The 54,304-nt window shown below is 68.0% G+C and carries 54 protein-coding genes, 7 tRNA genes and 1 pseudogene (2 of these 62 only partly in view); 27 read left to right on the top strand and 35 right to left on the bottom strand.

From position 1 onward, the window contains the following. Nucleotides 1-28: the 5' end (the start) of an LLM class F420-dependent oxidoreductase gene (locus EV652_RS36285; protein WP_132214044.1), read on the bottom strand. 788 nt of this gene lie to the left of the window's left edge; 28 of the gene's 816 nt are visible here — the first part of the coding sequence; it begins with the start codon at nt 26-28; its stop codon lies beyond the left edge, outside the window. 49 nt (nt 29-77) lie between these two features. Here EV652_RS36285 and EV652_RS36280 point away from each other — a divergent pair, with 49 nt between their 5' ends. After that, the gene (locus tag EV652_RS36280; protein ID WP_242002211.1) at nt 78-1,529 is read left to right on the top strand and encodes an AAA family ATPase; all 1,452 of its coding nucleotides are present in this window, start codon (nt 78-80) and stop codon (nt 1,527-1,529) included. Between the two features lie 403 nt (nt 1,530-1,932). On the opposite strand, the gene EV652_RS36275 is transcribed toward EV652_RS36280, so the two are convergent. Continuing rightward, a complete protein-coding gene (locus EV652_RS36275; protein WP_132214042.1) occupies nt 1,933-2,331 on the bottom strand; it encodes an SRPBCC family protein in 399 nt (132 codons plus the stop codon). A 151-nt stretch (nt 2,332-2,482) separates the two neighbouring features. On the opposite strand from EV652_RS36275, the gene EV652_RS36270 reads away from it, so the two are divergent. Beyond that, entirely contained in the window at nt 2,483-3,313 is an 831-nt protein-coding gene (locus tag EV652_RS36270) for an aminoglycoside adenylyltransferase domain-containing protein (RefSeq protein ID WP_132214040.1), read from the top strand. Nucleotides 3,314-3,342: 29 nt separating this feature from the next. Here EV652_RS36270 and EV652_RS36265 read toward each other — a convergent pair whose 3' ends face one another. Next, a complete protein-coding gene (locus EV652_RS36265; protein WP_206752109.1) occupies nt 3,343-3,699 on the bottom strand; it encodes a winged helix-turn-helix transcriptional regulator in 357 nt (118 codons plus the stop codon). A gap of 83 nt (nt 3,700-3,782) precedes the next feature. Between EV652_RS36265 and EV652_RS36260 the strand changes: the two genes are divergently transcribed. Together EV652_RS36260 and EV652_RS36255 are read left to right on the top strand one after the other, a co-directional pair. Next, nucleotides 3,783-4,424 carry an NADPH-dependent F420 reductase gene (locus EV652_RS36260; RefSeq protein WP_132214036.1) on the top strand — a complete coding sequence of 214 codons (642 nt, stop codon included), beginning with the start codon at nt 3,783-3,785 and terminating at the stop codon, nt 4,422-4,424. A gap of 95 nt (nt 4,425-4,519) precedes the next feature. Further along, nucleotides 4,520-5,500 carry an SMP-30/gluconolactonase/LRE family protein gene (locus EV652_RS36255; RefSeq protein ID WP_132214034.1) on the top strand — a complete coding sequence of 327 codons (981 nt, stop codon included), beginning with the start codon at nt 4,520-4,522 and terminating at the stop codon, nt 5,498-5,500. 18 nt (nt 5,501-5,518) lie between these two features. On the opposite strand, the gene EV652_RS36250 is transcribed toward EV652_RS36255, so the two are convergent. Further along, nucleotides 5,519-6,301 (bottom strand): dioxygenase family protein, encoded by a 783-nt coding sequence (locus EV652_RS36250; RefSeq protein WP_242002210.1) that lies wholly within the window; start codon nt 6,299-6,301, stop codon nt 5,519-5,521. A 114-nt stretch (nt 6,302-6,415) separates the two neighbouring features. Then, nucleotides 6,416-8,194, bottom strand: a complete 1,779-nt coding sequence (locus tag EV652_RS36245; protein WP_132214030.1) for a BCCT family transporter — start codon at nt 8,192-8,194, stop codon at nt 6,416-6,418. Nucleotides 8,195-8,322: 128 nt separating this feature from the next. Here EV652_RS36245 and EV652_RS36240 point away from each other — a divergent pair, with 128 nt between their 5' ends. Continuing rightward, complete coding sequence (locus EV652_RS36240; protein WP_132214028.1) at nt 8,323-9,177, top strand: LLM class flavin-dependent oxidoreductase; 855 nt, start codon at nt 8,323-8,325, stop codon at nt 9,175-9,177. Here EV652_RS36240 and EV652_RS36235 read toward each other — a convergent pair. Next, a complete protein-coding gene (locus EV652_RS36235) occupies nt 9,158-9,646 on the bottom strand; it encodes a DUF6328 family protein (RefSeq protein WP_132214026.1) in 489 nt (162 codons plus the stop codon). The two genes, EV652_RS36240 and EV652_RS36235, sit on opposite strands and share 20 nt — an antisense overlap. 97 nt (nt 9,647-9,743) lie before the next feature. Further along, entirely contained in the window at nt 9,744-9,947 is a 204-nt protein-coding gene (locus tag EV652_RS36230) for a cold-shock protein (protein WP_012921273.1), read from the bottom strand. 438 nt (nt 9,948-10,385) lie between these two features. Here EV652_RS36230 and EV652_RS36225 point away from each other — a divergent pair, with 438 nt between their 5' ends. After that, entirely contained in the window at nt 10,386-10,661 is a 276-nt protein-coding gene (locus tag EV652_RS36225; RefSeq protein ID WP_132214024.1) for a protealysin inhibitor emfourin, read from the top strand. On the opposite strand, the gene EV652_RS36220 is transcribed toward EV652_RS36225, so the two are convergent. Genes EV652_RS36220 through EV652_RS36210 form a run of 3 tightly spaced genes read right to left on the bottom strand, consistent with a single transcriptional unit; the run spans nt 10,658 to nt 14,246 of the window. Next, nucleotides 10,658-12,244: a beta-N-acetylhexosaminidase gene (locus tag EV652_RS36220; protein ID WP_132214022.1), complete on the bottom strand. Its 1,587-nt coding sequence runs from the start codon at nt 12,242-12,244 to the stop codon at nt 10,658-10,660. The genes EV652_RS36225 and EV652_RS36220 overlap by 4 nt on opposite strands. A gap of 51 nt (nt 12,245-12,295) precedes the next feature. After that, complete coding sequence (locus tag EV652_RS36215; protein ID WP_132214020.1) at nt 12,296-13,069, bottom strand: fructosamine kinase family protein; 774 nt, start codon at nt 13,067-13,069, stop codon at nt 12,296-12,298. Further along, complete coding sequence (locus tag EV652_RS36210; protein ID WP_132214018.1) at nt 13,029-14,246, bottom strand: MFS transporter; 1,218 nt, start codon at nt 14,244-14,246, stop codon at nt 13,029-13,031. The genes EV652_RS36215 and EV652_RS36210 overlap by 41 nt, the downstream gene beginning before the upstream one ends. 51 nt (nt 14,247-14,297) lie before the next feature. Between EV652_RS36210 and EV652_RS45545 the strand changes: the two genes are divergently transcribed. Continuing rightward, nucleotides 14,298-14,963 carry a CGNR zinc finger domain-containing protein gene (locus tag EV652_RS45545; RefSeq protein WP_132214016.1) on the top strand — a complete coding sequence of 222 codons (666 nt, stop codon included), beginning with the start codon at nt 14,298-14,300 and terminating at the stop codon, nt 14,961-14,963. A gap of 189 nt (nt 14,964-15,152) precedes the next feature. Beyond that, on the top strand, nt 15,153-15,569 hold the full coding sequence (locus tag EV652_RS36200) for a VOC family protein (RefSeq protein WP_132214014.1): 417 nt from the start codon (nt 15,153-15,155) through the stop codon (nt 15,567-15,569). Between the two features lie 48 nt (nt 15,570-15,617). Here the strand turns inward: EV652_RS36200 and EV652_RS36195 are convergent, their stop codons facing one another. Further along, on the bottom strand, nt 15,618-16,364 hold the full coding sequence (locus EV652_RS36195) for a phytanoyl-CoA dioxygenase family protein (protein ID WP_132214012.1): 747 nt from the start codon (nt 16,362-16,364) through the stop codon (nt 15,618-15,620). A 70-nt stretch (nt 16,365-16,434) separates the two neighbouring features. Between EV652_RS36195 and EV652_RS36190 the strand changes: the two genes are divergently transcribed. Beyond that, entirely contained in the window at nt 16,435-17,259 is an 825-nt protein-coding gene (locus EV652_RS36190) for a helix-turn-helix transcriptional regulator (RefSeq protein ID WP_132214010.1), read from the top strand. 56 nt (nt 17,260-17,315) lie between these two features. On the opposite strand, the gene hrpA is transcribed toward EV652_RS36190, so the two are convergent. The 3 genes from hrpA to EV652_RS36175 form a co-directional block, all read right to left on the bottom strand. Continuing rightward, nucleotides 17,316-21,446, bottom strand: a complete 4,131-nt coding sequence (gene hrpA, locus EV652_RS36185) for an ATP-dependent RNA helicase HrpA (protein WP_242002209.1) — start codon at nt 21,444-21,446, stop codon at nt 17,316-17,318. A 139-nt stretch (nt 21,447-21,585) separates the two neighbouring features. Then, on the bottom strand, nt 21,586-21,987 hold the full coding sequence (locus EV652_RS36180; RefSeq protein ID WP_132214009.1) for a universal stress protein: 402 nt from the start codon (nt 21,985-21,987) through the stop codon (nt 21,586-21,588). A gap of 180 nt (nt 21,988-22,167) precedes the next feature. After that, nucleotides 22,168-23,310, bottom strand: a complete 1,143-nt coding sequence (locus tag EV652_RS36175) for a tripartite tricarboxylate transporter permease (RefSeq protein ID WP_242002221.1) — start codon at nt 23,308-23,310, stop codon at nt 22,168-22,170. Between the two features lie 220 nt (nt 23,311-23,530). Here EV652_RS36175 and EV652_RS36170 point away from each other — a divergent pair, with 220 nt between their 5' ends. The 3 genes from EV652_RS36170 (at nt 23,531) to EV652_RS36160 (ending at nt 25,826) form a co-directional block, all read left to right on the top strand. Further along, nucleotides 23,531-24,304: an LLM class flavin-dependent oxidoreductase gene (locus EV652_RS36170; RefSeq protein ID WP_132214007.1), complete on the top strand. Its 774-nt coding sequence runs from the start codon at nt 23,531-23,533 to the stop codon at nt 24,302-24,304. 11 nt (nt 24,305-24,315) lie between these two features. Further along, nucleotides 24,316-25,032 (top strand): alpha/beta fold hydrolase, encoded by a 717-nt coding sequence (locus tag EV652_RS36165; RefSeq protein ID WP_132214005.1) that lies wholly within the window; start codon nt 24,316-24,318, stop codon nt 25,030-25,032. A 104-nt stretch (nt 25,033-25,136) separates the two neighbouring features. Further along, entirely contained in the window at nt 25,137-25,826 is a 690-nt protein-coding gene (locus tag EV652_RS36160) for an SGNH/GDSL hydrolase family protein (RefSeq protein WP_132214003.1), read from the top strand. A gap of 4 nt (nt 25,827-25,830) precedes the next feature. Here the strand turns inward: EV652_RS36160 and EV652_RS36155 are convergent, their stop codons facing one another. The 6 genes from EV652_RS36155 to EV652_RS36130 form a co-directional block, all read right to left on the bottom strand. Beyond that, nucleotides 25,831-27,441: an AMP-binding protein gene (locus tag EV652_RS36155; protein ID WP_242002208.1), complete on the bottom strand. Its 1,611-nt coding sequence runs from the start codon at nt 27,439-27,441 to the stop codon at nt 25,831-25,833. Further along, nucleotides 27,438-28,334 (bottom strand): SDR family NAD(P)-dependent oxidoreductase, encoded by an 897-nt coding sequence (locus EV652_RS36150; RefSeq protein ID WP_132214001.1) that lies wholly within the window; start codon nt 28,332-28,334, stop codon nt 27,438-27,440. The genes EV652_RS36155 and EV652_RS36150 overlap by 4 nt, the downstream gene beginning before the upstream one ends. Nucleotides 28,335-28,447: 113 nt before the next feature. Beyond that, nucleotides 28,448-28,519: transfer RNA gene (locus EV652_RS36145), tRNA-Val, on the bottom strand. Nucleotides 28,520-28,554: 35 nt separating this feature from the next. Beyond that, nucleotides 28,555-28,625, bottom strand: a tRNA-Cys gene (locus tag EV652_RS36140). 35 nt (nt 28,626-28,660) lie between these two features. After that, nucleotides 28,661-28,733: transfer RNA gene (locus EV652_RS36135), tRNA-Gly, on the bottom strand. 237 nt (nt 28,734-28,970) lie between these two features. Further along, nucleotides 28,971-29,840: a sigma-70 family RNA polymerase sigma factor gene (locus EV652_RS36130; protein ID WP_132213999.1), complete on the bottom strand. Its 870-nt coding sequence runs from the start codon at nt 29,838-29,840 to the stop codon at nt 28,971-28,973. A gap of 114 nt (nt 29,841-29,954) precedes the next feature. Here EV652_RS36130 and EV652_RS36125 point away from each other — a divergent pair, with 114 nt between their 5' ends. Next, nucleotides 29,955-30,404 carry a pyridoxamine 5'-phosphate oxidase family protein gene (locus EV652_RS36125; RefSeq protein WP_132213997.1) on the top strand — a complete coding sequence of 150 codons (450 nt, stop codon included), beginning with the start codon at nt 29,955-29,957 and terminating at the stop codon, nt 30,402-30,404. Between the two features lie 14 nt (nt 30,405-30,418). On the opposite strand, the gene EV652_RS36120 is transcribed toward EV652_RS36125, so the two are convergent. Beyond that, a complete protein-coding gene (locus tag EV652_RS36120) occupies nt 30,419-31,246 on the bottom strand; it encodes a tetratricopeptide repeat protein (RefSeq protein WP_132213995.1) in 828 nt (275 codons plus the stop codon). A 280-nt stretch (nt 31,247-31,526) separates the two neighbouring features. On the opposite strand from EV652_RS36120, the gene EV652_RS36115 reads away from it, so the two are divergent. Then, nucleotides 31,527-31,955 (top strand): SRPBCC family protein, encoded by a 429-nt coding sequence (locus tag EV652_RS36115; protein ID WP_132213993.1) that lies wholly within the window; start codon nt 31,527-31,529, stop codon nt 31,953-31,955. 474 nt (nt 31,956-32,429) lie between these two features. On the opposite strand, the gene EV652_RS36110 is transcribed toward EV652_RS36115, so the two are convergent. Then, nucleotides 32,430-32,501, bottom strand: a tRNA-Val gene (locus tag EV652_RS36110). A 124-nt stretch (nt 32,502-32,625) separates the two neighbouring features. On the opposite strand from EV652_RS36110, the gene EV652_RS36105 reads away from it, so the two are divergent. Further along, nucleotides 32,626-33,192 (top strand): CGNR zinc finger domain-containing protein, encoded by a 567-nt coding sequence (locus EV652_RS36105; RefSeq protein ID WP_242002207.1) that lies wholly within the window; start codon nt 32,626-32,628, stop codon nt 33,190-33,192. Between the two features lie 106 nt (nt 33,193-33,298). On the opposite strand, the gene EV652_RS36100 is transcribed toward EV652_RS36105, so the two are convergent. Continuing rightward, complete coding sequence (locus EV652_RS36100) at nt 33,299-34,117, bottom strand: aminotransferase class IV (protein WP_132213991.1); 819 nt, start codon at nt 34,115-34,117, stop codon at nt 33,299-33,301. Between the two features lie 174 nt (nt 34,118-34,291). On the opposite strand from EV652_RS36100, the gene EV652_RS36095 reads away from it, so the two are divergent. The 3 genes from EV652_RS36095 to EV652_RS36085 all read left to right on the top strand — a co-directional run bounded on the left by EV652_RS36095 (nt 34,292) and on the right by EV652_RS36085 (nt 34,563). Further along, a tRNA-Gly gene (locus EV652_RS36095) sits at nt 34,292-34,364 on the top strand. 35 nt (nt 34,365-34,399) lie between these two features. Then, nucleotides 34,400-34,470 (top strand) — tRNA-Cys (locus EV652_RS36090). A 21-nt stretch (nt 34,471-34,491) separates the two neighbouring features. Next, nucleotides 34,492-34,563 (top strand) — tRNA-Val (locus tag EV652_RS36085). Between the two features lie 537 nt (nt 34,564-35,100). On the opposite strand, the gene EV652_RS36080 is transcribed toward EV652_RS36085, so the two are convergent. Continuing rightward, nucleotides 35,101-35,709: a DinB family protein gene (locus tag EV652_RS36080; protein WP_132213989.1), complete on the bottom strand. Its 609-nt coding sequence runs from the start codon at nt 35,707-35,709 to the stop codon at nt 35,101-35,103. A 135-nt stretch (nt 35,710-35,844) separates the two neighbouring features. Between EV652_RS36080 and EV652_RS36075 the strand changes: the two genes are divergently transcribed. Together EV652_RS36075 and EV652_RS36070 are read left to right on the top strand one after the other, a co-directional pair. Then, complete coding sequence (locus EV652_RS36075; protein ID WP_132213987.1) at nt 35,845-36,255, top strand: DUF7144 family membrane protein; 411 nt, start codon at nt 35,845-35,847, stop codon at nt 36,253-36,255. Between the two features lie 155 nt (nt 36,256-36,410). Continuing rightward, the gene (locus EV652_RS36070) at nt 36,411-37,397 is read left to right on the top strand and encodes an NADPH:quinone oxidoreductase family protein (protein ID WP_132213985.1); all 987 of its coding nucleotides are present in this window, start codon (nt 36,411-36,413) and stop codon (nt 37,395-37,397) included. On the opposite strand, the gene EV652_RS36065 is transcribed toward EV652_RS36070, so the two are convergent. The 6 genes and pseudogenes from EV652_RS36065 to EV652_RS36045 form a co-directional block, all read right to left on the bottom strand. Continuing rightward, nucleotides 37,394-38,014: a formylglycine-generating enzyme family protein gene (locus tag EV652_RS36065; protein WP_132213983.1), complete on the bottom strand. Its 621-nt coding sequence runs from the start codon at nt 38,012-38,014 to the stop codon at nt 37,394-37,396. The two genes, EV652_RS36070 and EV652_RS36065, sit on opposite strands and share 4 nt — an antisense overlap. 19 nt (nt 38,015-38,033) lie before the next feature. Further along, nucleotides 38,034-39,491 carry an ArnT family glycosyltransferase gene (locus EV652_RS36060; RefSeq protein WP_132213981.1) on the bottom strand — a complete coding sequence of 486 codons (1,458 nt, stop codon included), beginning with the start codon at nt 39,489-39,491 and terminating at the stop codon, nt 38,034-38,036. 39 nt (nt 39,492-39,530) lie between these two features. Then, a complete protein-coding gene (locus EV652_RS36055) occupies nt 39,531-40,073 on the bottom strand; it encodes a DUF1932 domain-containing protein (protein WP_199238600.1) in 543 nt (180 codons plus the stop codon). Beyond that, nucleotides 40,070-40,300, bottom strand: coding sequence for an NAD(P)-binding domain-containing protein (locus EV652_RS44865; RefSeq protein ID WP_199238599.1), 231 nt, complete (start codon nt 40,298-40,300; stop codon nt 40,070-40,072). The genes EV652_RS36055 and EV652_RS44865 overlap by 4 nt, the downstream gene beginning before the upstream one ends. 39 nt (nt 40,301-40,339) lie before the next feature. Further along, nucleotides 40,340-40,561 (bottom strand): annotated as a pseudogene (locus tag EV652_RS36050) (IclR family transcriptional regulator domain-containing protein); the annotation flags it as partial. 25 nt (nt 40,562-40,586) lie between these two features. Further along, nucleotides 40,587-41,303 carry an SDR family NAD(P)-dependent oxidoreductase gene (locus EV652_RS36045; RefSeq protein WP_132213977.1) on the bottom strand — a complete coding sequence of 239 codons (717 nt, stop codon included), beginning with the start codon at nt 41,301-41,303 and terminating at the stop codon, nt 40,587-40,589. 61 nt (nt 41,304-41,364) lie between these two features. Between EV652_RS36045 and EV652_RS36040 the strand changes: the two genes are divergently transcribed. From EV652_RS36040 to EV652_RS36025, 4 genes are all read left to right on the top strand, one after another. Then, entirely contained in the window at nt 41,365-42,474 is a 1,110-nt protein-coding gene (locus EV652_RS36040) for a GntR family transcriptional regulator (RefSeq protein ID WP_132213975.1), read from the top strand. Nucleotides 42,475-42,529: 55 nt separating this feature from the next. Further along, nucleotides 42,530-44,104, top strand: a complete 1,575-nt coding sequence (locus EV652_RS36035) for a sensor histidine kinase (protein ID WP_132213973.1) — start codon at nt 42,530-42,532, stop codon at nt 44,102-44,104. A gap of 4 nt (nt 44,105-44,108) precedes the next feature. Further along, complete coding sequence (locus EV652_RS36030; RefSeq protein ID WP_132213971.1) at nt 44,109-44,774, top strand: response regulator transcription factor; 666 nt, start codon at nt 44,109-44,111, stop codon at nt 44,772-44,774. Between the two features lie 191 nt (nt 44,775-44,965). Further along, nucleotides 44,966-46,525, top strand: coding sequence for a MinD/ParA family ATP-binding protein (locus EV652_RS36025; protein WP_132213969.1), 1,560 nt, complete (start codon nt 44,966-44,968; stop codon nt 46,523-46,525). A 52-nt stretch (nt 46,526-46,577) separates the two neighbouring features. Here EV652_RS36025 and EV652_RS36020 read toward each other — a convergent pair whose 3' ends face one another. From EV652_RS36020 to EV652_RS36010, 3 genes are all read right to left on the bottom strand, one after another. Next, complete coding sequence (locus EV652_RS36020) at nt 46,578-47,321, bottom strand: ABC transporter permease (RefSeq protein WP_242002206.1); 744 nt, start codon at nt 47,319-47,321, stop codon at nt 46,578-46,580. A 47-nt stretch (nt 47,322-47,368) separates the two neighbouring features. After that, nucleotides 47,369-48,013 carry a DedA family protein gene (locus tag EV652_RS36015; RefSeq protein WP_132213965.1) on the bottom strand — a complete coding sequence of 215 codons (645 nt, stop codon included), beginning with the start codon at nt 48,011-48,013 and terminating at the stop codon, nt 47,369-47,371. Between the two features lie 76 nt (nt 48,014-48,089). Then, nucleotides 48,090-49,001 carry an ABC transporter ATP-binding protein gene (locus EV652_RS36010; protein ID WP_132213963.1) on the bottom strand — a complete coding sequence of 304 codons (912 nt, stop codon included), beginning with the start codon at nt 48,999-49,001 and terminating at the stop codon, nt 48,090-48,092. 220 nt (nt 49,002-49,221) lie between these two features. On the opposite strand from EV652_RS36010, the gene thrS reads away from it, so the two are divergent. Beyond that, on the top strand, nt 49,222-51,243 hold the full coding sequence (gene thrS / locus EV652_RS36005; RefSeq protein ID WP_132213961.1) for a threonine--tRNA ligase: 2,022 nt from the start codon (nt 49,222-49,224) through the stop codon (nt 51,241-51,243). A 137-nt stretch (nt 51,244-51,380) separates the two neighbouring features. Further along, on the top strand, nt 51,381-51,872 hold the full coding sequence (locus tag EV652_RS36000; protein WP_242002220.1) for an HIT family protein: 492 nt from the start codon (nt 51,381-51,383) through the stop codon (nt 51,870-51,872). Between the two features lie 54 nt (nt 51,873-51,926). Here the strand turns inward: EV652_RS36000 and EV652_RS35995 are convergent, their stop codons facing one another. After that, nucleotides 51,927-52,862, bottom strand: coding sequence for a hypothetical protein (locus EV652_RS35995; RefSeq protein ID WP_132213957.1), 936 nt, complete (start codon nt 52,860-52,862; stop codon nt 51,927-51,929). 105 nt (nt 52,863-52,967) lie between these two features. Then, complete coding sequence (locus tag EV652_RS35990; RefSeq protein WP_242002205.1) at nt 52,968-53,939, bottom strand: hypothetical protein; 972 nt, start codon at nt 53,937-53,939, stop codon at nt 52,968-52,970. A gap of 139 nt (nt 53,940-54,078) precedes the next feature. Here EV652_RS35990 and pgsA point away from each other — a divergent pair, with 139 nt between their 5' ends. Next, on the top strand, nt 54,079-54,304 hold the 5' end (the start) of the coding sequence (gene pgsA, locus EV652_RS35985; RefSeq protein WP_242002204.1) for a phosphatidylinositol phosphate synthase. 464 nt of this gene lie beyond the right edge of the window; the window shows 226 of its 690 coding nt (coding positions 1-226); the start codon lies at nt 54,079-54,081; the stop codon falls past the right edge of the window.

Here is a 54,304-nt window from a genome sequence, read left to right as displayed (position 1 = left end):
GACGGTCGGTGGACTCGGAATCTGTCATGGTGGTGATCCTATCCGGCGTTGCGGAGGACCCTCCGGATCAGGCCGGTATGCGAACAACCAGGGGGTACGGCGCGATGCCGAACGAGGCCGAGATCGACGAGTTCGCGCGACTGTTCACCGGGTTCCTGGAGCGGATGCAGCAGCGCCGGGCGGGCGGCGACCGGGAGAGCCTGCAGGACCGGCTGCGCAACCATCTCGGCGTCGAGCCCGACCAGGTACCGGTGGTCGCGTCGAACTTCCCGTCGTACGACCTGCCGAACGTCCAGCTCGCGGTCGAGGCGTGGTTCGACTCGTACGAGGTGGTCGGGCTGGCCGGATCCAACCGGGGTCACCACTCACTCGGTGAGCTGCTCGAGCTCGCGCAGTACGACCGGTTCGGCATCGGCGCGGTCGACTACCAGCGGCTGCAGATCGACGTCGACGAGGAGATGGACTGCGTCGCGTTCGGGTTCTACCTCGGTGTGCGGGGTGAGGATCGGTACGTCGCTCTGTTGCGGGCGGCCAATCCGCAGTACGGCCGGATGCGGGTCGATCTGGAGGTGCTGGCGACCACCCAGGCCGACAGCTTCCTTGATGCGCTGCCGGAGCTGATTCGGGAGCACAACATCTTCCGCGGGAAGGTAGTGTCGTTCGAGGGGCATGAGTTCGGACAGGGTGTGGGGCCGTTCCGGTTGCATCCGCGACCGGGGATCACGCGTGCGGACGTCGTACTGCCGGACGGAGTGCTGGAGCGGGTCGAGCGTGAGGTGATCGGTATTGCCGACCACCGTCAGACCCTGCTCGACGCCGGTCAGCACCTGCGTCGGGGCGTGCTGCTCTACGGTCCGCCTGGGACGGGCAAGACCCACACGGTGCGGTACCTGCTCTCGCGGCTGCCGTCGTTCACCGTCGTACTGCTGGCTGGGACGAGTATCGGGTTCATCTCGCAGGCGTGTGCGCTGGCGCGGTTGCTGCAGCCGGCGCTGGTGGTGCTGGAGGACTGCGACCTGGTGGCGGAGGCCCGCGACTACTCGCACGGGATGGAGAACCCGCTGCTGTTCCAGGTCCTTAACGAGATGGACGGCCTGGCGGAGGACGCCGACGTGGCGTTCCTGCTCACCACGAACCGCGCCGACCTCCTGGAGCCTGCATTGATGCAGCGCCCCGGCCGCGTCGACCTGGCGGTGGAGGTGCCACTGCCGGACACTCTCGGACGCGCTCGCCTGCTAGGCCTCTACGGCCCAGGTCTGACACTGCAGCCTGCCGTCGTCGACGAGGTCGTCGCTCAAACGGAAGGTACGACTGCCTCCTTCATGAAGGAGCTGGTACGGCGAACTGTCCTGCTGGCCGCGGAGTCGGGAGCCGAACCTGATGCCGACCACCTGCGGTCGGCCGTAGCCGAGCTGCTGTCCTCGCGCGACGCACTCACTCGTCGCCTGCTCGGTGCGACGAGCGGGAATGTCCCGGACTACACACCGCCTCCAGCCGCCGTACCCGGCAGCTACCCAGGCTCACCCTGACGAGTGCATTGGCGTCGGCCCAGCCTCGACGTCCCACGCCACGACCGTTGCGCTGTCCACACCGTCACCGTCGTGGACGGCCTGCAATGTGTGTTGCACTTTTGCCGCCACCGACCCTTCGGAGAAGTCAGCGGTGAGGTCTCCGCAGACATCCAGTACTCCGTCGGTGACCAGCGCGATCCGAGTTCGTCCCGGTCGGAGTGCGTGCACGCCTGACGCATAGCAAGGGACCTCGAGTTGCAGACTGTCGGCGCGGCCGCCCAATGGCCTCAGCCGAGGGGTGGTCGAGGAAGGTCTCGTCAGCCCCGGCCCACCGCATCCGCGAACCCTAACCCGCCCCCGCCCAACTCCGCCCCGCCAACCTGTCGCAATCCGCTCGGACCGCGTCTGTATGGCAGCCCGCTCAGCTGAAGTAGTCGGCCATGTAGCCGAGCATGCGGGCGACGCCGGGCTTGATGGTGGTCTCTTGGTCTGCGGGAAGACCCTCGCTGCGGTAGTCGAGGCGGGTGCGCCCGTCGCCGAGATCCTCGAGGTGCACGGTGACGACCTCGGGGTCGTCCAGGTGGAGGACGAGATGGTGCGGCAGGTCGAGTTCGCCGAACCGAAACGCGAACGGCACCTCGACGTCGTCGGCGACGAAGACGGCCGAGATCAACCCACCGGGCCGCACATCGATGCTGACCCGGTCCGATGGCGTACTGAACCCTTCCGCGACGAACCACGCCGCGAACGCCTCCGCCTCGGTGAACGCCCGAACAACCTCTGCCGGCGGTGCCTCAATCACCTGACTAAGACTGAACATGACCAAACCTCCTGCTGGGAACCAACCTGACCCCAGCACTGTCCCGCGCTCCCTTTACGGTTTCTTTCCGCACCACCGGAGACGGGGTCGGGTACCCGAGTGGCCGGAATAGTTGGTGGCGGCGGGAGCACGACCTGCCTATGGTGCCGGGATGACGTCCCAGGCCGAGCATCCAGCCGACCGCCCGCAGTCGTGGAACGATTGCGATCCGGATCTACGTGCTTACATCCTTCAAGCCCTGGATGCGACGAGGCTCGATCCCGTCGGCGTCTACCTGCATGGATCGCTGGCGATGAACTGCTTCTACAGGGCGAAGAGCGATGTCGATCTGCTGGTCGTGGTCCCGGAAACGCTCAGCGAAGCCGAGCGCGGGCATGCTGCACGCGCATTTGCCCAGCGGTCGGGCCATCGGCCGATGCTCGGCGACCTCGAGGTGTCGGTCCTCACCGTCGCGCAGGCGGCGAACCATCACCACCCGCGGCCATTCGAGGTGCACTACTCGGCCGCTTGGACAGGTGAGATCCTCGCTGATCGCGTCGACTACGGCGCTCAGCATGCTGACCCGGATCTCGCCGCGCACATCACCGTAGTCCGCCAGCGTGGTGCGGTTGTGAGTGGACCATCCCCGGCCGAGGTGTTCGCTGAAGTACCTCATGACGACTACCTCGCGGCGATCACAGCCGACCTTCACGAGATGCTTTCCGGACACAGCCTGTTGTCCGCGCCCTATTACGGCGTCCTGAATGCGTGCAGAGTCCTGGCGACCCTGAAGCAGGGCCCCGGCACGGTGCTGAGCAAGGAGGAGGGAGCCGTCTTGGCGCGTGATTCGCTGCCGGCGGCCCACTTGCCGCTCGTCGAGCAGGCCCTCAGGTGTTATCGCAGTGCCCGACCGGTGGCGGCGCAGGAACGGGACACCGATGGCCACGATTGGGACAACGACGCGTTGCTGGCGTTCCGAGATGCTGTTCGCGCACAGCTGTAACCCCCGCCGCACGCGCGACGGGCGGGTCCCTATGCGGAGGCTTGGTCGGCTGATTCTTGGGCGGCTAGGACTGTGTCGGCGTGTTCGGCGGCCCAGTCGCCGAGCGCGTGGATGGGGGTGAGGAGGTCCTCGCCGGCGGGGGTGAGCGAGTACTCGACGCGGGGCGGGGCCTCGGCGTAGCGGCGGCGCTCGACGAGGCCGTTGTACTCCAGGCGGCGGAGGGTTTCGGTGAGCACCTTCTGACTGATGCCTCCGATCTGTTTGCGCAGCTCGCCTGGGCGCGCCGGCCCGTCGCCCAACGCGTACAGCACGACCATCGGCCAGCGCCCGCTGATCAGCTCGACGGCGATCCGGGCCTGGCAATCTGCGAAGAACCTCGGCTCCATGCCCTCCATTGTGCCGGGCCGTTACATACCGGGAGGTGCCTAACGGAACGCCTACTGTCGCTGGCAACCGAAAGGAGCAAGGGATGCGCATCGGAATCCTGGGAAACGGCCTGATGGCGGCAGCGCTCGGCGAGCAGTGGGTCCGGGCCGGCCACGACGTGATGATCGGCGGGCGAAAACCGGAGCGCGCCGCCGACTTGGCCGATCGGATCGGCGCGACGTCCGGGTCGTTGCAGGAGGCAACGGCGCACGGCGAGATCCTGCTGCTCGCGGTGCCGGCCGAGGCGGCGGTGGACACGCTGAAGTCACTCGACATCGAGGCCGGCCGGACACTGATCGACTGCACGAACTCGATCAATCACCGGGGCTTCACGCTGGACGAGCCGGCCATGGCCGAAGCAATCAGTCAGGCTGTGCCTCACGTGCATGTGGTGAAGGCATTCAACCTGGCCGCCGACGCGGTCTGGCGTGAGGCTCCACACGACTTCGAAGGTGCGCGGCTCGGCGTACCGCTGTGTGGTGACGATCCGGCGGCTGTCGAGCAGGTCGGCGTACTGGTGCGGGGTCTCGGGTGCGAGCCGGTGTTCGCCGGTGGTCTGCCGCGAGCGAGGTTGCTGGAGGCAACGGCCGCGGTCGCGATCGGTGTGTGGGCGGCAGGTGGTGACGTGCGGGCGCTGTTCCCACCAGTCGGGGCCGCGTTCGGCGCGGTCCGACCAGGTGATTGACGGGGGCAGTACACGGGTCACGGCGCGGTCAGGTGGCAGATGGCGGCACAGTTGGGTGGTTACGGAGAGGGAGGGGGAGCGCTAGGGTCGGCGGCATGAAGTCGAGCATTGCGCCGGTCCGCTGGACGCCGCCGCCTGCGCCGCCGCGCCGGGAACCCACGAGCATCGAAGTCGAGACTGTCGCGATGCCGGGGAAGGGGCCGGAGGACACGCTGATCGACGATGACGGCAGTGTGCTCACCGGGCTGTACGACGGGCGCATCCTGCGCGTCAGTGCGGACGGGAAGACGATCACGACGCTGGCCGACACCGGTGGGCGGCCGCTCGGGCTGGAGTGGTTGCCGGACGGGAAGGTGCTGATCTGTGATGCCAACCGCGGACTGCTGACGCTCGACAACGACGGCCGGATCGCGACGCTGCTGTCCGACGTCGACGGCCGGCCGATGCGGTTCTGCAACAACGCGGACGTGATGCCGGACGGGACGATCTACTTCACCGATTCGTCGACGCGGTTCGGTATCGACGAGTGGATGGCGGACCTCCTCGAGCACTCGACGACGGGGAGTGTGTACCGCCTGACCCCGGACGGCGAGCTGACCATGCTCGCCACCGGTCGGGGGTTCCCCAACGGCGTCGCGCTCAGCGGCGACCGTCGTACCCTCTTCTGGGCCGAGACTGCGACGTACAGTCTCTACAAGCTCGACCTCACCGCTGAGGCTGCCGAGCCCGTGTTGGTGGCTCAGGTCCCGGGTCTGCCGGACAACATCGCGCGCGGTTCCGACGGGCTGATCTGGGTGACGCTCGGTTCGCCGCGCAACCCGTTGCTGGACTTCCTGCTGCCGAAGCAGCCGCTCCTGCGGACGCTCGTCTGGAACCTGCCCGACGCACTCAAGCCGAAGGCTGCCGACATCATCGAGATCCAGGCGTACGACGACAACGGCACGCTGGTCCACGACCTTCGCGGCAAACACCCCCAGTTCCACATGCCCACCGGTGTCCGCGAACGCGACGGCAAGGTCTGGCTGGGCAGCATCGGAACGAGTGCCCTCGCTACCTTCCCGACCCCTGCTCGCTGACAAGCGTACGCGCTGAGGTCAGCCGATCTTCCAGGAGCGCTTTGACAGGCCGTACCAGAAGCCGTCGACCACGGTGTCGGCTTGGCGAAGCTTGTCTTCGGAGGCGCCGAGGGTGACGAACAGCGGGGCGAAGTGTTCGGTGCGGGGGTGGGCGATGGTGGCGGCGGGGGCCTTGTGGAGGAAGTCGATGAGGGAGTCGACGTCCTGCGCCTCGAGCATGCGCTTGGTCCACTCGTCGAACTCGATCGACCAGGCCGGCGCCGGTGAGTCGGCCGGCGCGCCCAGGTTCATCTCGCGCAGGTTGTGGGTGGTGAAGCCGCTGCCGACGATGAGTACGCCCTGGTCGCGGAGCGGTGCGAGCTTCTGACCGATCCGGAACAGTTCGGCCGGGTCGAGCGTCGGCATCGACACCTGGAGCACCGGGATGTCGGCGTCCGGGTACATCTCCTTCAGCGGCACGTACGCACCGTGGTCCAGTCCGCGGTGCGGGTCGTCGTACACGGGTGTCGCGGGGGAGTGCAGCAGCTTGCGTACCTGCTCGGCGAGGTGCGGTGCGCCCGGGGCCGCGTACTGGACCTGGTAGTAGTGCTCGGGGAAGCCCCAGAAGTCGTAGAGCAGCGGCACGGTCTCGGTCGCGCCGAGGGTGAGCGGTGCGGCCTCCCAGTGCGCCGACACGATCAGGATCGCGGTCGGGCGCGTGATCCCGGCGGACACCGCCGCCAGCTCGGCCGTCCACAGACGGTCGTCGGCCAGCGGCGGTGCGCCATGGCTGAGGTACAGCACCGGCAGCTGCTCGGTCACCGAAGCAACCGAAGCAACCGAAGCCACAGAGGTCGCTGAGGTCATCGAGGATTCACCTTCTCGGAAGTCGTGATACTTCCAATGTAGTTGAACCCTCAATTTATTTCTAGGTCCTCACGGCCCAGGCTTCGGCGGCGGCACCTCATCCCGAGGCTGCGGCGAGGCGGGGATGTCGGTCCCGGCATCGTCGTGCCCGTTGCCGGCGACGACCAGCGTGAAGTCGTCACCGTGGTTGCTGACCCCTTCGATCACCGCAGCCTCGACCGCCTCCGAGCCGATCGCATGCCGCAGCATCAGGGGATCGGTCCGCAGATCCTTGGCCAGCGCGACCGCCAGCCCGACCATCACCAGCGCGAACGGCAGCGCGGCCACGATCGTTAAATTCCGCAGACCTGTCAGCGCTTCCTCGCCACCACCGCCGACCAGCAGCATCACCGCGGCCACGGCTCCGGTGAGCACACCCCAGAAGATGACCAGCGGCTTCTTGGGTTCGATCGCGCCACGCTCGGACAGCGTGCCCATCACGATCGAGGCGGCATCCGCGCCGGACACGAAGAAGATCGCGACCAGTACGACGACCAGGATCGTCGTCACCGACGTGAGCGGGATGTGGTCGAGCAGTCCGAACAGCTGTCCCTCGGTGGTCGACTGCCCGGCCAGATCGACGCCGTCACGCTGCAGGTTGATCGCCGCGCCGCCGAAGACGCAGAACCAGACCAGGCTGACCAGCGACGGCACCAGCAGTACGCCGGTGACGAACTGCCGGATGGTCCGGCCGCGGCTGATCCGCGCGATGAACATCCCGACGAACGGCGTCCAGGAGATCCACCAGGCCCAGTAGAAGACGGTCCAGCCCGACAGCCACTTGGCCATCGCGTCGCCGCCGCTCGCCTCGGTCCGGGCCGCCATCTCGGCCACGTCGCGGAAGTAGTCGCCGATCGCGGTCGGGACCAGGTTGAGGATCAGCACGGTCGGCCCGGCGACGAAGACGAAAAGCGCCAGTGCGACGGCCAGCACCATGTTGATGTTGGACAGCCACTGGATGCCCTTCGCGACACCGGACACCGCGGAGGCGACGAACGCCGCGGTCAGGACGGCGATCACGCCGACCAGCACCGCGTTACCGGTCTTGTCCAGCCAGCCGAGGATCTCTACGCCGGAGCCGATCTGGAGTGCGCCCAGACCGAGCGACGCGGCCGAGCCGAACAGCGTCGCGAAGATCGCGAGGCTGTCGATCACCTTGCCGATCGGTCCCTCGGTACGGCGGCCGAGCAGCGGAGCGAACGCGGAGCTGATCAGCTGCGACCGTCCGCGCCGGAAGGTGCCATAGGCAATGGCTATGCCGACGACGGCGTAGATCGCCCACGGGTGCAGGGTCCAGTGGAACAACGTCGTCGCCATCGCGGTCTCGAGGGCGGCGGACGAGCCGGCCTCGACGGTACCGGGCGGTGGGCTGGTGAAGTGGGTCAGCGGTTCGCTGACGCCGTAGAACATCAGGCCGATGCCCATACCGGCGCTGAACATCATCGCCACCCAGGACACGGTCTTGAACTCGGGCTGCTCGTCGTCGGCGCCGAGCGGGATGCGCCCGTACCGACTGGCCGCGAGCCAGAGTACGTAGACGACGAAGGCTGACGCCAGCAGGACGAACAGCCAGCCGGTGTTGGTCTCGACCCAGGTCAGGGCCGAGGTGGACGCCGTACCGAGGCCGGTGGCGTCGGCGAAGCCCCAGGCGACGAAGGCCAGGGCGATGACCGCGGTGACGCCGAAGACGACGCGGTCGAGGCCGGAGCCGCGACTTCGGCTTCCGGGCGGTGGGGGTGCTGCGATCGCAGGGTGTTCTGCATGGTCGGGGTTCGTGTTCGCTGTCGGGCTGTCGATCTCGATCGCCACAGGTGAATCACGCCTCGCTTCGGCGCGCCTCCATCTCTTGCTGGTAGGGGAACTGCCTGACGACCGTGTCGAAGTTCGTGGCAAAACGCAACAATCGTGGTTTCGGACACACTCGATAGGGTGCGCTCATGCGATTCGGTATCACGATCCTTCCGGAGTACCGCTGGAGCGAGGCAGCGCCGCGGTGGCGGCGGGCTGAGGAACTCGGGTTCGACCACGCCTGGACGTACGACCACCTGACCTGGAGCGGTCTGCAGGACTCGCCCTGGTTCGGGACGACGCCGACGCTGACCGCGGCCGCGCTGGTGACGTCGACGATCAAGCTCGGCAGCTTCGTCATCTCGCCGAACTTCCGGCATCCGCTCGCGCTGACCCGCGACATCCTGGCGGTGGACGACGTCTCGGACGGCCGGTTCCTCTGCGGTCTCGGGTCGGGTGGCGGGATCGACACCACGATCCAGGGTGGCGACGACCTGAGCCCGCGGCAGAAGGTCGACCGGTTCGCCGAGTTCGTCTTCCTGCTGGACAAGCTGCTGACGACGGATCGGGTCGACTTCAAGGGCGAGTACTTCGAGACACGCAACGGGCGGACGTTGCCGGGGTGTGTGCAGCAGCCGCGGGTGCCGTTCATCATGGCCGCGAATGGGCCGCGGTCGCTCAAGCTGGCGACGCAGTACGGCGCCGGCTGGGTGACGACCGGGGTGAAGTCGCCGGACTTCGACGCTTGGTTCGCAACGGTGGTCGACCTCAGCCGCCGAATGGACGACGTACTCGAAGGCCGACCGTTCGACCGCTACCTCGCCCTGGACTCGGCACGCTTCTCACTGAGCAGCGTGGATGCCTTCGAAGACGTCGTGGGGCGCGCGGCCGAGCTCGGCTTCACCGATGTGATCTCGCACTGGCCCAGGGCCGAGGGCGTGTACGCCGGCTCTGAGGACGTGCTCGAGAAAGTGGCGACCGAGGTCATTCCCCGTTGGCGTTAGCGCGGACCCAGGCCGGGATGACGTACCAGAAAACGGTGAACCAGACCAGGATGATCGCGACGATGATGATCGCGACGGTCCGGGACAGGACGACGTCGAGTGCCAGCAGGACTCCGCCGGAGATCGCGATGACGAGGAAGACGAGCCCGGCCGAGGTCATGTGGCCGGCGATCGGCAGCATCCGGTCGCGCAGCTTCTGCCGGTAGACCAGCCGGTGGAACGACACCGGCGCGAGGAACAGGCCTACGGCCAGGGCCGAGGCGATCAAGGTGACGGCGTAGACGTCGTGGGTGAACGCGTCCGCCGCCTGGAACGTGGCCTGGAACGCGATGGTGAGCAGGAAGGCGAACAGGATCTGGGTACCGGTCTGCGCCAGCCTCAGCTCCTGCAGCAGTTCGTTCCACTGCCGGTCGAGCCGCTTCGCCTCGTTCTCACCCTCGCGGTCGTACCTAGCCTCAGGTCCGGTCATGTCTCTGACGGTACCCGTCGGGAAACGGCGAAGGGGCCGCACACCGATTTCGGTGTGCGGCCCCTTCACTTCAGTTTCGAGAAGGGTGATCCAGAGATCAGATCGGGCGGATGTTCTCCGCCTGAAGGCCCTTCTGGCCCTGGGTGATCTCGAACTCGACGCGCTGGTTCTCGTCCAGCGAGCGGAAGCCCGAGGTCTGGATGGCCGAGTAGTGCGCGAACACGTCCGCGCCACCGTCATCCGGGGTGATGAAGCCGAAGCCCTTGTCAGCGTTGAACCACTTGACAGTACCGACAGCCATTTGTGTCTATCTCCTTGATGGCTTGTAACAAACCGCGACCCACACCTCATGAGCCACGTGTCGCCGAAAGGCCCCAGACGACAGAACCGGCCATGCAGCACAGCGAAAGTCAGTGGGAGTCCAAAACTGCAACGCGATAACTGTAGCCGATCTGTGGCCTTGTGGAAGGGGTGACCAGGAACACGTGTCGCTGATTGTCGCCGCCTGCCACGCTCCGTGATCACCCCGCTGCAGTCCCGGAAGAACCCGCCAGGACCACGAAATCCTGCGCCGACCTGCTCGTTCGTCGTCGTGACCCGGTGCCGGAGCGTTCCAACGTGGGACTGGACTCCGGTACGCCGGGTGATGGACGCGCGAACCTGATCGATTTTTCCGGCGTGTCGCACGACTCTGGACATTCGCCGCACGGCACGCCAGGGTGGCCCCGAGGAGGCACGGTTGATCGTCAAAGTGACCCGCAGCGGAGGTTTCGCCGGTCTGATGGCCCACGGCGAGCTCGACACCGCCGGCCAGCCCGACGCGGACCGGCTCGAGGCGGCCCTGCAGGCTCTCGACCCCGCACGGCTCGGTTCCGGTCGTCCACAACCCGACCGGTACGTGTACCGCGTCGAGGTGCGCGACGCCCCGGAGCGGGACGCCACGCACCTCATCGTCGCCGAGCAGGACCTGGACGAGACCACAGCCTGGTTGCTCGACCGCGTGCTCCAGAGCTAGCGCCAGGCGATCTCAGGCGCGCGGTAGAAGTTGACGCTCAGCGCGTCCCACCGCGACCCCTGCCCGGCCAGCCGGTCCTTGTACGTCGGCCAGTCGAGCGCCGAGGCCGGCGACCAGCCCAGCTCGGCAATGCCCGGCAGCCGAGGGAAGGCCATGAACTCGACCTTGTCGGTGTCGTCGAGCGTCTCCGACCACAGCGGCGCCTCCACACCGGCGATCGAGTCCTCCGGCAGGTTCGGGACGAGCGTCGACGGGTTCCAGCTGTAGGACTTCTCCACACTCACCAGTCCGGCCCAGCTCAGCCCGTACGGAGTGTCCTTGTGGTACTTCATGTCCAGGTACGCGCGGTTGGCCGGTGACAGCACCACCTTGGCGCCCTGCGCTGCCGCCTTGCGTGCGAGCTCCTGTGACCGCGCGTCGTCAGTACCCCAGTACTGCGCGATGCTGCCGGCCGGCAGTGGAGTCTCAGCGATCTCCTGCCACCCCATCACCCGCTTGCCGTGCTTGGTGACCAGTCCGGCCGCCTTCGGCACGAAGGTGAGGTAGTCCGAGTGCGGCGTCGAGTGCGCCTCGTCACCACCGAGGTGTACGACGTCACCGGGCGTTTGCTCGGACACCTCCCGGAACACGTCGTCCAGGAACGTGTAGGTGATGTCCTTGCCGACACACAGCGAGCTGAACCCGACACTGGTGCCGGTGTAGAGCGGCGGCGCCACCCCGTCGCAGTTCAGGTCGGCGTACGACGCCAGCGCCGCGTTGGTGTGGCCAGGGGTGTCGATCTCGGGGATCACGGTCAGGTACCGCTCAGCGGCGTACCGGACGATCTCGGCGAAGTCGGCCTTGGTGTAGTACCCGCCGGGTGTGCCGCCGACCTCGAGGCTGCCGCCGTACGTCGTGAGCCGCGGCCAGGAGTCGACCTGGATGCGCCAGCCCTGGTCGTCGGACAGGTGCATGTGGAACTTGTTCAGCTTGTAGAGCGAGGCGAGGTCGATGTAGCGCTTGACCTCGGCCACCGAGAAGAAGTGCCGGGACACGTCGAGCATGGCGCCGCGGTACGCGTACCGCGGTGAGTCGGAGATCGTCGTACCGGAGATCTCCCACGGACCGGGCTGACGGGTGGCGGCGTCGGCCTTGGCGGGCAGTAGCTGGCGGAGGGTTGTGATGCCGCGGAACAGCCCCTCTGGCGTGGCGGCGGTGACGTCGACACCGGAGCGGTCAGCGCGCAGTTGGTAGCCCTCAGCGCCGAGGGAGCTCGGTCCGTCGGTGGAGAGGGTGATCGTGCCCGCACCGGGCTTCACGGGGAGTGGGTAGCCCGTGGAGCGGCGTAGCTGAGCACCGAGCTGGTCAGCTACCCGGTGGGCGGCCTGGCGCTCCTTGGAGTTGGTGATCACGCCGACAGTGCTCCAGGACTGCAGCGTGAAGGTCTGGCCCTGGAGAGCGGCCTGCGACACCGGCTTGGGGATCAGGGCAGGTGCAGGCGGTGCTCCCGCGGCTGCGGTGCTACCCACGACGAGCGGTGTGGCCAGCAGGGCAGCGGTGAGGAGGCCTATGAGTGGACGACGGGGACGGACTAGTCGCTTCATGACCGGAAGTGTTCGCTTGCTCACTCACTGGGTCAAGATCTTGCAAGCGTCTCAGCCATACTTGTGGGCCATCGCGATCGCCTGAGGCACGTAGCTCCCGCCGAACAGCACAACGTGGGTCAGCAACGGGTGTAGTCGGTGGAGACCGACCCGGTCACGCCAACCGTCCGTGAGCGGGTGCACCTCGTCGTACGCGCGGAGCACTCGCTCGAGGTGGGGCAGCCCGAAGAGGCCGAGCATGGCGAGGTCTGTCTCCCGGTGTCCGCCGTGCGCTGCCGGATCGATCAGGTGTACGCCGTCATCGCTCCACAACACGTTGCCGGACCACAGGTCGCCGTGGATCCGGCTCGGCTGCTCGGTCGGGTCGTCGTACGTCCCTGCCTCCAGACGCGTGCACACCTGCTCGAACACATGCAGTTGGTGCCCGTCGATCGCGCCCTGGGTGTACGCCGACCGCAGGTAGGGCCGGATCCGCAGGTTCGCGTAGAACTCGCCCCACGACTTCACCGGCTCCAGCGCATGTGGCAGCCCGATTCTGCCGATGTAACCGTCCGTGTCCCAGTCATCCGGCGGTACGCCGAAGTGTCGGGCGCCGGCGTCGTGGGTGACGGCCAGCCGCCGTCCGAACTCGTCAGCCGCGGCACCGGTCGGTGGAGCGAGCTCCAGCTTGACCGTGCTCAGCTGACTCGGGGAGACGTCGACCGGCTCCGCAACAGGCACTCCACCCGGTACGGCGAGCCACCGCAGCCCAGCGGCCTCGACCTCGAAGAACCCCGGTGGCGCGTCATGCCGCCTCTTCACAAACCTGTCGCCCGGGACGGTCATGCTCGCACTCTGCCATCCGCACCCGAGGCCGAGCCAGCACCGGCTCGCTCAACATGACGAGAACCGCTGCGGCCGTCAGCAGGCCGCCGACCAGGGCCACGCTGTGCACACCGACGTGGTCGACCAGCGTGCCGCCGACAAACGCACCTGCGGCGATCCCGACGTTGAAAGCCGAGCTCATCCCCGCGGACGCGACATCAGTGCTACCTGGCGCGAACTCCAGAGTCCTGCTCTGGACTGCGACGGCCAGACCGCTGAAGGCCATGCCGACGGTGGCGAGCAGGGCGACGGTCGGCACCTGTACGTGTCCGAACGCGTAGAGCCCGACCAACGCGCAGCTGAGGAGTGCGAGCGGCACAACCACCGCTGCCCAGGGATACCGGTCGAGAACCCGGCCGACGATCAGGGTCCCGACCAGACCGCCGAGACCGCTGGCGAGCAGCATCGGGCCGAGCACACCGGAGGAGAACCCGGTGATGTCAAGCAGGAACGGTGTGACGTAGGTGTTGAACGTCAGGAACCCGGTAACCCCGACCGCCGAGGCGACGACGAGTACGACGAACCGACGCGCGTCGGGAGTGCTGCCACGTCCAGATGCGGCGTTCCGGACCTCAGCGGCGGGCAGGAGGCAGGCGATTCCGATGCATGCCACCGCGCCCAGTCCGGCCATCAGGCCGAGCGGCACACGCCAGCCCGCCTGCTCGCCGAGCCAGGTGCCGAACGGGATACCGAGCACCGGCGCGAGGGCGGTGCCGATCGCGAGACGTGCGACCACCCGGCCACGGACGTTCGGCGGGAACAGTCCGGTCGCGATCGGTGGTGCGATCGCCCAGAAGAGCGCCTGCGACAGGGCCGTGACCAGCCGCGCGGCGAACAGCGTCTCGTACGTCGGTGCGACCGTCGCGACGGCGGTCGACAAAGTCAGCACCGCGAGCGTGCTGCCGAGCACGAGCCGGCGCGGAAGGTGCTGAGTGAGCCGCGCCAGCGGGATGGACGCCAGGACGACGACGGCGGCGTACCCGGTGACCAGCAGTCCGACCTCCGAGCGGGAGCGGTCGAGGTCGGCGGCGATGACGGTCAGCAGGCCGATCGGCAGCACCTCGATGGTCACGTACGAGAAAGTGCTCAGTGCGAGCATGACGAGGGCGGCGTTGGCTCGGCGGGACGTGATGGGCATGACCTCACCTGTGATTCCAGTATTGGGTCGTATGGTGGTAGCATTTCATCCATGGCAGACGACCGCAAGGATGAACTCCGGATTGTTGGTGGGCACCCCGCCCTCGACCTGGTGAACACGGTAGCTCCCCGCCTGCCCGGTGACACCGGTGGGCGCGACTACCTGCCCGACCCTGCCGACTTGCTCGCCTGGAGCCGCCGGATCGAGATCGTCGACCCGGCCGAGGCAGAGGCCGTCGCTGCGGTGTGGGGGAGTGCGCCCGATCTGGCTGAGAAGGCCCTGCGTGCAACCGTCGAGATCCGCGAGGCGACCTACGTGGTGCTCGCCCAGCGTGCGTCCGGTGTTGGTCAGAAGCCCGCGAACTTCGAACAGGAGCAGGGGCCGGCGTTCGAACGGCTGATGTTGCGCTGGGCGGCGGCGTCGGCCCGATCGATGCTGGTGTCGCGTGAGAGTGGGCCCGGTGTCGCCGAACTTCGGGTCGGCACGTCGCCGGCCCTGATGATCCCCGATCGCCTGGTTGCCGCTGCGGTCGACGTACTGCGGACGGTCCAGCTCCGTCAGTTGCGCGCCTGTCCGGTGGACGACGGCGGCTGCGGTTTCCTCTTCCTCGACCACAGCCGGAACGGCTCACGCCGGTGGTGCTCGATGGAGGACTGCGGGACCCGCGCCAAGATCCGCAAGCTGAGTGCCCGCCGCCGATCCGCTTCCACTGTCTGACCGGTTAGCCGGTACGACGGCCTCCTGCTCGCCGTCCGCGATCGCATGACACGTCAACAAGGCGTGTCGAAAGATGCGAACTGTCCGTCCGACCTGTCATCGTAGGCGGCCGGGCCTTCCGACCACGACGGGCCTGGCCGGTCCTGCCCCTGACAGGGGCAGGCAGTTGACACAGAAGCTGGAGGACAGATGACGCAGGTGGCAGAGCAGCCGGGCAGTACTGCCGGGCGGCTCGGCTCGGTGGTGCTGGATTGCCCGGACCCACTCGAGCTCGCCCAGTTCTACTCGGCGCTGCTGGGGCTGGAGATCGACGAGAACGGTGACGACGACTGGCGGAGCCTGACCGGCCCCGGGTCGTCGCTCGGGTCCTCGACGCTGGCCTTCCGGCGCTCGGAGCAGTACGTGCCGGCCACGTGGCCCGGCACCGACGCGCAGGATCTCCATCTCGACCTCATCGTCGACGACCTTTCCAGCGGCCACGCCAGCGTGACCGCGCTCGGGGCCGAGCCGCTCGACCCCCTGGACCCACCACCCGCCGAGAATGCCCGCGGCTGGCGCATCTACGCCGATCCCGCAGGCCATCCGTTCCGTATCTGCCTCGAGTAGGCATGCCCGTGCCCGCCCCGGCCTTGCGGTCGGGGCGGGCCGGACAGCTCAGACCCAGCCGGCGCTTCCTGTGAACGGGAAGTGCCGGCTTTCGTCGTACCGGGGTCGTGGCTGGTAGCTGTTCACTCCCGGTTCGCCCCGCAGGTGGAAGGCGCTCGGGTACGGCGTCTCCGGGTCCGTGATCCGGGTCGACGTCGGGATGTAGCGGATCGTCAGGCCGCAGCGCCTCCGTGGTGAGGTGTTCGCGTTGCTCCCGTGCACGATGTTCGGGTGGTGCACCTCGACATCACCCGGTGCCAGCACCATGTCGACCGCCTGAGACTCGTCGACCTCGACCGCGATCTCCTTGCCCAGCACGCTCTCGACCTCGGTGTTGTCCCGCATCCCGGCGACCCCTGAGGTGTGGCTGCCCGGGATGACCCGGACACAACCGTTCTCCGGGGTGGAGTGGTCGACGGCCAGCCACAGCGTCACCACCTTCATCGGATCGAGCGGCCAGAACGCGGCGTCCTGGTGCCACAGCACCGGCTGACCGGAGTACGGCGGCTTCGAGATGTAGTGCGACGCGAACAGCGCGAGATCCGGCCCGACGAACCGCTCCGCGATGTCCAGGAGCCGATCGTCACTGATCAGCCGGACCCAGAACGGGTCGTCGCGCAGGTAGACGTGCCCGAGTTGCTCGGGCCGTACGTCGGGATGACGAGCTTGCAGCCACTCGACATGGTCGTTCACTTCCTTGATCAGTGCCTGGTCGATGACGTCGCGGAAGATGACGTAGCCGTCGGTCTCAAACATGTCTTCATGGTGGTCGGGAGGCGCTGTTGCGTACTAGCAGCGAGCTGACGTGAACTTGTAGCTTGTTGATGTGGATCAGGTGCTGCGGTTCGAGTCGCACGCGTTCGGCCGGCCGTATCACGCGGCCCGGGTGCGGATCCCGGCGCGGGCCCGCGACACCGAGTTGCACACGCATGCCGACTTCCACGAGTTCATGGGCGTCGTGTCGGGCAGCGGCGAGCACCTGCTGACCACCGGCGTCGAACAGTTGCAGGCCGGCGACGTCGTACTGGTCCGGCCGAGTGATCGGCATGCGGTCCGCGGCTCGGCGCCTGACGGGCTGGAGTTCGTGAACATGGCCTTCCCGAGCTCTGCCTGGCAAGGTTTCCTCGACCTGACCCGGACCGCCAGTTGGGCGGCTGCGCGGGGACCAGTCACCTTTCACGCGACGGAGGCGATCGCCGTCTTCGAGCATGCGCTGGAACGCTTCCAGGACGAGCCCGGACCCTACGACCTGATGCGCTTCTGGATCGACCTGCTCCCGCTGGTCTCCTCCGACGAGCACACAGCTCGCCCGGGAACACCGGACTGGCTGGCCAAGGCCTGTACGGCGATGCGCGCGGAGAACAACCTCCACGGCGGCGTTCCACGGCTGCTGGAGCTCGCCGGAGTCAGTCCGGCGCACCTGTCCCGGTCGATGCGAACGGCGTACGGCGTGACGCCCACGGACTTCGTCACCGATCTCCGCCTCGAGCACGCCTCGTCGTTGCTAGCAGCAACAAACGAACCGGTCGCGACCATCGCGGCTCGCTGCGGTTTCGCCAGCCAGTCGTACTTCAGCCGCCGCTTCACCGCCGCCCACCACCTCTCACCCCGCGAGTTCCGCCGCCGCTCACAGCGAGCCTTCGTGCCCTAGCGCTGCTCGGACCGCTGGAGATTCGCGACGGCCGCTGGAGATTCGCGACGGCCCGGTCAGGCCGCGGCGAGCGCCTTCCGGATGCGCTTCTCCGAGACCGGGTACGGCGTACCGAGGGTCTGGGCGAACAGGCTGATCCGCAGTTCCTCGAGCATCCACCGCACCTCGAGCAGCTCCGGGCTCGGATACTTCCCGGTCGGTACGGCGTTCAGCCGGGCGCGGTACTCGTCATCGAGCATGTGGATGATCGCCATCCCCGAGCGGTCCCGCATCGCGTTGGCGCCGATCTTGTCCAGCCGCTGCTCGATGCCCTTCAGGTACCGCACCACGTCGGGCAGACGCGTGGCTCCGGTCTCGGTGATGAAACCGGGGTGGACCAGGCTCTCCAGTTGACCGCGGACGTCGGACAACGCCGCGAGCAGCGCCGGGCTCGATGCCCGGGAGATCTGCTTGTCCACCGTGCGCGCATGCGACAGCACCTGCTCGACCTGCGTCAGGATCGTGAGCACGGTGTCCGCGAGGTCCGACCGTACGGCGTCGCGCAGTACGGAGAAGGCGGTCAGGTTCCACGCCGGGCCGTGCGCCGCGGTCATCAGTTGGTCGACGGCAGCGGCGATCGCGTCGTCGAGCAGTTCCCCGACGTTGCGGTGCGGGCCTGCCATCAGGGTCATCTTCTGCTGGTTGGTCAGGTGCCGTTGGACCACGTCGATCACCGACGGCATCGTGAGGAGCAGGAGCCGGCGGGTGCCGTTCCACATCGCGGCCGCCTGATCGCGTTCGGTCTCCTGCAGCCGGATCGCGACCGTCTTGCCCTCGTCGACGAGTGCCGGGTAGCCGGCGACCGTCAGGCCGTTGCGGTGCTCGGAGAAGCTGCGCGGGAGGTCACCGAAGGTCCAGTCGGTCAGGCCGGACCGCTCCAGCCCGCTGACCGCCTTCGACGCGACCTGCGAGATCGCGGCCGTGGTCTTCGGCTTCAGCCGTTCCTTGAGTCTGGCCAGATCCTTGCTCTCGGCCACGGTCTTGCCCTTGTCGTCGACCACCCGGAACGTCATCCGCAGGTGCTCGGGCACCCGGCTCCAGTCCCAGTCCGCTGGGTCGATGACCACGTCGCGGAGGTTCCGCAACTCGCGGGCGAGGGCGTCGGTCAGCGGACCCGAGGCCGGATCGAGCCGGGGGAGTACCTGCCGGGCATGGTCCGGGGCCGGCACGATGTTCCGCCTGATTGCTTTCGGCAACGACTTGATCAGGGTGGTGACCAGCTCCTCGCGGAAGCCGGGCACGCTCCACTCGAATCCGTCGGCGGTGACCTGGTTCAGCACCAGCAGCGGGAGGTGCACCGTCACGCCGTCGGCATCGGTGCCGGGCTCGAAGGCGTACGTCAGGTCGAAGGTCATCCCGTTCTGCGTCCAGGTGAGCGGGAACTCCTCCTCCTTGACCTCCGCACCTTCGCGGACGACCAGGGATCGCTCGAAGTCGAGCAGATCGGCGTCGCGTTGCCTGGCTTTCTTCCACCAGGTATCGAAGTGCCGACCGGTGACGACCTCGCTGCCGATCCGCTCGTCGTAGAAGGCGAACAGAGTCTCGTCGTCGACCAGCAGGTCGCGTCGCCGGGTGCGTTCCTCCAGCTCCTCGACTTCCTCGATCAGCTTGCGGTTCTCGTGGAAGAACTTGTGGTGGGTGTCCCAGTCGCCCTCGACCAGCGCGTGCCGGATGAACAGTTCGCGCGACACCTCCGGGTCGACCTTGCCGTAGTTGACCTTGCGCCTCGCGACGATCGGTACGCCGTACAGGGTGATCTTCTCGTACGCCATCACCGCGCCGGCTTTGCGTTCCCAGTGCGGTTCGGAGTACGTGCGTTTGGTGAGGTGCTGGGCGATGTCCTCGGCCCACTCCGGCTCGATCTTCGCGTTGACGCGTGCCCACAGCCGGGATGTCTCGACGAGCTCGGCGGCCATCACGAACTGTGGTGGCTTCTTGAACAATCCGGAGCCGGGGAAGATCGCGAACTTGGTGCCGCGGGCACCGAGGTACTGGTGCTGGTTCGCCGGATCCTTCATGCCGAGGTGGGAGAGCAGACCGGACATCAGCGCGATGTGCACACTCTGCGGATCGGCCGCCTCGCCGCTGTTGAGGGTGACGCCGATCTGCGACGCGACCTGGCGGAGTTGGGCGAAGATGTCCTGCCACTCGCGGACCCGGAGATAGTTCAGGTACTCGCTGCGGCACATCCGGCGGAACTGGTTGCCGGACAGCTCCTTCTGCTGCTTCTTCAGGTAGTTCCAGAGGTTCAGGAAACCGAGGAAGTCGCTGTTCGGGTCGCGGAACCGGGCGTGTGCCTGCTGCGCCTGAGCTTCGGCTTCGGTCGGGCGTTCGCGCGGATCCTGGATCGACAGCGCGGCCGCGATCACCATCACCTCGCGGACACAGGCGTGCTTGTCCGCCTCGACGATCATCCGCGCGAGCCGCGGGTCGAGCGGGATCTGGGCGAGCTGGCGGCCGACCGGGGTCAACCGGCGGTGCCGCTCGCTCGCCTTGGCGGCCTCGATCGCGCCGAGCTCGGTGAGCAGCTGCAGGCCGTCGGTGATGCTGCGCTTGTCCGGCTCGTCGATGAACGGGAACGCGGCGATGTCGCCGAGCCCAATGGACGTCATCTGCAGGATGACCGACGCCAGGTTCGTGCGCAGGATCTCCGGGTCGGTGAACTCGGGCCGGCTCTCGAAGTGCTCCTCCGAGTACAGCCGGATGCAGATGCCGTCGCTGGTTCGTCCACAGCGTCCCTTGCGCTGGTTGGCGCTCGCCTGCGAGATGGGCTCGATCGGCAGGTGCTGGACCTTGGTGCGGTGGCTGTACCGGGAGATGCGCGCCGTACCGGGGTCGATCACGTACTTGATGCCGGGAACTGTCAGCGAGGTCTCCGCCACGTTGGTCGCGAGCACGATCCGCCGGCCGGAGTGCGACTGGAAGACCCGGTGCTGCTCGGCGTTGGAGAGCCTGGCGTAGAGCGGCAGGATCTCGGTGTTGCGGAGGTTGTGATCGCGGAGCGCGTCGGCGGTGTCGCGGATCTCGCGTTCGCCGCTGAGGAACACGAGGACGTCGCCCGGTGCCTCGAGCGCGAGCTCGTCGACCGCGTCCAGGATCGCCTGGGTCTGGTCGCGATCGATCGTGCTCGGGTCGTCCGGGTCGTTGATCGGCCGGTACCGGGTCTCGACCGGGTACGTCCGGCCGGAGACCTCGACGATCGGCGCCGGATTGCCCTTGCTGTCGCTGAAGTGCTCGGCGAACCGCTCGGGATCGATAGTCGCCGAGGTGATGATCACCTTGAGGTCGGGGCGGCGGGGGAGAAGCTTCTTCAGATAGCCGAGGATGAAGTCGATGTTGAGGCTGCGCTCGTGTGCCTCGTCGATGATGAGCGTGTCGTAGCGGGTCAGATCGCGGTCGCGCTGCAGCTCGTTGAGCAGGATGCCGTCGGTCATCAGCTTCACCAGCGAACGGTCGCTCACCTTGTCGGTGAACCGGACCGCGAAGCCGATCGTCTCGCCCAACTCGGTGCCGAGCTCCTCGGCGATCCGCTCGGCGACCGTCCGGGCCGCGAGCCGCCGCGGCTGGGTGTGCCCGATCATGCCTTGCACACCACGTCCGAGCTCGAGACAGATCTTCGGGATCTGCGTGGTCTTCCCGGACCCGGTCTCACCCGCGATCACCACGACCTGGTGCTCGCGGATCGCGTCCCCGATGTCGTCCTTCAGCTGACTGACCGGCAGTTCTTCCGGATAGCTGATCTCCGGTACGGCCAGCCGCCGCAACTCCACCCGGCGCTCAGCCTGCTCGATCGCCCCGATCACGCCGACCAGAGCCTGCTCGCGCTTCTGAGCGTCCTTCGTCCCCCGAACCCGCTCCAACCGCCGCCCGAGTTGCTCCCGGTCGTTCGCGGTCAGCCCGTCGAGCCGAGGCAACACCTCGGCGAGAGACGGTCCGTCCGCCGCACCAGGGTCGGCCTGTACGGCGCCCGGCGTACCAGGGTCGGCCTGTGCGGCGCCCGGCGTACCGGAGTCGGCCTGTGCGGTGCCCGGCGTACCGGATGACCGCTTCTTGCCGCGCCGGCGCGGCCTCCGCGGACGCGCAGCGGGGTCCTGGACGGGACCGGTGGCTGGGGTGGGACTCGACGACTCGGTCCGGGCATCAGGCATAACGTGCCCAGTTTAGGCGGCCCGGCCTAGTCGCTCACCTGGGTTTCGGACGCCCACCCCATCACAACTTCGCCGGAGCCGGCGCTCTCCGCGGGCGCGGGCCGAGGCGCGTCGATTGTGATGGCCTGGGCGTCCGCCATCAGTCGCGCGGTGGGGCCTTGACGGCGAAGACGGGGACGGGGGATTCGAGGAGGACCCGTTGGGCGGTGCTGCCGAGGATGAGTTTGCCGACCGGGCTGCGGCGGCGGAGGCCCAGGACGATGAGGATCACGTCTTCGGCGGCGGCTGCTTTGAGGAGTTCGCCGGCGACGTCGCCGCTGGAGACGGCCTGCTGGATCGTCACCTCGACGCCGCGTTCGCGCAGGCCGGCCTCGGCTGCGGCCAGCTCGTCGGCGTTGGCGTAGCGGGCGTCGATGTAGGCGTCGCCGCGGCTGGTGTTGAGCAGCAGCACGGACGCGCCGCGCAGTTCCGCCTCGGCAGCCGCGGCCGCCAGCGCGGCCTCGCCCTCGGGAGTTGGCACATAGCCGACCAGGATCTTCACAGCCCTACTCTCCCATCAGTCGTCCTCGCCGAAGGTCAGGCGGTCGCGAGTGGGCTGTGTACCGCGGATGCGGGCGACGATCCGGGGAAGGAACGGCACGAAGAGGGGCGAGCACGGTCAGGATGATGATGATCAGGCTGAGCGGCCGGGTGAAGAACACGCTCGCGTCGCCGTTGGAGATCACCAGTGCCCGGCGGACTGCTCCTCCATCGCCGGCCCGAGGATGACACCCAGGATCACCGGAGCGATCGGGAAGTCGAGCTTCCGCATGAAGAATCCGACCACACCGATCAGCAAGGCCAGCAGCACTTCGTAGCCGGACCCCGACAGCGAGTACACACCGAGGCAGGCGAACACCAGGATCCCGGCGTACAGCAACGGCTGCGGCACCTTCAGCACCTGCACCCAGATCTGGATCAGCGGCAGGTTCATGATCAGCAGGATCAGGTTGCCGACGTACAGCGACGCGATCAGCGTCCACACCAGCGTGCTCTGGTCCTCGAACAGCTGCGGTCCCGGCTGCACGTTGAAGATCTGGAACGCCGCCAGCATCACCGCGGCCGTCGCAGACGTCGGCAGGCCGAGTGTCAGCAGTGGAACCAGGACGCCGGAGAACGACGCGTTGTTCGCCGCCTCGGGCCCGGCCACACCCTCGATGGCGCCGTCCCCGAACTCGTCGCGGCCCTTCTTGCGCGCCCGCCGCCGCTCGATCGAATACGACAGGAACGTCGGTACCTCGGCGCCGCCGGACGGGATCGCGCCGAACGGGAACCCGAGCGCGGTACCCCGCAACCACGGCGCCCACGACCGTCCCCAGTCCGACTTGTTCAGGTACCCGGTCCGCAGCCGCCCTCGCTCCAGTACGGCGGGAGGCTCGGGAGTGGACCGCAATTTCGATGCCACGTGCAACGTCTCGCCGATGGCGAACAATCCGACGATCACGATCACCACGTCGACACCGTCCAGCAACCGCAGCGTCCCGAACGTGTACCGCGGTGCGCCGGTCAGACTGTCCAACCCGATCAGCCCGATGAACAACCCGACCGTCAGCGAGAGCAGACCGCGCACCAGCGAGTGCCCGACCAGCGCCGTCACGGCAACCATCGCCGGCAGCGTGATCGCGAAGTAGTCGGTCGCCTGGAAGTGACTGGCCAGTTCGCCGATCGGCTTCGCGACGAAGGTCAGCAGCACGGTCGAGATGGTCCCGGCCACGAACGACCCGATCGCCACCGTCGCCAGCGCCGCCCTCGCCCGGCCCTTGAGTGCCATCTTGTGGCCCTGGATCGCGGTCGCCACCGAGGCCGACTCGCCGGGCGTGTTGATCAGGATCGACGTGGTCGAACTCCGGTACGACGCTCCGACGGCCGAGTCGTGGCCGCGATCGCCGTCGGCGGTCCGAGTACCCGCTTCAGCGACGGCAAGAGGAGGGGACCCGCATCAAGGGTCCGATCCCGAAGGGCATCATCCCGACCTACACCGGCCACCCGCCGCGTTCACTCCACGCTTGACTCTCACATTGATGTGAGGGGTTAACGTCGGTTGCATGGTTGAGCTGCAAGTCGTCCTGCCTGACGAATCCGCGACCATGCCGCCGGAGCGCTTGACCGAGCTTGCCGTTGCGGCGGAGGAGCTCGGTTTCGGTACGGCGTGGTTACCCGACCATCTGCTGCCACCGGGGGAGTTCGGGTCGACGTACGGCGGCGTGTACGAGCCGCTGGTGACGATCGGATTCCTGGCCGCGCGGACGACGCGGATCCGGTTCGGCACGTCGGTGCTGGTGCTGCCGATGCGCAGCCCGTACGTCGTCGCGAAGCAAGCGGCCACGTTGCACCGGCTCTCCGGGGAGCGCGTCATCCTCGGGATCGGCGCCGGGTGGGACGAGTCCGAGTTCGCCGCCGTCGGTGCGTCGTACTCGGATCGTGGCCGGCGGACGGACGAGGGCCTCGAGATCATCCGCGGCCTGTTCGCCGGCGAGGATCGCGGTGGCGTGTTCGAGCCGAAGCTGCGTGCTGCGCTGCCGATCATGACCGGCGGTACGAGTGGTCCGGCGTTGCGCCGGGCCGCGCGCTTCGGGGATGAGTGGCAGGGGCTGAACCTCGACGGCGCGGGCTTTGCGGCGGCGGTCGCTCGGATTCGGGCTGAGGCTGTTCGCCCGGTCAAGGTCGGGACGCGCCTGCACTGGCCCGGCGGAGACGTGGCGCCAACCGTCGACCTCGCTCACGAACTGATCGAGGCAGGCGCCGAGACGCTGGCGATGTCCTTCGGCGACGAGGCAGGCGCTTTGGATCGGATGACTCGCCTCGCCCAGGCTCTATAGGCTAGGGAGCTGTGACCAGGTCCCGTCTGTTGCTGGTCCACGGGTGGGGCGCGGATCGCCAATCGTGGAACGAGATCACCAAGCTGGTGTCGCCCTGGGCCGACGTCGTTGCCCCCGACCTCGCCGGCCACGGCACGCGGTCCGGCGAACGCGATCTCACCGTCGACGCGCTGGTCGGCGACCTCGCCGCACAGCTGACTGAACCGGTTGTTGCCGTCGGCCACTCGATGGGCGGGCAACTCGTCGCCTGGCTCGCGGTGCGATATCCCTCGCTCGTGCAGCGGATCGTGGTGATCGATCCGGCGTACGGCGCCGACGACGCCGAGATGGACCGTTGCCCCGCCGTACTCGAAGACCTGCGCACGCGTGGGTCGGAGGCAGGTGTCGAGTTCGTCGATCGTGCTTTCGCCGACGCGTATGGCAGCAGGCTGCACCTGGACGCCCGGGCGCAGATGGCCGTCACACCAGGTCCAGTGCTGGCTGACCTCTACCAGTCGATGTACCTCGCGTCAGGCAGCATCGGGGCCCGGCCGACGGCTCGCGCGTTCCTCCCGACGGTCGGTAAGCTCTGCCTCAGCCTCTACTCGAACGAGTACGCGGCCGCCTTCGCCCGCTCCATCCCATGGGTCCCCGGTTCGACCATCGAGGTCTGGCCCGGCACCACCCATTACCTCCACCAGCAGCACCTGGAGCGCTTCGCCGACCTGCTCAGGATCCGGCTGTCCTGAGACCAAAGGACTGCCAGGTCGTGACGAAAGTCCCTACCTGAAGGATCCCGGACCGCGGACGATGCTCTTGAGCGTGGAGTTCGGTTCTGGGGGCAGGGGGACACATGAAACACGCGCGCATCCTGGCTACGGCGGCAACGGCGGTAGCCCTGTTCGTCGGAACGTCCGTCCCGGCACAAGCCGACTTCGGCTCCGGGACACTGGGGAACTGGCAAGCGATGTCGCACGGCATCGTGGGCAGTTGGTCCACCGCTGACGTCGGCGTCGTCGGCGACTCCATCACCACTCGCTGCTACAGATCCCTCGGGACGCTGGTGGCGAGGCAGGGCGAGACGCTCGCGGTCAACTATTGGTCCGGCCGGCCGACGGCACCGACGGTCGACTGGATCTTGGCTCAGCCGAGGCTCCCCAGGGTCCTGGTGGTGCAGTCGGGCTCCAACGACATCTTCGATCCCCGCCCGGTCAGCGCCCAGGTCGCCCGCCTCAAGGCACGTCTCCCGGCCGGCACGATACTGCTCTGGGTGGATGTCCAGGTGTCCCGCACCCGGTACCCCGCAGCCGTGCAGTTGGCGGACCAGCGGAACTCGATGTGGGTGAACAACCAACTGCGGGAGAACCTCCCCAAGGCGCAGATCATCCCGTGGTCGTGGTGGCTCGCCTCGAACCCGGGCCGCATCGGGTACTACCTCCAGGACGGCGTACACCCGTGGACGGTGGCGGGCAGCGGCCACGGTGACGGGTGTGCGTTCTGGGCTGTGGTGATGATGACCGTCGTCGGGCCGGCGATCCAGTGACGCCTCACGGGGGAGTGAGTTTGCTGCGCAGGACCTTTCCGGTGGCGTTGCGGGGGAACTCATCCAGTACGACGATCTGGCGGGGCGTTTTGTAGCGGGCCAGGTTCGCCCGGACGTGGTCGATCAGCTCGTCCTCGGTGGCCGGTTCGCGCAGGACGACGTACCCGATCAGCCGCTGGCCGAACTCCTCGTCCGGTACGCCGACGACCGCAGCCTCGGCCACCGCGGGATGACTCGCGAGGCAGTCCTCGACCTCGACCGGGTACACGTTCTCGCCGCCGGAGACGATCATGTCGTCCTCGCGCCCGTCGACGAACAGCCGCCCGGCCCGGTCCAGATGCCCGAGATCGCCGGTGCTCATCCGCCCGTCCACGACCGTCTTGGACGAACCGTCGGAGTACCCGCCGAACACCAGCCCGCCGCCGGCGAAGATCCGCCCGGTCTCGCCGACGCGGACCGGCTGGTCCATGTCGTCAAGGATCCGGACCGTGCTGCCGAGGCACGGTCGGCCGACGGTCCCGGGCGCCGCGATCAGGTCGGCGGAGGTCGCGATCGTGGCGATGCCGATCTCGCTGGATCCGTACGCGTCGCACAGCACCGGGCCGAACTGCGCGATGAACCGCTCGGCCAACGGCGCGCCCAGGGTCGACGCGCCGGAGATCACCGCGCGGAGCGAGCGGAGGTCGTGCTGTGCGATCTCGGTCGGGCCGAGGTCGAGCATGCGGCGGAGCATGACTGGTACGGCGACGATCGAGCCGGCGCCGGTTTGCTCGATCTGGGTCAGTACGTCGCGGGCGTCGTACCGGCGGGAGAGGACGAGCGGCGATCCGAGGAACAGCGCGAGCATCGAAGTCAGCAGACCGAGTCCGTGGAACAACGGCGGGCAGATCACCATCGGCTCACCCGACCGCAGTCCGAACCGGTTGAGCGCACTCGCTGTCAGTCCAGCGAGCCCTGCCGCTGTCGGCACTCGGGGCGCGGCTTTCGGCGTACCCGTCGTACCGGACGTCAGGATCGTGATGTGCCCGGGCGTCTCGGGCTTGGGGGCCTCAGCTGCCTTCGATTCCGCAAGCTCGTCGAGCCCTTGCGATGCGAGCACTGTCGGGGTGTCCGTCTCTGGGGCGAACTCGGCGTCGTGGATGAGCAGGTCGGGCTTGTGCCGCTCCAGGACCGCCTTGAGCTGTGGGGGAGCGAACTCGGTGTTCACGAACAGCACGTCCGCGCCCACCCGCGAGGCGGACAACGTCGCCTCCAGGAAACCGCGATGGTTCCGGCACAGGACGGCAACCTTGCTTCCGGCAACGATCCCGTGGTCGGCGTGCAGGGCGGCCGCGATCCGTTCACAGCGGCGGTCGAGCTCGGCGTACGTCGTACTGCCGGTTTCGTCGATCACCGCGGGACGATCCGGGAACCTGATCGCGGCGACCGCACCGAGCGCGGCCATCGACTGACCCCAGTGGCGCAACGCGCGCTCGATCCCGACCAGGTGCGACGGCCGGGCCGGGCGCCAGACGCCGGACTTGATCAGCGCGACCGACACACCGCCGACCTCGGCCGCTGCCTGCACAAGCCAGTCCGGCGGTCGCATCGGTCCGATCGGTCGCGGTGTCCTCACGATTCTTCGTCTCCTGTGGTCCGTTTGCGCTTGGAGCTGATCCGGAAGTACTGCTCCAATAGCCGATCGGTCGGGATCCGAAACAGGTTGCCGAGCAATTCGGCCGGCCGGACCATCGGCGGCGTGATGTTGTGCGTCCGGTCGGCGATCGCCGTACACACCTGATCTGCCGCCTGTTCCGGTGTCAGCCCCGGCATCTTGTTCAGCACCGGCGTCGGCTCGCTCATCCGCGTGTGCACGAGACCCATGTAGACCGTCGAGACAGTCACCCCGTCGCCGCGGATCTCCTGCGCGACACACCGCAGCCAGACGTCGAACGCGCTCTTCGAGGCCAGGTACGCCGACCAACGCGCCATCGGCGGCGTCCGTACGCCGGCTGTCGACACGTTCACGATGTGGCCGGATCCGCGTTCCCGCATCGACGGCAGCAACTCGAGCACCAGCTTCGCCGGGCCGAGGTAGTTGATCGCGTTCGTCCGCTCGATGTCGTGGAACCGCTGATACGAGTCCGCGATCGACCGCCGGATCGACCGGCCCGCATTGCTCACGAGCACGTCAACCCGCCCGTGCTCCTCCAGCACAGTCCGCACGAGCCCTTCGACCGCCACCGGGTCAGCCAGGTTCACGGCGTACGCATCCGCCTCACCACCCGCGGCCCGAATCTCCCCAGCCACCTCTTCCAACCGCTCCGCCGTACGAGCCACCAACAGAACCGTCGCGCCTGCGCGGGCTAGCCGCCGCGCGGTCGCTTCGCCGATCCCGTACGACGAGCCGGTGACGAGTACGACCCGGCCGTCCACAGCAGCCGTCAATCGCTCGTCGCTGACCCGCCGACGTCCCTGAGCCGCCGCAACCAGAAGGCCCCAGCCCACCGCGCGCTTCCCACTCACCATGCCCCGACATTACCCGCAAGTAGCCCTCCCGGGCAGCCCTGGCGGGTCTGTCGCACACGACGAAGGCGACCCGGTCCGCGCAATCCGCGGACACGAGTCGCCTATCGACTTCGTGGACGATACTGGGATCGAACCAGTGACCTCTTCCGTGTCAGGGAAGCGCGCTACCGCTGCGCCAATCGTCCAAAACCGTACAGAAACCACATGAAGCAGGGTTTCGAGGTGGAGACGGGATTCGAACCCGTGTACACGGCTTTGCAGGCCGTTGCCTCGCCTCTCGGCCACTCCACCAGTGAGAAGAAAGCTGGCCTGCCGAACCCTCTCCGAGCGGACGACCGGGTTCGAACCGGCGACCTCAACCTTGGCAAGGTTGCGCTCTACCAACTGAGCTACGTCCGCATCGCTCCGACCGGGTGTTTCCGCTCGGTGCGAGAGCAGAACAGTAGCGCACTTTTCGTGTCTGCAAAAACCAGATTCCGGGGTGTCGCGATCCGGACCTCTTCAGCGTGATCTTCACCCCACCGGCAACACCAGTCCCAGGCGTCATGCCACCCCGACCACCCCGCGAACGGGCATGACGTCGTACGGCGGCAACCGCGACAGAGCACGCCATTGCCGCCGCCGTACGCGCGGTCGTCAGGCCTCGAGAGGGGAGAGGTCGACGTCCTCCAGGTAGTCGGGATTGCCGAGGAGTTCGATGGTGGTGATGCGGCCGTCGGTGATGGTGAAGTTGAAGACGACTCGCGGTTCGCCTCGGTGCGACCAGACGGCGCCGGCCAGGCCGTCGACCAGGGTGAGCCTGGCGGCCTGCGCCCGGCCGGAGAACGTCTCGGCGACGGCCGCCGCACCGCGGACCAACTCGGCCGCACCCCGCGCCACGACCGCCTCGTCGGCACGCAGCACCACCCCGGGATCGAGCATCTCCAGCAGCGCCTCGAAGTCGCCGCCCCGTGACGCGGCCAGGAACGCGGTGACGATCTCCTTCTGCCGGCCGGTGTCCACCTCAGGCGGTTCCGGCGTACCTTGCACCCGCCGCCGCGCCCGGCTCGCCAGTTGCCGCGCGGCCGCCCGCGACTTGCCCACGATCGGCGCGATGTCCTCGAACGGTACGGCGAACATGTCGTGCAGCACGAACGCCAACCGCTCGGCCGGCGTCAACGTCTCCAGTACGACGAGCAGCGCGAGACCGACCGAATCCGCCTGCACCGCTTCGAGCTCAGGATCGGGTACGTCGACATCGGCGAGCGCGGGGGAGTGCTCGCCGACCGGCTGCTCGGGATGCCCACGCCGCAACCGCAGCATGTCCAGACAGATCCGTCCGACGACTGTGGTGAGCCAGCCGCCGAGGTTCTCGATCGAGTCGGCGTCGGAGCGACTGAGCCGGATCCAGGCTTCCTGGACGGCATCCTCGGCTTCGGGTGCGGAGCCTAGGATCCGGTACGCGACCGCGCGGAGGTGGTCACGGTTCTCCTCGAACCGGACCGCCAGCCAGTCGTGCTCACTCATATCCACCACGTCCCTCTCGACCTGTCACGTTTCCGGCCCGGCGCCGTCATGGGTGTGACGCACAATCCGCCGTACATGTGACACTGCAGCCCCGACACCCCAGAGGAGATCACCATGACAGAGCCGGCCCGCCCGCTGTCCGTGCGCAGGCAGGACACGCTCCGTCGCCTCGAGCAGGACGTCGACGTCTGGGTTGCGACCGCCTCGGACGACGGCACGCCGTACCTGATGCCCCTGTCCTTCCTCTGGGACGGCAAGACCCTGCTCCTGTCCACAGCCGGCGGCAACCCCACCGCCCGCAATCTGCGAGCGAACCCCACCCTCCAGTTAACCCTCGGCCACACGCGCGACGTCATCCACATCGAAGCCACCGCCGAGATCCTGGAATCCCACGAGATCAGTGAATCTGAAGGGGACGCCTTCGCCGAGAAGGCCGGGTTCGATCCTCGGCCGTTGGCCGGCTATCTCTTCTTCCGCCTGACGCCGACGAAGATCCAGGCCTGGCGCGAGGTCAACGAACTGAAGGATCGCGTCCTCCTGCGCGACGGCATCTGGCTCGTCTAACGTGGCGGATCCCATCACCAGAGGAAGGTGAGTTCCGCCAGCGTGACGTGCGGCCTGTCGGCAAGCCACTCGTCGAAGCAGGCGCGCAAGTCGCCCTCGGAGCCGGCGAGTCCAACAACAGTCGCGTCGGTCGGCGCAGCCGCGTGATCGTGTTCCGCACCCGGCGATCCGTGGGAGCAATCCGAGCACATCATCCGGATCCCCGACCAGTCGTCGAGCCCTAGCCCTTTGGGACCGATGATCTCAGCGAGTGCCGCCAGGTCGTCGGGCTCCGCGCCCAGCAGTTGCGCCTGCCAGGTGGGCAGGCCGGACTCGTCGAGGCGGGCGAGTTCGTCGAAGACCGACACGTCCCGGTCGCCGAGCCGTCGCTGCCCTTTGGGTTCGCCATCGTGCAGCACGACGTCCCGAAAGCGGTGCCCGGACTCCGGCAGCGGAACGCTCGAAATCACCGCATGAGCTGGACTACGCCGCCAGCACCACACAACCTCGGCATCACCAAACTCCGGCGAGACCTGATGCGCCAGGCTCGGTCGATCGGGATTCAGCCGTACGGGCGTCATACCGAAGTCACCGTCGATCGGCTCGGACCCGACGCCAACGCCTTCAATCCCGTACGCCGTCCAAGCCTGCCGAGCAGTCGCCCAGTCGCCGAGAGCCGTTGCCGCGATCCCCAAGTTCCACGCGGCCGGATTCACACCGTCGAACTCGCCGGCATCCCGCGCCGTGAACAGCTCCACAGCCCGCTGATTCCGCGCCGCCGAATCCGCCCAGTCACCACGCGCCTTCGAATACAACCCCGCCTCGAACCAGGCCTTGAACGACCGCGGCGCAACCTCCACCATCTCCCGCGCCAACCGCCCTGCCCCCGCAACATCCCCAACCCGATCAGCCTCCACCCACTCTCCCCAAACCACGCGAGCCGACCGACCCTCACCCCGCCCCAAAAGACCCATCCATCCATTCTGCCGCTGGACAGGTCTAGGTGTTCGCGGCACTAGCCAGCTCGCCCGCGGCGTACAGGACGTCACCAAAGCACGAAAGCCAACAGCGACGAGCAATCCGAGCCGGAAGCCTGTGGTTCGGGGGCCTCAGTCTCGCAGGGCGCCGTCGTACACTCAGCGCATGCTGGGCCTGCAGCACACCGTCACCATCGCGGCCCTGCCCGAGCGGGTCTGGGCGGTGGTCGTCGACGTCGAGCGCTGGCCCGAGCGGATCCCGACGGTCGACGCCGTGGAGCGTCTCGACGCCGGACCGCTGGCCGTCGGCTCCCGAACCCGGTTGCAGCAGCCCCGGCTGCCCACAGCGGTGTGGACGGTTATCGAGCTGGCCGACGGGTCGTCGTACACCTGGGAGTCGAGCTCGCCCGGCGTCACCATCACCGCCGCGCACGTCGTCGAACCGCACCCCGACGGCAGCCGCCTCACCCTCGCCCTGACCGTGTCCGGCCCGCTCTCCGGGATCGGCTGGCTGCTGACGCGCTCGCTGACCAAGCGCTACGTCGAAACCGAGGCCGCCTCAATCAAGCGAGCCGCCGAGACCCCGCCCACGTAAACAACTACTGGCACGAACCAAAAGCCCTTGGACACTTGGCTTCCGCGACCATCTGCACGCGGCGCAGCTGATTGCTCATGGCGCGATCGCGCTGCTCCGGTGGCCGCCGAGCGAAGCGACGGCCCAACCAAACCGCGGCGAGCAACCCGAGCCGCCAGCGAAGCGACGGCGCAACCAATCCACGGCGACCAACCCGAGCCGGAAAGCAACCCGGGGCGACCAACCCCAGCCGGAAAGAGAGACGGGGCGCCCAGCCCAAGCCGCCGAGCGAAGCGACGGCGCAACCAAACCGCGGCGACCAACCCGAGCCGGAAAGAGAGACGCGGCGGCCAACCGAAGCCGCCGAGCGAAGCGAAGGCGCAAGGGGGTGCGGGTGGCGGAGCCCCCGCTCGCGGCGAGCGCAGCGACGCCGCACAAACGACGAAGGCGACCCAGTCCGCGCTTTCCGCGGACACGAGTCGCCTATCGACTTCGTGGGCGATACTGGGTTCGAACCAGTGACCTCTTCGGTGTGAACGAAGCGCGCTACCACTGCGCCAATCGCCCGCTCTGGTGGTGCTGGTGTTGCTTTGTGTGCCTTGCGGGTGAAACCTTAGCGCATCATTCAGCGACGATCTAATCCGGCCGGGCTACTCTTGCTGCAAGACGGAGACCCCGTCGCGTTGGAGACGTGATTGTGACTTTCTCGCACGACACCGAGCAGGCGCTCGGCACGCTGGTCCGGCTGGTGAACACGCTGCCCGGGCCGAACAGCCAGGTCGACACCATGGATTCGCTCGAGGATCTGGAGAAGTTCGTCCAGGAGCGCGAGTTCAGTGCGGTCGGGACGTTGACGGAGAAGGATCTGTCCGAGGTCCGCGAGCTGCGGCCGTTGTTCTCGCCGGTTTTCACCACGGAATCCGATGCCACGGCGGCGGCGATGATCAACGCGATCGTCGCCCGCGGTACGACGACGCCGCGGTTGACGAATCACGACGGGCACCCGTGGCACATCCACTACTCGCGTGACGGTGCGTCGCTGGCGTGCCGGATCACGGTCGAGTGTGGGATTGCGCTTGCCCAGGTGATCTCGGCCGGCGAACGTGAACGACTCCGTCGCTGTGAGGCCCCGGATTGCGACGACGCCCTGATCGACTTGTCCCGCAACCGCTCGAAGCGTTACTGCGACGCGCGCACCTGCGGCAACCGCCTGCATGTCGCCGCGTACCGCGAACGCCGCAAAGCCTCAGGCGAGTAGGCGCCTCGAACAGCTCTCCGCAGCAACACGCGGAGAGCTGTTCTACTGATGCCCGCCGGCCGCGGTAACCGTTCGCCGCAGTGGGCTTCGGGTTAGGCCGGGTTGGTTAGGGGTCGAGGTCTTCGGCGGAGCGGGTGGCGAAGACTTGTGCGACTTCGGCGGTGATTGGGCCCGGGGCAGGGAGGTCGCGGTCGTCGACGCGGTGGATGGCTTGGACGTCGCGGGTGGTGGAGGTGAGGAAGATCTCGTCGGCCTCGTGGAGGCGGCCCAGCGGTACGTCGCGCTCGACAGCGCCGAACCAGGCGAGGACCAGAGCACGGGTGACACCGGCCAAAGCGCCCGACTCGAGGGTCGGCGTGACGAGCTCGCCGTCGTACACGCAGAAGATGTTCGAACCGGTGCCCTCAGAGAGGTTTCCGACCGTGTTGGCGAAGATCGCCTCGCTGCCGCCGCGTTCCTTTGCGTAGGCGAGGGCTCGGACGTTCTCGGCGTACGACGTCGTCTTGAGACCGGCGACCGCGCTGCGTTCGTTGCGGACCCACGGAACCGTCACGATCGCCGACGTCGGTCCGGGGCGCTGGATGGCCTGGGACGCGACCACGATCGTCGGACCCGACGTACCGCGATCGGACGACAACGGTGAGACACCACCCGTGTACGTGATCCGCAGCCGGCCGAAGGGGATGTCCGGGTCGGCCTTCACCACGGCCGCGATGCCCTGCTCGACCTGTGCGACGTCCGGCTCCGGCAGGCCGAGACCGACCGCGGATCGGACCAACCGCTCCAGATGCTTGGTGACCGCGAACGGTCGTCCTTCGACGATCTTGATCGTCTCGAACACCCCGTCGCCCGTGGTCAGTCCGTGATCGAGTGGCGAGACGCCCGCCTGGTCGTCCTGCAGGGTGCCGTTCAGCCAGATACGCATTGGTGCTCCTTCCGCATAACACCTTAGTGCTAAGGCGATCCGGGACGATCGGCCCGTCCGTAGGTGACCGGTTGATGACCGTACGTCGACCTGGAGGGGGACCCCGGTTTTTGAAGTCCGGCGGAGATGGGCTAATGTTCTTCTCGCGCCGGGGAACGAAAAACCGGTCGCACTGCGGACGTAGCTCAGTTGGTAGAGCGCAACCTTGCCAAGGTTGAGGTCGCCGGTTCGAACCCGGTCGTCCGCTCGGAGAGGGTTCGGCGGGCCAGCTTTCTTCTCACTGGTGGAGTGGCCGAGAGGCGAGGCAACGGCCTGCAAAGCCGTGTACACGGGTTCGAATCCCGTCTCCACCTCGAAACCCTCACAACAGGTTTGGACGATTGGCGCAGCGGTAGCGCGCTTCCCTGACACGGAAGAGGTCACTGGTTCGATCCCAGTATCGTCCACGAAGGCGATAGGCGACTCGTGTCCGCGGAGAGCGCGGAGCGGGTCGCCTTCGTCGTTTGTGCGGCGTCGCTGCGCTCGCCGCGAGCGGGGGCTCCGCCACCCGCACCCCCTTGCGCCTTCGCTTCGCTCGGCGGCTTCGGTTGGGCGCCGCGGCTTGCTTTCCGGCTGGGTTTGGTCGCCGCGGTTTGGTTGCGCCTTCGCTTCGCTCGGCGGCTTCGGTTGGCCGCCACGGTTGCTTCCCGCGTGGGCTGATCGCCGCGGTTTGGCTGCGCCGTCGCTTCGCTCGGCGGCTTCGGTTGGCCGCCACGGTTTGCTTCCCGCGTGGGCTGATCGCCGCGGTTCGGTTGCCGGCGTGGGCTGGTCGCCGCGATTGGCTCCTCGGCTGGGGTTGGGCGCTGCGGTTTGGTTTCTGGCTCGGGTTGGACGCCGCGGCTTGCTTTGCGGCGGGTCTCGACTGCCCTCAACAACAACCTCCGGTTCAGTGCCTGACCTCGCAGGCCAGCCCAAGGCCACCGACCCGCGGGCGCAAGCGGGGGTTAGGTGGGGGGTTGGTGGGGGGCGCTGTGCCAGTGCCAGGTGGTGGTGGGGGAGAGGTTGGGTGGGGTGAGGCGGCCGGTTGTCCATTGGAGGGTGGGCCAGGGGGTGAGGGCGGGGACGCGGCTTTGTTGCTCGGCGTGGTGGGTTGGGAACATGCGGGCCAGGAGCCAGGTGCAGATGTCTGGAGGTGGCTCGTACGGTAGGCCGAGTCCGGCGGCGATGTCGCCGCCGTGGACGAGTAGTTCAATGCAGCCCATACCTGCGGTGCCCTCGGCGTCGGCCATGCCGAAGGGGTGGAAGCCTCGGTCGGTGGGCTCGGCCGCGCGTACGACGGCGGCGAGGAGGCGGCCGCTCGCCGCTAGGAGCTCCAGGACGTCGGCATTCGTGGCGTCGTTCAGGGCGCGGGAGAAGAAGCTCACGTAGTGCGTGGGAGCGCGGCTTGCGAGTTGGATCGCGTAGGTCTGCAGGCAGTGTGCGGCGTGTTCAGCGGTGAAACGGCATGACCATTCGAGGTCGCCTGCTGGACACTGCCAGTCCTGGTCGGTCGCGGGGCTGAGGGCGGTGACCACGGTGTCAACAGCGCGATCCAGCGCGTCGGCCGGTTGCATTGAATCCTCCGTTGCTGGGAGCTGGGGGCTGCGGATTCGCCTGCTGGGGGTGAGGTGGGGGGTGGTCCGGCGAGCCTAGCGTCGTTCGTGCTTGGCATCAGTCGAGTGCGGATCGACGAGGGAAGGTGGACGGTAATGGTCCACGAGGAAATTGACGAGCGCCCGGAGATCTCCGGTGTTGCGATGGCGGGGTTCACGTTCGCGGCGTCAATGATGGTGCTGCTGGGCGCGTTTCAGATCACCTCCGGTCTCGCCGCGATCATTGACGAGACCGACTTCGAGCCGGTCAGGAGATACGCGTTCGCCTTCGATACGACGGTGTGGGGCTGGATCCATCTCGCGATCGGGCTCGCCATGGTCGTGGCAGGGTTCAGCCTTTTCGCCCAGAGGCGGTGGGCCGGCATCTTCGCGATCGCCTTGGCCGGGTTCAGCGCCCTCAACAACTTCCTCTTCATCTCGCACGCGCCGGCTTGGGCGCTGCTGGTGATTGCGCTCGACGTCTGGGTCATCTGGACACTGACACGTCCAGGCCTGCTCACGCGCTGACACCGACCGCAACCCTGGTCCGATCGCAACTCTGGTCCGACCGCAACCCTGGTCCGGGCGCACAAGCGCCTGGATGCTGCCGCTCGTCCCCGTGAGTCGGCGCTATAGTACGATCAGCGTCGAACTTCGATGAAGGTCAAACAAGGGGAGTGTGGATGAGCGGGGTCATGCGGGCGTTGCGGCAGGAGACGCTGGCTGGGCCGGTGGATCTGCGACTGGTGGAGGACGCGGTGACGCCGGCACCTGGAGGTGGTGAGGTGCTGGTGAAGGTAGCGGCTGCCGGGGTGAACTTCGCGGATGTGATGCAGACGCGGGGGACGTATCACGGCGGTCCTCAGGCGCCGTACCTGGCGGGGTTCGAGGCGGCGGGCGAGGTGGTTGCCTTGGGCGCCGACGTCACGGCTGTCGAGGTCGGGGCGCGGGTGATAGGCACCGGGTACGGCGCGTTCGCGGAGTACATGGTGATGGCGGCCGATGGGATCGCGCCGGTGCCGGAGGGGTGGAGGCCCGAGCAGGCGCTCGGCCTGGTGCTGAACTGGGCGACAGCCCTGGCGGCACTCAAGCCGCTGGGCCAGCTCAGAGCTGGACAGACAGTGCTGGTTCATGCGGCGGCCGGTGCAGTGGGGCAGGCGGCCGTGCGGATGGCCAAGCACTACGGCGCGACGGTGATCGCGACCGCGTCGGCGAGCAAACATGAGGTCGTACGGCGGCTTGGCGCCGACCACGTGATCGACTACCGAACCGCGGACCTAGCCAGCGAGGTGCGGCATCTGTCGGATGGCAAGGGTGTGGACGTCGTACTGGAGTCGGTGGGTGGGGAGACGTTCAAGAAGAGTCTCGAGGTGGCCAAGCGGGTGACGGGGAAGGTTGTTGTGTACGGCGTTGCCGGGGGAGAGGCGTCGATCAGCAACTGGGAGTTGAACTTCACGCACCAGGTGCACGTGATCGGGCTGCATATCGGTGTGCTGAGTCAGCAGGCGCCGGACATGTTTGCCGAGTTGATGGCGGAGTTGTCCAGGTTGATCTCGATCGGGGTGTACCCGCCTGGCGAGCCGACGGTGTACGACCTGGCTGATGGGCCGAAAGCGTTGGCCGAGTTGGAGGCGCGTGCCACCGTCGGCAAGATTGCTCTCAAACCCTAAAGAGCTTTCACGCCCTCAACAGATTGAGCGAGTCGGAGGCCTAGGTCCTCGATGGCGAACGTGGGGTGGGAGCGGCGGCGGACGGTGGAGCCGATGGAGCGTTCGGGGTCGGCGAAGCCGCCTCCGCGGAAGATGCGGTAGGAGCCGTACGTCGCTGGGTCGTAGAGATCCCAGCACCACTCCCAGATGTTGCCAAGCATGTCGTGCAGGCCCCACGCGTTGGGTGCCTTCAACCCAACGGCATGCGCTCGTCCAGCAGAGTTGTCGGCGTACCAGGCGATGTCCTCGAGCGGGCCGTAGCGGTAGGCCGGCGTACCGGCGGTGCACGCGTACTGCCACTCGGCCTCGGTCGGCAGGCGGTACCCGGGCGAGTCCGTGTCCCACCGAACCTCCGAGCCGTCGATCACATAGGCCGGAGCTAGACCGACGACAGCGGACAACTGGTTGCATAAGGCAATGGCGTCGTACCAGCTGAGACCGGTGAGTGGGAGGTCGCCAGAGTCAGTGACAGGGAAGCGAGCCAGGCGGAATGCGGACAGTTCGACCTGCCAGCGGGTGCCGAGGCGGTCGTCCCGGAGGGCGATGGTTCCGGCCGGGATGTCGACCATCGATTGCATCCGGCAACCCTACGGAACGTCAGTAGTAGCGCCGGAGCTTCGGCCACAGAGTGGACCACGGCTCGGCGGGGGAGTCGCACCGGACCAGCGCAGCGCCGTCCTCGTCGTTCGAGACGATGTTGTCGATCGTGGCGACCTGTTCGCAGCCGCGGAACTGCGCCTCGAACGCCGGGGAGCGTTCGATCTCGACGAGGAGCACGGGACCTGTTTGCGTGTCGGGCGGACGATCCCAGTCGGCGAAGCTCATGTGTCCCGAGTACGCCGGTGGAAGGCCGAGCGCGGGCCCGTAGCGGCGAAGGGCACCGGCCTCGCCGTAGTTGCCGGTGAAGATCGTCGCCGCCGAGCGTTGGTCGGTGGGGATCCGGTTCCACTCCGCGGCGACGGTGTCAGCCATCAACGGCCAGCCGATCTGCTCGCCCTGCTCCTTGTTGATCGGGATCACGAAGTCGACCGCGGACGCCGGCAGCACCGGCAACGTGAACACAGCAGACGTCACAGCCGTCAGCACGAGCCCGGCGGCCACCGCACGACGCGACCAGGACAGCACCTGCTCGGCGCCAGCCGCGACCAGGACGAGCAGCAGTGGCAGGGCGTAGTACGACTTCCCGCCAACGGCCAGTACGGCGAGGCAGAGCACCGGATACGCCAACGCGACGGACCGGGCCCAAGGCAGCTGCCACAGCCGCCGGAACCCGACCACCCAGACGGGGATCAGGAACGGCGACAACTGCAGTAGCTGCAGCGGAATGAACATGATCCGGTTCTCGGTGCCGTCGTCCTCGCTGATGCCACCAGCGACCGTGAGCTGAGGCCAGTCGTGCTGGAACTGCCACAACACATTGGGCAACGCCACCACCCCCGCGACTGCGATACCGGCCAGCAGCCACCAGGAACGCAGTACGCCACGCGGCCCGACGATCAGCAGCGCCAGCAATAGCGCACCGATCGGCAGGACGACCAGGTACTTGTTCTCCAACGCGACGCCCGCAGTCAGGCCGAGTGCGAGCCACCAGCGCCCGTCACCTGTCCGCAGTAGCTTCACCGCGAACAGGCAGATCAGCATCCACGCCAGCAGGTCGTACGTCGCTGTCGACACCAGATGCCCGACACCGAGCAGGAACCCGGACACGGCAGCACACACAGCGGCCAGCAGTTGCCCGCGGCGCGAGCTCCCGAACTCCCGCGCGATCAACGCCACCACGACAACAGTGATCGCCGACGCCAGCGTTGACACCACCCGCAGCCCCATCGGGGTGTTCCCGAACACCTCCGTCGAGACACGCGCCAGCAACGGTGTGAGCGGTGGCTGGTCGACGTACCCCCAGTCCAACTTCTGACCGGCCACCATGAAGTAGAGCTCGTCTCGGTGGTACCCGTACCGCCCGGACAGTGCCGTGAGCACGACCACGACCACGGCCGCGACGGAGAGCACCGGAATGGCTGCGAAGTCGGGCACCGACGGGCGAGTGGCTGTCATGCGGGAATGTTGTCAGCCCGTCGGCGCCCGGACCAGGAATTAACCAGGAACTGGTGCGGACTTTTCTGCGTACCGGCGCAGACTCCGTTCGGTCGCCCGGGTCAGCTCGGCCGACACCCCGAGATCGTCCAGGTAAGCGCCGGTGTCGTGCATCTCCTGCGCCCGACGTACGGCGTGTGTCGGCGTACCGGTCAGGAACCGATCGATGACGGCTTGACCATCACCCGCGAGCTGCCGAGCGATCTCGGCCCGGATCCACTCCTCGTCACCGGCAGCCCGCCCAGCCTCGACCGCCTCGCAGATCACCAGCGCGAGCTCCTTCATGAAGACGCTCCGCAGCAACTTGCGCGCCATCGCAGCACCGGGTGGAGCCTCCAGTACGTCGATAGGCGTACCGAGCGGCCGCACCAGCGAGGCCAACGACTCAGCGCCCGGCCCACTCACCAACAGCGGCACCTTCGAGCCATGCAACGGAACAGGCCCGAGGATCGCGACGTCAGCGAACCCGTCGATCTGCTGCCCGAGCAGCTCCATCACACCCGGAGCCGCGGAGGTGAAGTCGGCGTAGCAGACACCGTTCACCAGATGCGGCCGGGATTCCTCGGGATCGTCGGCGCGACCGACGCGGCGATCAGCACCAGCACGTACGACGCCCCGCGAACAGCCTCGACGAGCGTGCCGACACGAACCACGCCGTCAGGTGTCGGCTTGTCACCGGGGTCGTACCCGAGCACCTCGTGGCCGGCATCAGCGAGTGCGGCGGCGAAGACACCGCCCGCCTCACCGAGACCGATTACGGCACAACGCATAGGTCATCAATCCTTCAAGACAAGGTGGAAGAAGTGGGTTCAGCGGCCGAGCGCGCCCGCGGCGCGGCGGAGCTCAGGCACCCAGCCGAGCATTTCGCTCTCCGGGTGGCGTTCCGCGGGCCCGGAGATACCGACTGCGGCCCGGACCGAGCCGTCCGGCCGCGACACCGGCGCGCTCACACCGGACGAGCCCACGACCCGCTCGTTGAGGGAGTAGTGGAAGCCGCGCTCCCGGACCTGCGCCAGGTGTGTCAAGAGCGCACGCGACCGCGTTCTGCAGGGCGGATCAGTGGAGGAAGAAGGGCCGTTCGTCGCGCTCCAGCAGGACGACCCGGCCGGTCAGGGTGTCGTCCTCGACGAAGCGAATGGCTGCGTCGGTGAGGACGTCGAGGGGGACCAGCGCGGGGCCGCGCTCGGCCTCGGGCAGCTCCTCACGCTCCCGGATGCCGCGCTCGGTGGCGACCCAGTCGGGAACCACACAATTGACCCGAACGCCATGGCTGTCGGCGAGCGGCGCCAGCGTCGTGGTGAGTCGGATGAGAGCGGCCTTGGCAGCGCTGTACTCCGGCGACACATGCGGCCCGAATCCCAGCCCTGCGGTCGATCCCACGTTCACGATCGCCCCACCGCCGGCTTGTCGCATGGCCGGGAGCGCGAGCTGCGTCGTCAGCATCGGCGCGCGCAGATTGAGGTCGAGCGACGCCGACCAGCGCTCCACCGACGCTTCCGGGAAGCAGGGGCGGAGGTCAGGACCGCCGCCGGCGTTGTTGACCAGGATCTGTGGTTGACATGCCATCAGGTCCGCGACCGCGTCGTCGTCGCGCATGTCGACCTGGACGAACCGCGCCTTGGCGCCGATCGACTCGCAGGTCTGCATCCCGCCGTTCGTGTCGATGTCGGCGACGACCACCTCGGCGCCCGCGGCCGCCAGTCGTTGTGCGATCGCCCGGCCGATGCCGACCGCGGCGCCGGTGACGACCGCGAGTTTCCCGTCGATCCGCATGTCCGATCACCTCCGGAACCCACCGTGCCACCGTCCGCCGACAATGCGACATGATGTTGGTATGTCAACCGGACGACGAGCGGGCCTGCTCTACGAGCAGCTCAGTACGCATGTGCTGGAGCAGATCCGCCGAGGTGCGCTGCGGCCCGGAGACCGGGTCCCGTCGGAGATGGAACTCGCGACCCAGTTCGAGGTCAGCCGGATCACCTCCAAACGGGCCCTCGAGGTACTGCGGGAGGCCGGCCTGGTCGAGCGGATCCGCGGCCGGGGCACGTTCGTGGTGCGGAACCTGCCCGACCTGACCGGAGTCACTGTGCCGCTCAAGGGCCGGGTGCCACGGCCGAAGAACGAGGCCCGGTCGGTGGCGTTCGTCGTACCGGATATGTCCGAGGCGTACGGCCTGGATCTCCTCAACGCGATCGAGGAGCGGTGTGCGGAGTACGGCGCTCATCTCGTCGTACGGCGGACGCACGGCCGGCAGTCCGATGAGGAGAAGGCTGTCGACTCGCTGGTGTCGACGGGTGAGGTGGACGGGCTGATCGTCTTCCCGGTGCACGGCGACTTCTACAACGCGAGCGTGTTGCGGCAGGTGCTGGACGGGTACCCGGTGGTGCTGGTCGACCGTCACCTGTCGGGCATCCCGGTCGCCGCCGTCCACACCGACAACGTGGCGGCGTCGCGGGCATTGACGTCCCGGCTGCTCGATCGAGGACATCGGCACATCGCTTTCGTCTCACCGCCGCCGGTGAACACCTCGTCGATCGAGGACCGGCTGGAGGGGTTCCGGGCCGCCTTCGAGGGTCGCGGCCAGGCGTACGAGCTGACCGAGTTGCGCAGCACGCTGCCCGGATCGACGACGACCGAGAGCATCCGGGCGGATATCGACGTCATCCGGGCGTTCCGCGAGCGGGTGCCCGACGTGACGGCGTACGTCGCGTGTGAGTACAACCTGGCACGGATGGTCGACCGGGCGCTGAACGGCGAGCAGTTGGTCGCGTGCTTCGACTCACCGGGCGACTCGATCGGCGGGCCGCCGTACCTGCATGTCCGGCAGAACCAGCGGCAGATGGGCCGGCGCGCGGTGGACCTGCTGCTGGCCCAGCTGCGCGGCGAGTCGGTGCCGAACCTGTCGATCGTGCCGTTCGAGCTCGTTGATGCCGAAGGCAACTGAAGACCTGACCTTCGGCAGTACGACGCGTCGGCGGGACTGTGTAGCGTCTGGGGGCATGAACTGGCGACGCGTGGGAGACGTCGGCCTGTGGGCCGTGCTGAGCCTCCTCGTGCTCGCGGAGAGCGGTGCCCGCAACGACTCGTACTGGGTGCGGGCGGCCTGTATCGCCGCGCTGTTCGTCGGTGTCTTCTTCCGCCGGGCATGGCCGCTGCTCGCCTTCACGGTGGTCGCCTGGGCGCAGATCGTCATCCTCGCCTTCGCCCTCGGTACGTCGTACGGCGTACCGATCGCCCTGGTTCCGGCGATCACGCTGCTGAGTTACCTGGCCGGGCGGCGGGAGACGCAGCTCAAACACTTCGTGCTGGTGTGCAGCTGGTCCCTGCTAGGGATGCTGCTGCTCACCTTGGTCGTGCGTCGCGAGGAGCAGGCGACGGAAGCGGTGCTCACCTGGCTGGTGATGCTGCTGCTCGCGTTGCTGCTGGTCGTGCTGCCGTGGCTGATCGGGCGGTACCGGGCGCAGCAGGCGTTGCTCACCACGGCCGGCTGGGACCGGGCTGAGCGGATCGAGCGCGAGCAGCGGATGGCGATCGACCAGGAGCGGCTCAGGGAGCGTTCGCGGATCGCACAGGACATGCACGACTCGGTCGGGCATGAGCTGAGTCTGATCGCGTTGCGGGCCGCCGCGCTGGAGCTCGATCCGTCGCTGCCGGAGGAGCATCGGCGGGCCGCGTCCGAGCTGCGGGAGATGGCGGGTACGGCGACCGACCGGCTCGGCGACATCATCGGCGTACTGCGGGACACGGATGCTCCGCTGGTCCCACGTGACGAGAAGGTGCCGACACTCGTCGAGCGAGCTGCAGCGTCAGGACTCTCGGTGCGGCTGATCCAGGAGGGTGATGCCGAGCTGTCGCCGATGGTGGACCGGGCGGTGCACCGCGTCGTCCAGGAGTCGCTGACGAACGCGAGCAAGCACGCACCGGGCGCCTCGGTGACTGTGACCGTGACGTCTGGCGAGGACGACGTACGAGTGCAGATCGTCGACACAGGTGCAGTGCGGCCGGTGCCGTCGTCCGTCCCGTCATCGGGTCGGGGGCTGGATGGGTTGCGCGAGCGGGTTCGGCTCGTGGGCGGGACGTTGACCGCTGGGCCTTTGAGAGATGGGTTCGAGGTCGTCGCGACGATGCCGCGGGCAGGTGGCCCACCGGAGCCGGAGCAGCAGCCGTCGGTGTCCGCCGCGGCGGCCGAACGGGCCACGGTACGGCGAGATGTCCGGCGCGGACTGATCACGGCCGTGGCGGCTCCGCTGGTCCTTGGTGCGGTGGTCGGCGTGGTAGCCCTCGCCTATTACCTGGTCGCCGGCTACAGCTCGATCCTGCGGCCCAGCAAGTACGACGGCCTGACCATCGGGCAGCCCGAGCACGAGGTGGAGAAGGCGCTTCCCTCGATGCAGATGATCGACCCGCCGGCCGAGGGCTACACCCCGCCGGCCGGCTGGACCTGTCGCTACTACCGTCCGGACGCGCCGTTCTCCGCCAACTACGCCTACCGGCTCTGTTTCGCCGACGGTGCCCTGGTCGCGAAGTCCATCGTCCAGACCGGCTCTGTCCCCCCGACTACCGAGACAGGTTGATTGCGTGATCAGGGTTTTGCTGGCCGATGACGAGGCGATGGTGCGAGCCGGCGTCAAGGCGATCCTCGGCACCGACGACGAGATCGAGGTCGTTGCCGAGGCAGCGGACGGCATCGAAGCGGTCGAGGCGGTACGGCGGCATCGGCCGGACGTGGCCGTGCTGGACATCCGGATGCCACGGATGGACGGACTGGCCGCCGGTGCGGAGATCCGGCGCACGATGCCCGATACAGCCGTGGTGATCCTCACGACGTTCTCCGAGGACGCGTACATCGCCCGTGCCCTGGGCGACGGGGCGAGCGGTTTCCTGCTCAAGTCCGGCGATCCCCGCGAACTGATCGCGGGCCTGAAGGCTGTCGCGGAAGGTGCCGCCTTCCTGTCGCCTCGCGTGGCGCAGCGGGTGATCGCGGAGCTGAGTGCCGGCGCAGGCGGCGGTGCGATGGCCCGGGCCGCGGCCGCGAAGGAGCAGGTCGCCGTACTGAGCCCCCGGGAACTGGAGGTGCTGGGCCTGGTCGGCGCGGGCCTGTCCAACGCCGAGATCGCCCAGCGGCTGTTCCTGGTCGAAGGCACGGTCAAGGCCTATGTCAGCGCCGTCCTGCTCCGCCTCGGCGTCAAGAACCGGGTCCAGGCCGCGATCGTTGCCTACGAAGCGGGTCTGGTCGCCGGTTGACCGGTGGGAGACAGGCGCGGAGGCTGGTCGGACGACGGTCGTGAGGTGGACGTGCGACGCTCCGGGTGGTGACGCCGTGTGGACACCCTGTCATGGGATAGTGGACGTCTCCCGGAGACCTCACCTCCGGAATCGATACAGCAACCTCTGGGGCCAGCGCGCCCCCTCGAACAGAATCGGGGATCCAGGTCGTGACCGACTCGCACAACTCCGGACAGCACAAGGACCGGGAAGCGGCGGCGGCCGAGGTCCGGAGAATGTGGCAGCCGACCCCCTCCTGGACCCAGCCGGACCCGAACCAGGTGCCCGAGCGCGACCCTGAACCCGCGGACGAGGCCGACGAGAAGCCGGACGCCCTGTCCCAGGAGTTCCCGGGCGACTCGTGGTCCCAGCCCGCCAGCCAGCACGCGCCGTGGAGCCAGCCCCAGACCCCGCCGCCGGCCCCGGCGCAGTCCGGCCCGTCCTGGACGCAGCCGGCGACCGAGTCGACCAGCGCGTGGACGCAGCCCGCGAGTGAGCCGGACGAGGTCGACGAGACCGAGAAGGCGACTGCTGACACCGACGGCGGCGACGACCAGCACGGCTCGAGCGCCGAGGGTGGTACGACGGGTGCCGCACCGGTCTTCGGTGGTTCGTCGTTCAGCGGCTCGGGTTTCAGCGGTGGCCCGGCAGCAGGTGGGCCCGCCGCCGGTGGACAGGCAGGCCCTCCGCCAGCGGCCGGTGGTCAGGCTCACGGTGGCCAGCAGCTGTCTCCCGCTGCGCAGCACTTCTTCCCGCAGGGCATTCCCGGTCAGAACGCGCCGCAGCAGCAGCGCGAAGTCTCGTACCGGACCGACGAGCTGATCCAGGCCCTGCCGCTGCCGCGGGAGGCTCCGGCGGAGCGCGGCATCCGCAGTGCGCTTCGGCTGCGTCCCGGTAGCACCGAGCGGATGGAGCGGATCGCGCGAGCGACCGCCGCGACGGCGTTCCGGCGGCCGGTGACGATCGTCGTCGCGAACCCCAAGGGCGGCTCGGGTAAGACGCCGACGACGCTGCTGCTGGCCGGGGCGCTCGGTCAGGCCCGTGGTGGCGGTGTGGTCGCGTGGGACAACAACGAGCTGCGCGGCAACATGCACCTGCGGACGCACGACACGAACAGCCGGTCCACGGTCACGGACATGCTGCAGGCGATGCCGATGCTGACCCAGCCGGATGCCCGGCTCGGCGACGTCGCGGCGTACCTGCGTCATCAGGTTGCCGGGCAGTACGACGTACTGACGTCTGCGACCACGACGTATGCGCAGATCGAGGCGAAGGACTTCGACCAGATCCACCGGTTGCTCAGCCGGTTCTACAAGGTCCTGGTGATCGACACCGGGAACAACGAGGGCTCCAGCAACTGGCGTGAGGCGATGAAGGCGGCCGACGCCCTCGTCATCCCGATCAAGTGGAAGAGCCTGTCCTGCGCGGCCGCCGTGCAGATGCTCGAGGAGCTGGACAACCAGGGCCCGGAGGCGCAGCGGCTGATCCGCCGCGCGGTGATCGCGGTCTCGAACGGTCCCGGCGACGTGAACAAGGAGGTCGAGAAGCAGCTCCGGTCGTACTTCGAGTCGCGCGCCGCCGCCGTGGTCGACATCCCCACCGACCAGCACATCGCCGCCGAGGGCCCGCTCGACCACTCCGCCCTCCAGCCCACCACCCGCCGCGCTGCCCTGGAGCTCGCGGCCAAGGTGTCCGAGCAGATCACCATCGCGCTGAACGTTCCCCGCTAAGCGGAACGCACGAAGTCGCCCAGTCCCCCGAGGGCTGGGCGACTTCGTGCTGTCAGGCGTCCCGGCGGCTGAGGATACGGCTGCCCAGGACCAGGGCGGCTGCCACCCAGGCCAGCAGGACCACGACGCTCAGGGTGGGGGAGATGGGGTCGGTGGTGTTGGTCAGGAAGTTCTGGCCGGCGCCGCCGGGGAGCAAGGCGGCGATCCAGACGAGCCAGCGAAGGCCGCTCTGGCCGAGCATCAGGGGCAGAACCATCAGCAGCAGGAAGGCCGCGGTCAGAGTGCCGGCGGTACTACGGATGATCCAGGCGATCCCGAGAGCGAACAGACCGGCCGCAGTCAGGTAGAAGGCGACCGACAGCAGGTCGATCACCAGCGTGCGCGCATCCCAGTCAGCCCATCGGCCCGCCAGCAGGCCTCCGGCGAGGGCCGCCACGGTCGCCATCACGAGGCCGTAGGCGAACAGCACCGGCGTCAGCACGCCCGCCTTGGCCTGTACGACGTTTCGCCGTACCGGAGTCCACTGGAGGGTCGAGCGGATGCTTCCCGTCGCGTACTCCGAGGTGACCGTCAGCAAGGCGAAGGCGGCGACGATCACCTGCAGGATCAGGACTGCCGAGATGCCGAACTCGCCAACAGGCTGCGGCCCCACGGCCTGACCCGGTTCCGGGTGGTCCATGTCGTACGCCGTACCCAGGCCGAACTGGAGGCCCAGCAGGCCCGTCAGGATCAAGGCGGACAGGATGTTCAGCCCACTCGACCGGACGGTCCACAGCTTGGTCCACTCGGAGCGCACCGCATCTCCCACCCGAGACCTCGACCTGAGAGTGACAGTTGCCGTAGTCATCTTTCACCTGCTTCTACGAGTTCGGGCTCGACCTCAGCTCGAGGCTGACGTCTGCGGAGTTGGTGCCGGACTACCTCGACGATCACCGTGACCATCAGGGCCAGACCGATGCCGAGGATGACGCCCTTCAACGGGTTGTCCTCGAAGGCTTTGCCGCCGATGTAGCCGACCAGAGCGCAGTACACGCCCCAGCTGACCGCGGCGATGCCGGCGAAGAACGAGAAGTTGCGCAGCGGGTAGCGAACCGAGCCCATCGTCAGCGTCACGGCGGTCCGGCCGCCCGGGATGTAGCGGGCGACGACCAGCACCAGTCCGCCGCGTTCGGCCAGGGCCCGCTGCGCCCACAGACTCATCGCGTACCGCTTCGTGCCTGGTTGCAGCCGGTCCAGGAGGCGGCCGCCAGCCCCTCGGCCCAGTGCGTAGGAGACGTGGTCACCAACGAAGGCGCCGATGGCGGCGACCACGATGACGCCCAACAGGTTGGGCTCACCGGTTGCCGCGAACACTCCGGCCGTGACGACCAGCGTCTCGCTCGGAACCGCTGGGAAGAACCCGTCCAGCGCTGCGAACGCCCACAGCGCCAGGTAGATCCACCACGACGACATCAGCTCCTCGGTGAAGTGCAGAATTGCGTCACTCATCCACGTCCTCGCTTCGCTCCGGGCGCGGATGAGGCACAAGTCACGCTGTGTTGGATGATGAGCTCGCTTCGCTCGCTCATGACGCCACGCCGTACTGGACGCTGTCGGCAGTGAGCTCCATGTACGCCTCTTCCAGGGACGCGTGCTCGGTGTGGAGCTCGTGCAGCCGCACACCGAGCTCGTGCGCCAGGTCACCGACGCGCTCGACCTGTACGCCGGCCACGATCAATCGATCGTCGGCCGACTCGACCCGTTCCGCCTCGGCCGTCAGCCGATCCCGCAGTACGTCGAGGTGCGCCTGATCCGGTACGCGTACGACGACCGTCGTCCGGGACGACCCGGCGATCACCTCGGCCACCGGGGCGTCCGCGATCAGGCGACCGCGGCCGATCACCACGAGCTGGTCGGCGGTCAGCTGCATCTCGCTCATCAGGTGACTGGACACGAACACGGTCCGGCCCTCGGTTGCCAGCGAGCGCATCAGCCGGCGGACCCAGCGGACACCGTCCGGGTCGAGGCCGTTCACCGGCTCGTCGAACATCAGCACCTCGGGGTCCCCGAGGAGTGCACCGGCGATACCGAGTCGCTGGCTCATGCCGAGCGAGAACTCACCGGCGCGCTTCCGGGTGACCGAGTCGAGCCCGACGATCGACAGCACCTCGTCCACCCGGCTGACCGGGATGCCGTTGCTCTGCGCCATCGCGACCAGGTGGTTGCGGGCGCTCCGGCGGGGGTGCAGGGCCTTGGCGTCGAGGAGGGCGCCGACCTTGGTCAGCGGCTTGGGCCAGGCGGCGTACGGGCGGCCGTCGATCAGTGCGGTGCCCTCGGTCGGGGTGTCGAGGCCGAGGATCATCCGCATGGTGGTCGACTTGCCGGCGCCGTTCGGCCCGAGGAAGCCGGTCACCCGGCCGGGTGCGACGGTGAGGTCGAGCGAGTCCACCGCGGTGGTGTCGCCGTACCTCTTGCTGAGTCCTTCGAGCGTGATCACGCCGGGGCCCCTCCCGATTCGAGTAGTTGACTCGAACCTAGGAATTCGGGCACCCCTGCCACATCCGGCCTACGGCTGGTCCGACCCCCTACTTTCGTCAGGTATCCCGGACCTGTGGATACGGCGTCGGGCCGTGGTGGCGGAATGGATACCATCTGTGCGTGACGGCCCGCAGTTTCGCTGGCCGCCGGAAACCACAACGCAGTCCCGAGGAGTGAACGTGTCGGAAGTCAAGGTCCGTCTGATCGGCGTCGAGGGCGAGGCTGAGCGGAGTGTGACCGAGACGACGACGATCGGGGAGCTGTTCGCCGGAATCTTCGGCCAGGACCGCTCCGCCATCGCCGCCCGCGTCAACGGTGAGCTGCGGGATCTGTCCCGCCCGGTCGCGGACGGTGACGAGATCGAGCCGGTCAAGGCCGGGTCGGAGGACGGCCGGGCGATCATCCGGCACTCGACCGCGCACGTGCTCGCGCAGGCGGTGCAGGAGCTGTTCCCGGAGGCCAAGCTGGGCATCGGCCCGCCGGTCGAGAACGGGTTCTACTACGACTTCGACGTACCGACGCCGTTCACGCCGGACGACCTGGGCAAGCTCGAGAAGAAGATGCAGCAGATCATCAAGGAGCGGCAGCGGTTCAGCCGCCGGGTGGTCTCCGACGACGATGCGCGCACCGAGCTGGCGGCCGAGCCGTACAAGCTCGAGCTGATCGGGATCAAGGGTTCGGCGGCGGACGCGGCCGAGGGCGCTTCAGTCGAGGTCGGCAGTGGCGAGCTGACGATCTACGACAACGTAAGGCGCGACGACTCGCTGGCGTGGAAGGACCTGTGCCGTGGTCCGCACGTGCCGGCGACCGGGTATCTCGGCAACTTCAAGTTGATGCGGACCGCCGCGGCGTACTGGCGGGGGAGTGAGAAGAACCCGCAGCTGCAGCGGATCTACGGCACGGCGTGGGAGTCCCGCGACGAGCTGAAGGCGTACCTGACCCGCCTGGAGGAGGCCGCCAAGCGCGACCACCGCAAGCTCGGCACCGAGCTGGACCTGTTCAGCTTCCCCGACGAGATCGGCTCCGGACTCGCGGTGTTCCACCCGAAGGGCGGCGTACTGCGCAAGGTGATGGAGGACTACTCCCGCCAGCGGCACGTCGAGGACGGGTACGAGTTCGTCTACTCACCGCACATCACCAAGGCGCAGCTGTTCGAGACGTCCGGTCACCTGGACTGGTACGCCGACGGCATGTACCCGCCCATGCACTTGGACGAGGAGCGCGGCGCGGACGGGCAGATCCGCAAGCAGGGCCAGGACTACTACCTGAAGCCGATGAACTGCCCGATGCACAACCTGATCTTCGGTGCCCGCGGCCGTTCCTACCGTGAGCTGCCGCTGCGGCTGTTCGAGTTCGGCACCGTCTACCGGCTGGAGAAGTCCGGTGTCGTGCACGGGATGACCCGAGCGCGCGGCTTCACCCAGGACGACGCGCACATCTACTGCACCCGCGAGCAGATGCGCGACGAGCTGCGCGACCTGCTCACGTTCGTGCTCGGCCTCCTGGCCGACTACGGCCTGGACGACTTCTACCTCGAGCTCTCCTCCAAGAACCCGGACAAGTTCGTCGGCTCCGACGAGGTCTGGGAGGAGGCCACCGAGACGCTCCGGGAAGTTGCCGAGGGCTCCGGTCTCGAGCTGGTCCCGGACCCGGGCGGTGCCGCGTTCTACGGCCCGAAGATCTCGGTCCAGGCCAAGGACGCGATCGGCCGGACCTGGCAGATGTCGACGATCCAGCTGGACTTCAACCTGCCGGAGCGGTTCGAGCTGGAGTACACCGCGCCCGACGGCTCGCGGCAGCGTCCGGTGATGATCCACCGTGCACTGTTCGGCTCGATCGAGCGGTTCGTCGCCGTCCTGACCGAGCACTACGCCGGCGCGTTCCCGCCCTGGCTGGCCCCGGTCCAGGTGACCGGCATCCCGGTCACCGACGGGCATGTGGACTACCTGTACGACGTCGCCGCGCAACTGAAGGCGCACGGGATCCGGATCGAGGTGGACGCGTCCGACGACCGGATGCAGAAGAAGATCCGGAACGCGCAGAAGTCCAAGGTGCCGTACATGCTGATCGCCGGTGACGACGACATGGCGGCCGGCTCGGTGTCGTTCCGATACCGCGACGGCTCGCAGAAGAACGGCGTCCCGATCGCCGACGCGATCACCGAGATCGTCGAGGCAGTCGCGAAGCGCGTCCAGGTATGACGGATTCCCCCGACCAGCCGTCCGGCGCCGACCAGCCGTCCGGCGCCGACCAGCCGTCCGGCGCCGGCCGACCGGACTCGCCGTACCTGCCGGACGAGGTGGTGGCGCAGGAGGGCGTCGGGGTGCCGGATCCGTTCATGCGGTTGTGGACGCCGCATCGGATGGCCTACATCGAGGGGGAGAACAAGCCGACCAGCGACGAGGCCGGGTCGGGTTGCCCGTTCTGCCGGCTGCCGGGGCTACCGGACGCGGACGCGTTGATCGTGCACCGCGGTCCGGCGGCGTACGCGGTGCTGAACCTGTATCCGTACAACCCCGGTCATCTGATGGTGGTGCCGTACCGGCACGTCGCGGACTACACCGAGCTGACCGAGGAGGAGGTCGCGGACGTCGCGGCGCTCACCCGGCAGTCGATGCAGGCGATCCGGACGGTGTCGGGGGCGCACGGCTTCAACATCGGCATGAACCAGGGCGTGATCGCCGGTGCCGGCATCGCGGCCCATCTGCACCAGCACGTCGTACCAAGGTGGTCGGGTGATACGAACTTCATGCCGGCCATCGCCCACACGAAGGTGCTGCCGCAACTGCTGCCGGACACGCGAGCCCTGCTGGCCAAGTCCTGGCCGTAGACAGCAGATCGCCCCACCCGACGCATCGAGTGGGGCGATCGCACTACCGCAGGATCACTCGCCGGCGAGATCCTGGCCGGCGAAGTTCTTCCACAGGAAGTACACCGGGTCCGTGAACGTGCCCTTGGCCTTGCCCAGCGAGGTGATCGCCGTGGCCGTGCCGTTGGCGTGACCCACGTGATACAGGTAGCCGGAACCGCTGTCCTTGTCGATGCCGAGCAGCAACGTGCCGGGTCCGCACGGCGCCGCCACCAGCGACTCGAAACCCTGCCAGGTCGAGCCCCGGACCTGCTTCACGACACCCGGGATGATGTGCCCGCCCGCGAGCGGCAGCCGGGCGGTGTACAGCTTGCCGCTGGTCAGCGTCATCAGGAACGTGTCGTACGTCGCCGTCTGGCTGATCAACGTCATGGCCTTCACGCCCCTGTACCCGGACTGCCAGCCGGTGATCTGCCGGCTCGGCACACCGTTCTTGTACGTGACGTTGCGGCGATAGAGCGTGCCGTCGTTGTGCAGCGAGTATTCCGTGTCCCGTTGGGCGGTCGCGGTCACGACAGTCGACCGGTCAAGCGACCGGTAGACGCCCCAGCCGGGACCGACGCGGGTCACCTGCTTCTGTGACACGGTGCCACCGCCGGCCGGGGTCAGGTAGCTCGTGTCGTACATCGTCGACCCCATGATGACGGGCCCGGTGTGGGCGTCGCCGCCGACCTCGGCCGCCCCGAACCGTACGGTGGCGCTGAGCCGGACCTGCCCGTCCGGATAGATGTCCTTGGCAACGATCTTGTCGACGACCTTGGCCCCGTCGGTCGCGAAGGTCTGCATCCGATGGTCCCCACCCGCCGTCACCGAACCGACCTTGATGCTGCAGGTGGCGCCCGAAGCCGCCATGGAACTGGTGGGCTGCGCTGACGCCAGGCCGGTCGTCAGGATCCCCGTGCTGAGAACTCCGGCGGCCAGAATGCCGCCGTACTTGGTCCAATTGGTCATACGATCCACCCCCAGGTTGCTGTGTCGGTCGTTGGATGCCGGACTACACCAGAAAGTTGCCGGTCACTCGCCGAAGAGCAGTGGGTGGACTGGACCGGAAAGTTTTCAGCGCAGGAACAGCGGCAGCAGCGGGTCGACGATGCCGAGGAGGGTGTCGAGCGAGACCTCACGCGACGGGTTGGTGAGGCCGGTGACCCGGACGACGCGGCGGCCCTGGCGGAAGACGAGTTCACCTTCGTCGGGCAGGTAGTAGCCGGGCCGGCCGATCGGGGCGAGGCGCGGCGGCGGCACCCGTTGGGCCTCGGGGATGGTGGGCTGGTCGAAGGCCTCGACGATCGCCACTGTGGCGTCGTACGTGCCCCAGATACAGGTCAGGGCACCGTTCACCCGATAGTCCCGGCGCAGTTGGACATGCGCGCCGACGAAATTCTCCGCTGCCGAGTTCGACACCTGGCACGCGGAGTCGGACTGCCGCGCGTTCCGAAGCGTCTTCGGTACGGCGTCCCGCGTGGCCAACGCGATCGCCACAGCCTTGGCGCGGTCGATGCTCCCCGCCGTACTGCGGTCGATCCCGCCGGCCGGAGTGATCCGGACCGCTCGGTCACCGACGGGGAAGACCATCCGCGATTCCGCGATCCGGGCCTGCGGACCGAGCTCGGTCAGCGGCCTGGGGGAGCCGGCGCCGGAGAGCAGCCGGTCGAGCGAGTCGGACTGGAGGGGGAGTGCGCTGACTCCGATCGTCACCGGCCGGCCCTCGACCAGGAGCGTGCAGAGGTCCAGCGCCGGCAGGCCGCCGTCGTTCCAGGCGCTCGGCTTCGCGGTGACGGTGACGTGGAGTGACGCGGTCAGCGTGCTGGTGATCGCCGTACACACCTGTGGTCCCGGTGCGCCCGCCGTACCGTCCAGTCCCTCGGCCTGGGGTGGGGCGACCACGGTCGGTACGACGGCTGGTGCCGGCGACGGGCTCGGGACCGGCCGGGCGCCGTCGGCGCGACGGGCCACTGAGCAGCTCGAGGTCACCAGGACGAGGGCCAGCGCGCAAGCGACGGCGCAGAGCCAGCCCGCCCTCCGTCGCATGACCGCACCTCCTCGCCTCACGGCATGTCTCCAGCATCGCGCGAAACCGGTTCTTCCGCAGGTTCATCACCGAGGATCAGCGGCCGGTTGGGTGGTATGTGACCGGATGGTGATCCGGCTCGACTACGATCGCGTCGCCATGCTTAACAGATTCCGGCAGTTCTGGACCAAGGTGATCACGCCGATCGCCAACCTCCTGCTCAAGCTCGGCGTGAGCGCCGACGTGGTCACGCTGGTGGGCACCGTCGGCGTGTGCGCCGGTGCGCTGATCTTCTTCCCGCGCGGCCAGTTGTGGCTGGGCGTGGTGGTCATCACCTGCTTCGTCTTCTCCGACCTGATCGACGGCCACATGGCCCGGACGTCGG

The organism is Kribbella steppae, from assembly GCF_004342025.1.
Classification (GTDB): Bacteria; Actinomycetota; Actinomycetes; order Propionibacteriales; family Kribbellaceae; genus Kribbella; species Kribbella steppae.
This window is presented reverse-complemented; position numbering and strand designations above follow the sequence as displayed.

What these genes read in the sequence shown, in the direction of transcription:
- EV652_RS36280 (WP_242002211.1), top strand. Translation starts at nt 78, where the DNA reads ATGCGAACAACCAGGGGGTACGGCGCGATGCCGAACGAGGCCGAGATC.
- EV652_RS36275 (WP_132214042.1), bottom strand. Translation starts at nt 2,331, where the DNA reads ATGTTCAGTCTTAGTCAGGTGATTGAGGCACCGCCGGCAGAGGTTGTT.
- EV652_RS36270 (WP_132214040.1), top strand. Translation starts at nt 2,483, where the DNA reads ATGACGTCCCAGGCCGAGCATCCAGCCGACCGCCCGCAGTCGTGGAAC.
- EV652_RS36265 (WP_206752109.1), bottom strand. Translation starts at nt 3,699, where the DNA reads ATGGAGCCGAGGTTCTTCGCAGATTGCCAGGCCCGGATCGCCGTCGAG.
- EV652_RS36260 (WP_132214036.1), top strand. Translation starts at nt 3,783, where the DNA reads ATGCGCATCGGAATCCTGGGAAACGGCCTGATGGCGGCAGCGCTCGGC.
- EV652_RS36255 (WP_132214034.1), top strand. Translation starts at nt 4,520, where the DNA reads ATGAAGTCGAGCATTGCGCCGGTCCGCTGGACGCCGCCGCCTGCGCCG.
- EV652_RS36240 (WP_132214028.1), top strand. Translation starts at nt 8,323, where the DNA reads ATGCGATTCGGTATCACGATCCTTCCGGAGTACCGCTGGAGCGAGGCA.
- EV652_RS36235 (WP_132214026.1), bottom strand. Translation starts at nt 9,646, where the DNA reads ATGACCGGACCTGAGGCTAGGTACGACCGCGAGGGTGAGAACGAGGCG.
- EV652_RS36230 (WP_012921273.1), bottom strand. Translation starts at nt 9,947, where the DNA reads ATGGCTGTCGGTACTGTCAAGTGGTTCAACGCTGACAAGGGCTTCGGC.
- EV652_RS36220 (WP_132214022.1), bottom strand. Translation starts at nt 12,244, where the DNA reads ATGAAGCGACTAGTCCGTCCCCGTCGTCCACTCATAGGCCTCCTCACC.
- EV652_RS36215 (WP_132214020.1), bottom strand. Translation starts at nt 13,069, where the DNA reads ATGACCGTCCCGGGCGACAGGTTTGTGAAGAGGCGGCATGACGCGCCA.
- EV652_RS36210 (WP_132214018.1), bottom strand. Translation starts at nt 14,246, where the DNA reads ATGCCCATCACGTCCCGCCGAGCCAACGCCGCCCTCGTCATGCTCGCA.
- EV652_RS45545 (WP_132214016.1), top strand. Translation starts at nt 14,298, where the DNA reads ATGGCAGACGACCGCAAGGATGAACTCCGGATTGTTGGTGGGCACCCC.
- EV652_RS36200 (WP_132214014.1), top strand. Translation starts at nt 15,153, where the DNA reads ATGACGCAGGTGGCAGAGCAGCCGGGCAGTACTGCCGGGCGGCTCGGC.
- EV652_RS36195 (WP_132214012.1), bottom strand. Translation starts at nt 16,364, where the DNA reads ATGTTTGAGACCGACGGCTACGTCATCTTCCGCGACGTCATCGACCAG.
- hrpA (WP_242002209.1), bottom strand. Translation starts at nt 21,446, where the DNA reads ATGCCTGATGCCCGGACCGAGTCGTCGAGTCCCACCCCAGCCACCGGT.
- EV652_RS36170 (WP_132214007.1), top strand. Translation starts at nt 23,531, where the DNA reads ATGGTTGAGCTGCAAGTCGTCCTGCCTGACGAATCCGCGACCATGCCG.
- EV652_RS36160 (WP_132214003.1), top strand. Translation starts at nt 25,137, where the DNA reads ATGAAACACGCGCGCATCCTGGCTACGGCGGCAACGGCGGTAGCCCTG.
- EV652_RS36150 (WP_132214001.1), bottom strand. Translation starts at nt 28,334, where the DNA reads ATGGTGAGTGGGAAGCGCGCGGTGGGCTGGGGCCTTCTGGTTGCGGCG.
- EV652_RS36130 (WP_132213999.1), bottom strand. Translation starts at nt 29,840, where the DNA reads ATGAGTGAGCACGACTGGCTGGCGGTCCGGTTCGAGGAGAACCGTGAC.
- EV652_RS36125 (WP_132213997.1), top strand. Translation starts at nt 29,955, where the DNA reads ATGACAGAGCCGGCCCGCCCGCTGTCCGTGCGCAGGCAGGACACGCTC.
- EV652_RS36120 (WP_132213995.1), bottom strand. Translation starts at nt 31,246, where the DNA reads ATGGTGGAGGTTGCGCCGCGGTCGTTCAAGGCCTGGTTCGAGGCGGGG.
- EV652_RS36115 (WP_132213993.1), top strand. Translation starts at nt 31,527, where the DNA reads ATGCTGGGCCTGCAGCACACCGTCACCATCGCGGCCCTGCCCGAGCGG.
- EV652_RS36100 (WP_132213991.1), bottom strand. Translation starts at nt 34,117, where the DNA reads ATGCGTATCTGGCTGAACGGCACCCTGCAGGACGACCAGGCGGGCGTC.
- EV652_RS36080 (WP_132213989.1), bottom strand. Translation starts at nt 35,709, where the DNA reads ATGCAACCGGCCGACGCGCTGGATCGCGCTGTTGACACCGTGGTCACC.
- EV652_RS36075 (WP_132213987.1), top strand. Translation starts at nt 35,845, where the DNA reads ATGGTCCACGAGGAAATTGACGAGCGCCCGGAGATCTCCGGTGTTGCG.
- EV652_RS36070 (WP_132213985.1), top strand. Translation starts at nt 36,411, where the DNA reads ATGAGCGGGGTCATGCGGGCGTTGCGGCAGGAGACGCTGGCTGGGCCG.
- EV652_RS36065 (WP_132213983.1), bottom strand. Translation starts at nt 38,014, where the DNA reads ATGCAATCGATGGTCGACATCCCGGCCGGAACCATCGCCCTCCGGGAC.
- EV652_RS36060 (WP_132213981.1), bottom strand. Translation starts at nt 39,491, where the DNA reads ATGACAGCCACTCGCCCGTCGGTGCCCGACTTCGCAGCCATTCCGGTG.
- EV652_RS44865 (WP_199238599.1), bottom strand. Translation starts at nt 40,300, where the DNA reads ATGCGTTGTGCCGTAATCGGTCTCGGTGAGGCGGGCGGTGTCTTCGCC.
- EV652_RS36045 (WP_132213977.1), bottom strand. Translation starts at nt 41,303, where the DNA reads ATGCGGATCGACGGGAAACTCGCGGTCGTCACCGGCGCCGCGGTCGGC.
- EV652_RS36040 (WP_132213975.1), top strand. Translation starts at nt 41,365, where the DNA reads ATGTCAACCGGACGACGAGCGGGCCTGCTCTACGAGCAGCTCAGTACG.
- EV652_RS36035 (WP_132213973.1), top strand. Translation starts at nt 42,530, where the DNA reads ATGAACTGGCGACGCGTGGGAGACGTCGGCCTGTGGGCCGTGCTGAGC.
- EV652_RS36015 (WP_132213965.1), bottom strand. Translation starts at nt 48,013, where the DNA reads ATGAGTGACGCAATTCTGCACTTCACCGAGGAGCTGATGTCGTCGTGG.
- EV652_RS36000 (WP_242002220.1), top strand. Translation starts at nt 51,381, where the DNA reads ATGCGGTTGTGGACGCCGCATCGGATGGCCTACATCGAGGGGGAGAAC.
- EV652_RS35995 (WP_132213957.1), bottom strand. Translation starts at nt 52,862, where the DNA reads ATGACCAATTGGACCAAGTACGGCGGCATTCTGGCCGCCGGAGTTCTC.
- EV652_RS35990 (WP_242002205.1), bottom strand. Translation starts at nt 53,939, where the DNA reads ATGCGACGGAGGGCGGGCTGGCTCTGCGCCGTCGCTTGCGCGCTGGCC.